At 70.3% G+C, this 57,671-nt stretch carries 48 protein-coding genes (1 of these 48 running past the window's edge); 13 read left to right on the plus strand and 35 right to left on the minus strand.

Going from position 1 to position 57,671, the window contains the following annotated elements; genetic code table 11:
• Positions 1-457 (plus strand): hypothetical protein (locus tag ACGFSB_RS33890; protein WP_393407384.1); only part of this gene is annotated, 457 nt, incomplete at its 5' end.
• Between the two features lie 76 nt (positions 458-533).
• Here the strand turns inward: ACGFSB_RS33890 and ACGFSB_RS33895 are convergent.
• From ACGFSB_RS33895 to ACGFSB_RS33985, 19 genes are all read right to left on the minus strand, one after another.
• A complete protein-coding gene (locus tag ACGFSB_RS33895) occupies positions 534-1,367 on the minus strand; it encodes an aminotransferase class IV family protein (protein ID WP_393407386.1) in 834 nt (277 codons plus the stop codon).
• Between the two features lie 80 nt (positions 1,368-1,447).
• The gene (locus ACGFSB_RS33900; protein WP_393407389.1) at positions 1,448-2,515 is read right to left on the minus strand and encodes a polyprenyl synthetase family protein; all 1,068 of its coding nucleotides are present in this window, start codon (positions 2,513-2,515) and stop codon (positions 1,448-1,450) included.
• 134 nt (positions 2,516-2,649) lie between these two features.
• Positions 2,650-4,890, minus strand: a complete 2,241-nt coding sequence (locus tag ACGFSB_RS33905) for an MMPL family transporter (protein ID WP_393407391.1) — start codon at positions 4,888-4,890, stop codon at positions 2,650-2,652.
• A gap of 103 nt (positions 4,891-4,993) precedes the next feature.
• A complete protein-coding gene (locus tag ACGFSB_RS33910) occupies positions 4,994-6,400 on the minus strand; it encodes an FAD-dependent oxidoreductase (protein WP_393407393.1) in 1,407 nt (468 codons plus the stop codon).
• Positions 6,397-7,224, minus strand: a complete 828-nt coding sequence (locus ACGFSB_RS33915) for a hypothetical protein (protein ID WP_393407396.1) — start codon at positions 7,222-7,224, stop codon at positions 6,397-6,399. The genes ACGFSB_RS33910 and ACGFSB_RS33915 overlap by 4 nt, the downstream gene beginning before the upstream one ends.
• A gap of 58 nt (positions 7,225-7,282) precedes the next feature.
• A complete protein-coding gene (locus ACGFSB_RS33920) occupies positions 7,283-8,899 on the minus strand; it encodes an AMP-binding protein (RefSeq protein WP_393407398.1) in 1,617 nt (538 codons plus the stop codon).
• A 16-nt stretch (positions 8,900-8,915) separates the two neighbouring features.
• A complete protein-coding gene (locus ACGFSB_RS33925) occupies positions 8,916-9,878 on the minus strand; it encodes a UbiA family prenyltransferase (protein WP_393407400.1) in 963 nt (320 codons plus the stop codon).
• Complete coding sequence (locus tag ACGFSB_RS33930; RefSeq protein WP_393407402.1) at positions 9,866-11,086, minus strand: 4-hydroxybenzoate 3-monooxygenase; 1,221 nt, start codon at positions 11,084-11,086, stop codon at positions 9,866-9,868. The genes ACGFSB_RS33925 and ACGFSB_RS33930 overlap by 13 nt, the downstream gene beginning before the upstream one ends.
• A 3-nt stretch (positions 11,087-11,089) precedes the next feature.
• Positions 11,090-12,490 (minus strand): 3-carboxy-cis,cis-muconate cycloisomerase, encoded by a 1,401-nt coding sequence (pcaB, locus tag ACGFSB_RS33935; protein WP_393407404.1) that lies wholly within the window; start codon positions 12,488-12,490, stop codon positions 11,090-11,092.
• 34 nt (positions 12,491-12,524) lie between these two features.
• Positions 12,525-14,483 carry an FAD/NAD(P)-binding protein gene (locus ACGFSB_RS33940; RefSeq protein WP_393407406.1) on the minus strand — a complete coding sequence of 653 codons (1,959 nt, stop codon included), beginning with the start codon at positions 14,481-14,483 and terminating at the stop codon, positions 12,525-12,527.
• Between the two features lie 52 nt (positions 14,484-14,535).
• Positions 14,536-16,638, minus strand: coding sequence for an aminodeoxychorismate synthase component I (gene pabB / locus ACGFSB_RS33945; protein ID WP_393407408.1), 2,103 nt, complete (start codon positions 16,636-16,638; stop codon positions 14,536-14,538).
• 76 nt (positions 16,639-16,714) lie between these two features.
• A complete protein-coding gene (locus ACGFSB_RS33950) occupies positions 16,715-17,692 on the minus strand; it encodes a 3-oxoacyl-ACP synthase III family protein (protein WP_393407411.1) in 978 nt (325 codons plus the stop codon).
• A gap of 91 nt (positions 17,693-17,783) precedes the next feature.
• Positions 17,784-18,959 carry a hydroxymethylglutaryl-CoA synthase gene (locus tag ACGFSB_RS33955; RefSeq protein ID WP_393407413.1) on the minus strand — a complete coding sequence of 392 codons (1,176 nt, stop codon included), beginning with the start codon at positions 18,957-18,959 and terminating at the stop codon, positions 17,784-17,786.
• Positions 18,960-18,963: 4 nt separating this feature from the next.
• A complete protein-coding gene (locus tag ACGFSB_RS33960) occupies positions 18,964-19,992 on the minus strand; it encodes a hydroxymethylglutaryl-CoA reductase (RefSeq protein WP_393407415.1) in 1,029 nt (342 codons plus the stop codon).
• Between the two features lie 256 nt (positions 19,993-20,248).
• Positions 20,249-21,253: a diphosphomevalonate decarboxylase gene (mvaD, locus tag ACGFSB_RS33965; protein WP_393407417.1), complete on the minus strand. Its 1,005-nt coding sequence runs from the start codon at positions 21,251-21,253 to the stop codon at positions 20,249-20,251.
• The gene (mvk, locus tag ACGFSB_RS33970) at positions 21,243-22,259 is read right to left on the minus strand and encodes a mevalonate kinase (RefSeq protein WP_393407419.1); all 1,017 of its coding nucleotides are present in this window, start codon (positions 22,257-22,259) and stop codon (positions 21,243-21,245) included. Before mvk ends, mvaD begins: the two co-directional genes overlap by 11 nt.
• Positions 22,260-22,633: 374 nt before the next feature.
• Positions 22,634-23,932 carry an NAD(P)/FAD-dependent oxidoreductase gene (locus ACGFSB_RS33975; protein WP_393407422.1) on the minus strand — a complete coding sequence of 433 codons (1,299 nt, stop codon included), beginning with the start codon at positions 23,930-23,932 and terminating at the stop codon, positions 22,634-22,636.
• Positions 23,932-24,255 (minus strand): 2Fe-2S iron-sulfur cluster-binding protein, encoded by a 324-nt coding sequence (locus tag ACGFSB_RS33980; protein WP_393407424.1) that lies wholly within the window; start codon positions 24,253-24,255, stop codon positions 23,932-23,934. Before ACGFSB_RS33980 ends, ACGFSB_RS33975 begins: the two co-directional genes overlap by 1 nt.
• A gap of 221 nt (positions 24,256-24,476) precedes the next feature.
• Positions 24,477-25,406: a LysR family transcriptional regulator gene (locus tag ACGFSB_RS33985; RefSeq protein ID WP_393407427.1), complete on the minus strand. Its 930-nt coding sequence runs from the start codon at positions 25,404-25,406 to the stop codon at positions 24,477-24,479.
• 210 nt (positions 25,407-25,616) lie between these two features.
• On the opposite strand from ACGFSB_RS33985, the gene ACGFSB_RS33990 reads away from it, so the two are divergent.
• The 7 genes from ACGFSB_RS33990 (at position 25,617) to fni (ending at position 34,829) form a co-directional block, all read left to right on the plus strand.
• Positions 25,617-26,918: a cytochrome ubiquinol oxidase subunit I gene (locus ACGFSB_RS33990; RefSeq protein WP_393407430.1), complete on the plus strand. Its 1,302-nt coding sequence runs from the start codon at positions 25,617-25,619 to the stop codon at positions 26,916-26,918.
• Between the two features lie 56 nt (positions 26,919-26,974).
• On the plus strand, positions 26,975-28,024 hold the full coding sequence (locus tag ACGFSB_RS33995; protein ID WP_393407433.1) for a cytochrome d ubiquinol oxidase subunit II: 1,050 nt from the start codon (positions 26,975-26,977) through the stop codon (positions 28,022-28,024).
• A 40-nt stretch (positions 28,025-28,064) separates the two neighbouring features.
• Complete coding sequence (gene cydD, locus ACGFSB_RS34000; protein ID WP_393407435.1) at positions 28,065-29,756, plus strand: thiol reductant ABC exporter subunit CydD; 1,692 nt, start codon at positions 28,065-28,067, stop codon at positions 29,754-29,756.
• The gene (gene cydC / locus ACGFSB_RS34005) at positions 29,753-31,447 is read left to right on the plus strand and encodes a thiol reductant ABC exporter subunit CydC (protein WP_393407438.1); all 1,695 of its coding nucleotides are present in this window, start codon (positions 29,753-29,755) and stop codon (positions 31,445-31,447) included. The genes cydD and cydC overlap by 4 nt, the downstream gene beginning before the upstream one ends.
• Before the next feature lie 256 nt (positions 31,448-31,703).
• Complete coding sequence (locus ACGFSB_RS34010; RefSeq protein ID WP_393407441.1) at positions 31,704-32,606, plus strand: aromatic prenyltransferase; 903 nt, start codon at positions 31,704-31,706, stop codon at positions 32,604-32,606.
• Positions 32,607-32,622: 16 nt separating this feature from the next.
• Positions 32,623-33,744 (plus strand): phosphomevalonate kinase, encoded by a 1,122-nt coding sequence (locus tag ACGFSB_RS34015; RefSeq protein ID WP_393407444.1) that lies wholly within the window; start codon positions 32,623-32,625, stop codon positions 33,742-33,744.
• Entirely contained in the window at positions 33,741-34,829 is a 1,089-nt protein-coding gene (gene fni, locus ACGFSB_RS34020; RefSeq protein WP_393407447.1) for a type 2 isopentenyl-diphosphate Delta-isomerase, read from the plus strand. Before ACGFSB_RS34015 ends, fni begins: the two co-directional genes overlap by 4 nt.
• Positions 34,830-35,099: 270 nt before the next feature.
• On the opposite strand, the gene ACGFSB_RS34025 is transcribed toward fni, so the two are convergent.
• The 9 genes from ACGFSB_RS34025 to ACGFSB_RS34065 form a co-directional block, all read right to left on the minus strand.
• The gene (locus tag ACGFSB_RS34025) at positions 35,100-35,726 is read right to left on the minus strand and encodes a hypothetical protein (protein WP_393407449.1); all 627 of its coding nucleotides are present in this window, start codon (positions 35,724-35,726) and stop codon (positions 35,100-35,102) included.
• 66 nt (positions 35,727-35,792) lie between these two features.
• Complete coding sequence (locus ACGFSB_RS34030; protein ID WP_393407451.1) at positions 35,793-36,815, minus strand: methyltransferase; 1,023 nt, start codon at positions 36,813-36,815, stop codon at positions 35,793-35,795.
• Between the two features lie 40 nt (positions 36,816-36,855).
• Positions 36,856-37,374: a PhzA/PhzB family protein gene (locus tag ACGFSB_RS34035; RefSeq protein ID WP_393407453.1), complete on the minus strand. Its 519-nt coding sequence runs from the start codon at positions 37,372-37,374 to the stop codon at positions 36,856-36,858.
• Between the two features lie 90 nt (positions 37,375-37,464).
• A complete protein-coding gene (gene phzG, locus ACGFSB_RS34040) occupies positions 37,465-38,136 on the minus strand; it encodes a phenazine biosynthesis FMN-dependent oxidase PhzG (RefSeq protein ID WP_393407455.1) in 672 nt (223 codons plus the stop codon).
• Positions 38,129-39,010, minus strand: coding sequence for a PhzF family phenazine biosynthesis isomerase (locus tag ACGFSB_RS34045; protein WP_393407457.1), 882 nt, complete (start codon positions 39,008-39,010; stop codon positions 38,129-38,131). Before ACGFSB_RS34045 ends, phzG begins: the two co-directional genes overlap by 8 nt.
• Positions 39,007-40,953, minus strand: a complete 1,947-nt coding sequence (locus ACGFSB_RS34050; RefSeq protein ID WP_393407460.1) for a chorismate-binding protein — start codon at positions 40,951-40,953, stop codon at positions 39,007-39,009. Before ACGFSB_RS34050 ends, ACGFSB_RS34045 begins: the two co-directional genes overlap by 4 nt.
• On the minus strand, positions 40,950-41,573 hold the full coding sequence (locus ACGFSB_RS34055) for an isochorismatase family protein (protein WP_393407462.1): 624 nt from the start codon (positions 41,571-41,573) through the stop codon (positions 40,950-40,952). The genes ACGFSB_RS34050 and ACGFSB_RS34055 overlap by 4 nt, the downstream gene beginning before the upstream one ends.
• A gap of 35 nt (positions 41,574-41,608) precedes the next feature.
• Positions 41,609-42,784 carry a 3-deoxy-7-phosphoheptulonate synthase gene (locus tag ACGFSB_RS34060; RefSeq protein WP_393407464.1) on the minus strand — a complete coding sequence of 392 codons (1,176 nt, stop codon included), beginning with the start codon at positions 42,782-42,784 and terminating at the stop codon, positions 41,609-41,611.
• Between the two features lie 43 nt (positions 42,785-42,827).
• On the minus strand, positions 42,828-43,316 hold the full coding sequence (locus ACGFSB_RS34065; protein ID WP_393407467.1) for a PhzA/PhzB family protein: 489 nt from the start codon (positions 43,314-43,316) through the stop codon (positions 42,828-42,830).
• A 310-nt stretch (positions 43,317-43,626) separates the two neighbouring features.
• On the opposite strand from ACGFSB_RS34065, the gene ACGFSB_RS34070 reads away from it, so the two are divergent.
• Entirely contained in the window at positions 43,627-44,847 is a 1,221-nt protein-coding gene (locus tag ACGFSB_RS34070; RefSeq protein ID WP_393407469.1) for a transaldolase family protein, read from the plus strand.
• 66 nt (positions 44,848-44,913) lie between these two features.
• Here ACGFSB_RS34070 and ACGFSB_RS34075 read toward each other — a convergent pair whose 3' ends face one another.
• The gene (locus ACGFSB_RS34075) at positions 44,914-45,645 is read right to left on the minus strand and encodes a 50S ribosomal protein L11 methyltransferase (RefSeq protein WP_393407471.1); all 732 of its coding nucleotides are present in this window, start codon (positions 45,643-45,645) and stop codon (positions 44,914-44,916) included.
• Between the two features lie 232 nt (positions 45,646-45,877).
• Between ACGFSB_RS34075 and ACGFSB_RS34080 the strand changes: the two genes are divergently transcribed.
• The gene (locus tag ACGFSB_RS34080; RefSeq protein WP_393407474.1) at positions 45,878-47,776 is read left to right on the plus strand and encodes a GAF domain-containing protein; all 1,899 of its coding nucleotides are present in this window, start codon (positions 45,878-45,880) and stop codon (positions 47,774-47,776) included.
• A gap of 28 nt (positions 47,777-47,804) precedes the next feature.
• On the opposite strand, the gene ACGFSB_RS34085 is transcribed toward ACGFSB_RS34080, so the two are convergent.
• The 5 genes from ACGFSB_RS34085 to ACGFSB_RS34105 all read right to left on the minus strand — a co-directional run bounded on the left by ACGFSB_RS34085 (position 47,805) and on the right by ACGFSB_RS34105 (position 54,557).
• Positions 47,805-48,968 (minus strand): IS701 family transposase, encoded by a 1,164-nt coding sequence (locus tag ACGFSB_RS34085; RefSeq protein WP_393407477.1) that lies wholly within the window; start codon positions 48,966-48,968, stop codon positions 47,805-47,807.
• Between the two features lie 272 nt (positions 48,969-49,240).
• Complete coding sequence (locus ACGFSB_RS34090) at positions 49,241-51,295, minus strand: ArnT family glycosyltransferase (protein ID WP_393407480.1); 2,055 nt, start codon at positions 51,293-51,295, stop codon at positions 49,241-49,243.
• Positions 51,292-52,656, minus strand: coding sequence for a glycosyltransferase (locus ACGFSB_RS34095; protein ID WP_393407482.1), 1,365 nt, complete (start codon positions 52,654-52,656; stop codon positions 51,292-51,294). Before ACGFSB_RS34095 ends, ACGFSB_RS34090 begins: the two co-directional genes overlap by 4 nt.
• A 120-nt stretch (positions 52,657-52,776) precedes the next feature.
• A complete protein-coding gene (locus ACGFSB_RS34100) occupies positions 52,777-54,276 on the minus strand; it encodes a helix-turn-helix domain-containing protein (RefSeq protein WP_393407487.1) in 1,500 nt (499 codons plus the stop codon).
• Positions 54,273-54,557 carry a helix-turn-helix domain-containing protein gene (locus ACGFSB_RS34105; protein WP_393407489.1) on the minus strand — a complete coding sequence of 95 codons (285 nt, stop codon included), beginning with the start codon at positions 54,555-54,557 and terminating at the stop codon, positions 54,273-54,275. The genes ACGFSB_RS34100 and ACGFSB_RS34105 overlap by 4 nt, the downstream gene beginning before the upstream one ends.
• Before the next feature lie 568 nt (positions 54,558-55,125).
• On the opposite strand from ACGFSB_RS34105, the gene ACGFSB_RS34110 reads away from it, so the two are divergent.
• Together ACGFSB_RS34110 and ACGFSB_RS34115 are read left to right on the plus strand one after the other, a co-directional pair.
• Positions 55,126-55,329, plus strand: coding sequence for an ANTAR domain-containing protein (locus ACGFSB_RS34110; RefSeq protein ID WP_393407726.1), 204 nt, complete (start codon positions 55,126-55,128; stop codon positions 55,327-55,329).
• 16 nt (positions 55,330-55,345) lie between these two features.
• Positions 55,346-55,789 carry an OsmC family protein gene (locus ACGFSB_RS34115; RefSeq protein WP_393407491.1) on the plus strand — a complete coding sequence of 148 codons (444 nt, stop codon included), beginning with the start codon at positions 55,346-55,348 and terminating at the stop codon, positions 55,787-55,789.
• Between the two features lie 10 nt (positions 55,790-55,799).
• Here the strand turns inward: ACGFSB_RS34115 and ACGFSB_RS34120 are convergent, their stop codons facing one another.
• Positions 55,800-56,753: an RNA polymerase sigma-70 factor gene (locus tag ACGFSB_RS34120; RefSeq protein WP_393407493.1), complete on the minus strand. Its 954-nt coding sequence runs from the start codon at positions 56,751-56,753 to the stop codon at positions 55,800-55,802.
• A gap of 175 nt (positions 56,754-56,928) precedes the next feature.
• Between ACGFSB_RS34120 and ACGFSB_RS34125 the strand changes: the two genes are divergently transcribed.
• Positions 56,929-57,671 carry the 5' portion of an SDR family oxidoreductase gene (locus ACGFSB_RS34125; protein ID WP_393407495.1) on the plus strand. The gene runs 25 nt beyond the window's last position, so only the first 743 of its 768 coding nucleotides appear in the window; it begins with the start codon at positions 56,929-56,931; its stop codon lies beyond the right edge, outside the window.

Raw genomic sequence — 57,671 nt, forward strand, 5'->3', positions numbered from 1 at the left:
GACGGGTAAGACGCGGCTTGCGGTCGAGGTGGCGAATCGGGTGGCGGCGGGTGGGCGGGTTCTCGTGGTGGGGCCGACGTTGGAGTTGGTGAAGCCGAACCTGGTCACGTTCCATCTGACTCAACGCCTAGCCCGGCACCTAGTGTTCAATCCCAGGTCACGTTCCCCGCCAGATCAGACACGATTCACCCGTGAAGCGACGGGCCATCAAAAGGCTGCCCAGCCGTCAGCCCCAGGGCTACGCTCAAAGCGACCAATGCCGTCTGCTGGGCTTCCCGTCGAGCACGCCGAAGCGATGCTCATCCTTGCCGCGATCACGCTCATGACCCGCAGGATCGCCCGGCCCACCGCCCGGCCGAACGGTAAAGGTGATCCCGTGGTGGAGGTAGAGCTTGCGCTTGGGTGGACGACGTCAGCCGGCGCTTTCAGCCCGAACTGCCCGTTGATGCTGCGGTGACCGCGCCGGTCGTGCGTGATCAAGGTCTTGGCCTCGGGCAGTCCGCAGGAACCGTCCAGCCTCCTCCTTGGTCCGGTCAGGCCCAGTGCCCAGTCGTCGGCTCTCTGTCCGTACAGACCCGATCACCGGGAAGGCTGAGAAACGTCTGCCGCAGGGTGTTGAGTACGGGGTGCTCGCTGGGAAATGTGAGGGTGTCGATGACGCTGATCGGCCTGATGCCAATGGTGGTATTGGTAGCGAAGGCGGCCTGCATGGCGTCGAGTTGGTCCAGGTGGACGCTGGTCACCATGCACTCGGATTGCTGCTGGAGCAAGGCCATCGAAACGCCGGGCAGCACGTCTCCCTCGGGCCACAGGACGGTGCCGTTGCCATCGACGAAGCCGACATTCCAGGTGCTGCCCTCGGAGATTCGGCCGTTCGCGCCCACGAACAGCGCGTCGTCGTAGCCGTCGAGCAGGGCGGCGCGTCGGTGGTGGAGTGCGCCGAACAGGCCAAGGTGCTTCACCTCGGCCACATCGCGCGTGTACGGGAAGGATTTGACCCGCAGGGGAGGCAACGGCAGAGCTGCGGCAGGTCGATGGGTTATCAGGATCTGGGGGTTGGTGGCCCGGTCAGGGCGCCCCATGTCGAAGTCCGGATCGAAGACTGTCACCCGGACCACGAACGATCCTGTGGTGCCGTCTATGCCGTCTATGCCGTCTATGGCTTCCTTCAGTTGGGAGAGGATCAGCTTCGGGTCCAGTTCAGCACCGAAGACCTGCCGGCAGTCTCGGACCAGTCGGTCCAGATGCAGGGTGAGGCCGCGTATCCGCCGGTTGTCCACGCGCATGGACGTGAAGTGCCCGTAGCCGGTAAGGCCGAGTGCTTGAAAGTCCTCGACAGTTGCCGTGCGTCCATTCAGTAGAGCCATGGTGTCAGTTTCTCAGCCACCGGCAGGGCTGGGGTAATATTTCAGACTTTCTGCGGCTCTATGGTGATTGACTTGGCGTATTACGCGTTGCGGTACGCGACGCGCTTGGCCATGCCTGCCAGTTCGTCCCGCCACACGGCGTCGATGGGCGCTTCGGATATGGCCTTGCAGCCCCGCTCCACGAGGTCGGCGATGTGCTTCTCGACGTCGTTGGGCACGCCCGTGTCCAGCAGGTGGCGGCGCACCTCGTCGCTGGTGTGGCCAGGCTCCGTGATCAGGCCGTGGATGTGATCGTCGCGCTGCATCGCCCAGCCCAGGAGCAGGGTCATCTTGTGCTGGCTGAAGTCGAGGCCCGCAGGCTTGCCGGTGTCGGTCGATTCTCCGAAGGCGTCCAGCAGGTCGTCGCGGAGTTGGAACGCCTCGCCGATCGCCTCGCCGTACTCCTCGAAGGCGGTGGCGAGGTCGCTGCGGTCGGCCAGGCTCGCGCCGACCAGGAGCGGCCGGTGGATGGTGTAGTGGCCGGACTTGGCGAGGGCGATCCACCGGGAGAGCTGGGGGTTGACGGAGAACTCGGCAGCCGCGGCGACGTCCATGTGCTGACCGATGATCAGCTCCGAGCGCAGTTTGTTCCAGGCCGGGACGACCGCGGGCGGGGCGGTGGCCATCAGCTGCTCCGAGTAGACCAACGCCAGGTCGCCCGCGAGGATGGCCACGCTCTCGCCGAAGCGGCGTGACTCGCCCTGCCACGAACGGTTGCGGTGGTGCTCGGAGTGCTTCTCGTGGACGGTCGGGATGCCGCGGCGCTGCGTGGACGCGTCCATCACGTCGTCGTGGATGAGCGCGCAGACGTGCAGCATCTCCAGGGCCGCGGCTGCCTCTACGACGCCGGGCGCGTCGGGGTTGCCGCCGCCGGCGAGGTGGCCGGTGAGGCAGAACGCGGGCCGGATGCGCTTGCCGCCCGACGCGACCATGTCGGACAGTGCGTCGATGGGTACGACGGCCCGGTCCTCCACTTGGGCCCAGATGTCCCGCTCGGCCGTGAGGAAGGTTCGCAGGTGGAGTTCGACGCGCTCCAGCAGGTCCTGGGTGGCGGGGTGCGCGGAGCTGCCCGAAGCGCCCCCGGGACGAGTGGTCATTTCGATGGACACAGATGTCTCCTGGCGTTGTGAGGACGTGCTTGGCATGTGGTCGGAAGGTGGCCTGACGGGCAGTCAGCAACGGCGAAGGCCGCCACCGGGTGGTGGCGGCCTTCGCCGTTGACAGGGAGTACGGGCCGGTCGGGTCAGCCCGCCGGGGTCTGTTCCAGGTCGCGCTGCGGCGTCTTCGGCCTGGCTTCCTCGCGCAGGCCGAAGCGGGCGTGCACCCGCTGGAGCCCTTCGGGGGCCCACCAGGTGGCCTTGCCGCCGAGCCGCATCATGGCGGGCAGCAGCACGCCGCGGATCAGTGTCGCGTCCATCAGGACCGCGAGCGGCAGCCCGACACCGTACGCCTTCACCAGCGAGATGTCCGACACCGTGAACGCGAGGAAGACGATCGCGATGGCGACGGCCGCGGCGGTGACGATCCGGCCCGTGCGCTCCAGGGCGTGGGTCACGGCCTTGGTGGGGGAACCGGTCAGTTCGTACTCCTCCCGCATACGGGAGAGCAGGAACACCTGGTAGTCCATGGCCAGGCCGAAGGCGAGGCCGAAGAGCATCACCGGGACCGTCGCTGCGATGTTGCCCGTTGGTGTGAAGCCGCCGAACAGGCCGGCCAGGTGGCCGTCCTGGAAGATCCACACCAGGGCGCCGAAGGTCGCGGTCAGGCTGAGCAGGCTGAGCACGATGGCCATGACCGGCAGCAGGACGCTTCCGGTGACCAGGAACAGCAGCGCCAGCATCACGATCAGCAGTGAACCCAGCGCGTAGGGCAGCCACTTGACCAGAGCTGATGCCGCGTCCTTGTTGGTGGCCGCCATGCCGCCGACCTGGATGTCGAACGGGGACTTGCCGTCCCTGATCTCGGTGACGGCCTTGTCGGCGACGTCCGGGTCGTCACTGGTCGGCGACACCTGGAAGTAGACGGCGTCCTTGGCGGCGAAGGCCTTCGACTGCGCGCCCGCCGGGGCGACCTGGTCGCCCTTGGCGTAGCTGCCGGTGGAGGTGAGTACCGTCCCGACGCTGGGCAGCGAGGAGAGCTGCTTGGCGTATCCCGTGACGGCCTTCTCGTCGGATGCGCCGTTGGGTGCTACGACCACCAGGGTGTTCTGGCCGCTGCCCTGGAAGTCGTCCTTGACGGCGGTCGAGACCTGGCGTGCGGACGACGAATCCGGCATGACCCGCTCGTCCGGCATCCCGATGTTGATGCCGAGGAAGGGTGCGCCGAGCAGCAGCAGGAACAGTGTGGTGATCGTGGCGAGCGGCAGCGGGCGCCGCATCACGAGCGTCGCCAGGCGGTGCCAGAACCCGTTCTCGGTGTCGCCGCCCGGGTTGGCGGCCTTGGCGGCACGTTTCTTGCGGCCGAAGACCCGGCCCTTGTCGATCTTGTCGCCCAGCATGACCAGCACCGCGGGGAGCACGATCAGCGCGGAGGCGCCGGCCAGCAGGGCCGTCAGCGCACCGGCGTATCCCATGGACCGTACGGCCAGCAGCGGGAACCAGAGCATGGCGCAGGAGGCCACCGCGACCGTGAGCGCGGAGAAGATGACCGTCCGGCCTGCCGATGTCATCGTCGCGCGCAGCGCCAGGTCGGGCTGCTTCCCGGAGGACAACTCCTCCCGGTAGCGGTTGACGAAGAGCAGGCTGTAGTCGATCGCGAGTCCCAGGCCCAGCAGGGTCACGACACTCGCGGCCAGCGAGCCGATGTCGGTCACCCCGGCCAGGACCCACATCAGGCCCATGGTCAGCATCATCGTGATGATGGCGACGATCAGCGGCAGGGAGGCCGAGACCAGGCTGCCGAAGACGAAGACCAGCACGATCAGGGTGAGCGGGATCGCGATGGCCTCTCCGGTCGAGGCGTCCTTCTGTCCCTGCTCCAGCAGTTCGGCCTGGAACTTGGAGTAGCCGCCGAACTTCACGTCGAGACCGGCGTGTTCGCCCTCGTAGGCGTCGGCCAGCTCCGACGCCCGTTTCTGCGACGTCGCCTCGTCTCCGGTCAGCGTGCCGGTGATCAGAGCCTTGTCGCCGTCCTTGCTCTTCATCTGGGACGGTTTGCCCGCCGCCCAGTACGACGTGACGTCGACGAGGCCGGATTCCTTGCCCAGTTCCCGGGTGAGCTTTGTGCCCTCGGCTGCGACCGCCGGGTCGTCCACGTCGCCCTTGACGGTGATGAGCACCGTCATGTTGGGCTGTACCTGGTCGAAGGTGGTGGAGAGGGACTTAACCGCGTGCCCGGACTCGGAGTTCGGGTCCTCGAAGCCTCCCGCGACCAGTTTCCCGAAGAGCGATGTGCTGACTGCCCCCCCGGCCAACGCGAGAAACAAACTGATCACGAGAACCGCGACCCGGCGCCTGATGATGAGCCTGGCCAGTCCGTCAAGCATTTTCCTGTCCTTCCTCAGTACGCGGTATCAGAGGTACCGCTGCCTCATGGACGGATCGGGCCGTGCCGAATGTGACATCGCGGGTACCACCCGGTCGGCCCGGTCACCGACGGGTGCTCTGGCCCGGCGGGTAGGGGCTTTCCCAGGGCAGGAGCGGCGGCTCGGTCAGCGGGGCCCGGCCGGGGCCGCGCAGTGCCCTCAGCACGATGCCGGGCTTGGCCAGTTCGGTGAAGGACGTCGCCAGGGTGAAGGAGCCGACCAGCGCCCTGGCGACGGTGCGCTCGCGCGTCGCGGTGAGCAACATGCGGTCGACCAGCCGTCGCTGGAGCTTGTCCAGGACGGTGGGGCGCGGGCCGATGGCGTCCGGGTACAGCACGTCCTGTGTGGTGGCGATCATCCAGGCGTCCTCGGCGGCCTTGCCGACGGCCTGCTGGATGGCGAAGGCGGCCGCGGGGTCCGCTCCGTGGCGCCGCAGCCCTGCGCGGAGCACGAGTGATCCGCGTGCGGAGACGGTCATGCCGTGCCCGTACACCGGATTGAACGTGGTGACCGCGTCGCCGAGCACGACGAGCCCGGTCGGCCAGAGGGGAAGCCGCTCGAAGTGCCGGCGGCGGTTGCGGGAGCTGCGGTTGCCGTGGATGCGTCCGAGCGGCTCCGCGTTCGCGATCAGGTCGGCGACCAGTGGGTGGCGCACCTCGTGACGTACGTAGTGCTGGAAGCCCTCCTCGTCGGTCGGCGGTTCCCCGCCGCGGGTGCCGCCGAGGGTGACCATCCAGCAGCCGTCCTCGATGGGCAGCAGTGCGACGCCGCGCCCGGGGACGCCGGCCGTCGGGTCGGCGAGGATGTTGACCATCGGGAAGCCCTTCTCGGCCCCCTCCGGTGCGCGGTAGACCCGGGAGGCGTACGCCTCTCCGCAGTCGATGGTCGACTCCTCGACTTCGGGCAGTCCCAGGGCGCGCAGCCAGTGGTCGATCCGGGAGCCGCGCCCGGTGGCGTCGACCACGAAGTCGGCGCCCAGGTCCCGGGTCTCCTTCGTCTCACGGCTCCTGATCCGTACTCCGGTGACCGCGGCGGAGGTGCCGATCAGGTCGTCGGCCTCGTGGTGTTCGACGACGGTGATGCGCTCGTTGCTCAGTGCCTGTTCCCGCACCACCCAGTCGAGGAGGTTGCGGCTGCACGTGTAGGCGTAACGGTCCGATGTGAACCGCTCCATCCAGCCCTGCGGGCTGAGCATCACCGTGTTGCCCGGCAGGTTGTTGCGGTGGGCCCCGGCATCCGTCAGGCGGTCGAGGAAGCCGGGGAGGAGGGAGTCCAGGGCGCGGGCTCCGCCGTCCATCAGCGTGTGGGTGTGCCGGGCCTGCGGGACGCCGGGGCGCTGTTGCGGGGTGTCGGGGAGCCGGTCGCGTTCGATGACCGTGACCGTGTCGACGTGCTGGGCGAGCACGGCGGCGGCGACCATGCCGGTCAGCCCGCCGCCGAGTACCACCGCCGACTTGTGCTGCTCGCTCACTGGATGCGCTCCGGGACCTCGGTGCGGGCGGTGGGCACGGACGGGTTGTCCTGCGCGGCGTGCTTCTTGTGGGGGGTGTCCGCGAAGTGCGGGACAGTGGGGCGGTTCCAGGCCCAGGGGCTCTGGCCCTCCTTGCGGATCTGCACGTAGAGCATCCGGATGTAGACGGCGTCCAGGATGTGCACGCTGATGAAGAGGACGAAGAACAGGTTGTGCCCGGGGAATTCGGCGTACACGGTGGCCGCGGCGCCCATGGAGCCGACCATCTTGGCGATCGCGATGTAGATCGACTGGCCGGCGGACGAGCCACGGGACTTGAGCATGGTGATGAACGCCCAGCTCAGTGGGATGTTGATGATGGTGCCGGTGTACGTGCCGGGGAAGTCACCGATCTCGATCGTGCCGTAGATCACCATGAAGGACGACCACACGAACATGCCGACGAAGGCCCACAGGAAGTTTCGCCTGGTCAGGTTCGGGTGGTCCTTGTGTCCCCAGCGGATGACCTGGGAGATGATGAAGATGTTGAACAGGGCCCAGGAGAAGTTGATGTGACGCTGTGTCGTGTCCTGGTCGAGGATGATCGACAGGTTGAATTCCCAGGCGAAGTTCACCGCCACCAGCAGGGCCGGGACGCCGACGCACTTGTCCTTGTGGCCGCGGTGGAAGGCGAGGGTGTAGGCGACGAGCCAGCCCACCGCCGCCGGGCTCATCAGCGTCCAGAAGATCCAGCGTGCCCGGAAGTTCTCGGGGATGGTGACCGGTACGACGTCCGGCCACGGGATGATGGCGTCCGGCAGCCACCGCAGGTATTCGTCGATCATTGTCGTCTTCCTTCGTCCAGGGGGAATCGGCCGCGGGGGGTGGGGAGCGGGGGCCGGGTCAGGTCCATCGGCCTGTGCCGAACGTCCGGTCCGAGCCGAGGACCATCTCGCGCAGCTCGTGCCGTCGGACCTTCCAGGTGGCGGTGCGGGGCAGGTCCTCCCACGGCACCAGGTGCGGCTGGGCGAGTTCCGGCAGCCCGGTTGTCGCCCGCTGCCACTCCTCGGGCGTGATCTGGTTGTCGCGCATGGACAGCACCGGCACCGGGGGGCCCTCCTGCGCGCCGAGCACGACCACCTCGTGGGCCCGCCGCAGCCGGTCCAGGAGCAGGCTCTCCAGTTCGATGCTGCTCAGTCCGGGGACCAGGTCGACCTCGCGGTCCAGGGTGCGGATCCGGCCGAGCCGGTCCCGGCGGCCGAGGTCACCGGTGTTCCACCACTTGCCTTCGACCTTCTCCAGGTAGCGCTCGGGCTCGCCCATGTAGGTCAGGCAGCGGGCCTTGCCCGCGACCATGAGCAGGCCGGTCTCGCCGCGCTTCTTGCGCCGCCCGGTGACCGGGTCCACCACCTTCACCGGGGCGGCGGGCGGCCAGCCGACGTTTGATCCGTCGCGGAAGCCCTGCCAGTTGCGGGCCTGGCGGCGGGTGAAGACGTTCATCGAGATCCCGGCGATCTCGGACTGGCCGTGGCCGGTCGCCCAGATCGGGAAGCGGGCGCGCGACACGTCGAGGAACGTGCGGATGGTCCGCCGGTGGACCGCGTCGAACGTGCTGTTGTACCTGAGTACTTGGGCGAACAGTTCCGGCCTGCTGTCGGCCAGCTCCTCCCAGCGCTGGAACATGTTCGGCAGGGCCTCGAGCGAGGTGGGCCGGTGGGTGGCGAGGACCTCGGCCACGTTGTCCAGATCCGGGTCGGACATGATCACGGTCTTGCGGGGGGCCAGCGAGAGCTGGCCGTTCGTCCACGACAGCAGCCGGTTGTGGACGTACGAGAAGCAGCCCGCGACCACGTCGCCTCGGCCCGAGGTGATGCCGGGTATCCGCTTGGACTCCAGCTGGAAGGAGAACCTGCCGAGGCTGGTGCCGGCCGCGTGCACCACCAGTTTGGGCGTTCCCGTGGTCCCCGAGGTGTGGGTGACGATCATCGGCTCGTCGTCCGGCCGCAGCCGTACGCCCGGGTCGGCCGCTCCTCTGAGGTCTGCCAGCGGGACGGCTCCCTGCGGCAGTTCGGTGTCGAGTTCGCCGGTGACAACCACGCCGACGCCGGCCGGGACGATCTCGATGCTCTCCTTGGCCGCCCGCGCCAGGACGTCGGACGACGTCACGAGGACCTTGGGGGCGGCCCGCTCCAGCATGACCCGCAGCTGCGCCGGGGGGACGAACGGCGAGATCATCACGGGCAGGACGCCGGTCCTGGCCGCGGCGGAGGCCAGCAGGACCATGTCGAAGTGGTTGTCCTTGACGACCGCCACGGTGTCGCCGTAGCGCAGCCCCGCTGCCTGGAGCCAGCCCGAGATGGCCTGGACCTCGGCCGAGATCGCCCGTCCGCTGTAGACCGTGCCCTTTTCGGGGGCGACGTCGAAGGGCCGGTCGAGGTGGAACTCGGTCTGCTTGCTGTTCTGGGCGTGCCAGTCGAAGAGCAGTCCGAGGTTGATGGGCTTGCGGCGATGCGACGCCATGGTGGGTGACACCCTTCTAAAGAACGGTCAGGACGGGGATGAGGAGACCCAGGAAGCCGGCGTCGTACGCGAGGAGCCCCAACTTGCGCGCCTTGAGCCACTGTTCGCGCAGCGGCCCTTCGCGCAGCTGGGCCAGGTGCAGGGCGATCGCGGGCAGCATCGTCAGGGCGGTCCACCACGGCAGGCGCGTCCCCAGGGCGAGGGCGCAGACGATCCCCGTGGACAGCAGGAAGAACACGGCCATCGCCGACTTGTAGACAGCCGGTGGGGTGGTGGCCGCCAGGGTCCGGCGCCCGACCGTGCGGTCCCCTGCCGCGTCGTTGACGTTGGAGTAGCTGCTCACCATCACCAGCCAGAGGCCGAGCAGCAGCGCGACCAGGACCGCCTCCGTCGACCAGCCCCGGTGCGCGGCGGTGTAGGGGGCGAGCAGCCCGGCCGTCGTTCCCAGGCACAGCAGCGTTTCCCCGCCGCCGGGGTAGTAGCTGAACCGCAGCCCCGCTGAGTACTGCACGCTGGCCAGCAGGCCGCCGCCGTACAGGAGGTAGGACCACAGGGGTGCCTGCCAGTCCAGTACCCAGAACGCGCCGGTGCCTGCGAGTACGGCGACCGCGGCGGCCGAGGCGACGAAGGCCACCGCCTGGCGTTCGGTGACCGCCCCGCTGAGCAGCGGCTTGCCGCGGATGCTGCGCCGTGTCTCGCCGCTGGTGTAGTTCTGCGCGTCGCTGCCGTTGCGGAAGCCGACCAGGTCGTCGGCCGCGCAGGTGCAGGTCACGATGCCCATCGAGCCGATCAGGAACAGCAGCATCGCGGCCGTTGTGCCGGGGCGTTCGCGGATCTGGGGGGTGAGCAGCAGCCAGGCCATGGCCCACCCGTAGTAGTGCGGGTACACGAAGATCTTCGACAGCCGGAACAGGCCGCGCAGGAGGTCCCCGGTGGTTTGTGGCCGTACGGCTTCGTGCTGGTCGCTCAGGACTGACATGAACGGTTCCCTCCCCTGCCCGCGAAGCTGCGGGACATACCCACGTACCGCTCGGCGAACTGCCGTGCGGCGGCGGGTGAATCGACGATGGCGGCCAGTCGCGCCTGCTGGAGCCGGGTGGCGTACGCCTCGTCGTCGGGCCGCCGGTGCAGCAGGTCGGCCATCCAGTCGGAGAATTCCTCGGCCTCCCAGATGCTCGGCAGCCGCCGGTCCGAGTAGTCGTCCATCGGGGCGCGGTCGCCGCTGCCGTACCAGGCGTGGAAGGCCTCGCTGAGCACCTGGACGTCCTCCACCGCCAAGTTGAGTCCCTTGGCGGCCGTGGGGGGCACGATGTGTGCGGCGTCGCCGGCGAGGAACAGGGAGCCGTGCCGCATCGGCTCCGCCACGTACGAGCGCAGTGTCACCAGTGACTTCTCCAGGACGGGCCCCTCCGTCAGCTCCGCCTCGCCGTCGACGGCCAGGCGTGCACGCAGTTCCTTCCAGATCCGGTCGTCCAGCCACTCCTGCACCGCATCTCCCGGGTCCACCTGGAGGTAGAGCCGGGAGATCTGGGGGGAGCGCATACTGGCCAGGGCGAAGCCCCGCTCGTGTGTGGCATAGACCAGCTCGCGTGCGACGGGCGGGGCGGCCGCGAGGATGCCCAGCCAGGCGCAGGGGTAGCGGCGTTCGTACGCCGGCTTCGCCCCGGCCGGGAGGGAGCGGCGTGCGGCTCCGTGGAATCCGTCGCAGCCGGCGACGAAGTCGCAGGTGATGTCCGTGAGGTGTCCGTCGAGCGTGCACCGCACGGTGGAAGGACCGTCGCCCTCGGCCATGTCCAGCGCGACGTCGTCGACCTCGAACCGCAGGTCGGCGCCCGCCTCATGGCGGGCTTTGATCAGGTCCTTGACCAGCTCCTGCTGTCCGTACACATAGGTGCTGCGGCCGGTCAGTTCGTGGAACGGCAGTCGGTGCCTGCTGCCGTCGATCCGCAGCTCGAGGCCCTCGTGCCGGAGCGCTTCCCGGTCGAGCCGGTCGGCGAGGGAGGCCCGCCTGAGCAGTTCGACCGTGCCGTGCTCCAGCAGCCCGGCGCGCACCCGCCGTTCGACGTACTGCTTGCTGCGGCGCTCCAGCACGATGGAGTCGATGCCCTGCTGGTGCAGCAGGTGGGAGAGCAGCAGGCCAGCGGGGCCGGCTCCGATGATGGCAATCTGTGTTCTGAGCCGGTTCACGGCCTACTCCTTGTTCCTCGGCGGCAGTGGCGGCAGCGTCCGGGTCAGGGCGCGGTCCACCAGGGGACCGGCCGCCCCGGTGTAGTGCTCGGCGGTGCACAGATCGGTGAGGCGGGCGTCCGGCAGCCCGTCGCGCACCCGTGTGTCGTCGCGCAGGATCAGCGCCAGCGGCTCGCCGGTGCGTGCGGCCCGCCGGGATGCCTCGGCGAGCAGCTGTTTGGCCGCCGCCCTGCCGATCAGCGGGGCGAGGGCGGCGGCGACCCTCTCGGAGACGATCTGCCCGCCGGTGAGTTCGGTGTTGGCGCGCATACGTGCCGGGTCGACCGACAGCTGCCCGGTGAGCTCGACGGCCTGGTGGGCGGCGCCCGCGGTCAGCCGCAGCAGGGCGCGCAGCGGCTCCCACTCCGCGTGCCAGGCCCCGGCAGAGCGTTCGTCCTCGCTCATGAGGCAGGTCAGGACCGTCGCGGTGAGGTTCGGCGTCTGGAGTGCGGCGGAGCGGACGGCGGTGGCGAGCACGGGGTTGCGTTTGTGCGGCATGGCCGAGGAGGCGCCCCGTCCGGCGGGGGCCGGTTCGTGGATCTCGGCGACCTCGGTCCGGGTCAGTGACAGCACGTCGACCGCGATCTTCCCGAGGGCTCCGGTGACGTATGCGGTGGCGGTGGCCAGGTCCGTCACGGGCGTGCGCAGGGTCTGCCACGGCAGGAGGGGTGCGGTCAGGCCCAGTTCGTCCGCGAACGCCTCGGTGAGCGCCCGGGTGTACGCGGCGGGATCGGCACCGGGGGCGTGTTCCAGGTAGCCGGCCAGGGTGCCGGCCGCTCCGCCCAGCTGGACGGGCAGGCCGCTCTCGCGGAGCCGCGTCAGTTTGCGGGCGCCGTCCAGGACCAGTTGGCGCCAGCCCGCGGCCTTGAGGCCGAACGTGATGGGGACCGCGTGGAGGGCCAGGGTGCGGCCCGCCATGAGGGTGTCCCGGTGTTCGGCGGCGAGTGCGGCCAGCGCCCCGGCCGTGCGGTCGAGGTCGGTGAGGATCAGGTCCAGCGCCCGGTCCGCCACCAGCATGGTCGCCGTGTCGAGGATGTCCTGGCTGGTCGACCCCAGGTGTACGTAGGGGGCTGCATGCGGGTGCCGGTCCGCCACGAGGGCGGTGAACTCCCTTACCAGCGCCACCACGGGGTTGGCGGACTGGCGTGCCTCGCCGGCCAGCGCCACCAGGTCCAGGTGCTCCGCCCGCGCCGACCGGGTGATCGCGTCGGCCGCGTCGCCGGGGACCGTACCGAGCCGGGCCTGCGCCCGGCTCAGCGCCGCCTCGGTGTCCAGCATGGCCTGGAGCCATGCCTGGTCGGACACCGCGGCCTGTCCGGGCGCACCGGCCCAGACCGGGGAGAGCAGTCCGGATTCCAGCAGCATCTGTCGTCCTCACGTCTTTCTCGTCATGGGTGGATCAGGCGGCCGTCTCGCCCAGGCCGTCCGCCGCGTCCAGCTGCTGCCCGGTACCGCAGGCGAGCGCTGCGCGGGCGATGGCGTCGGAGTCGGTCAGCGTCACCGAGTTGACGCAGGGGCGGATGCCCGCCGCGGTGACCCAGTGCACGGACTCGGTGGGCACGCCGAAGGCGAAGCGGCGCGGGTGGGCGCGGTCCGCGGCGTCCAGCAGGTGGAAGGGGCGCGGGGTGACGGCCACTCCGTCCGTCTCGTACCGGCCTCCGTCCGGGGTGCCGATGCGGTACGTGGTGCACTGCCCGGTGGCGAGCAGGTGGCGCAGCAGGTCGTCGTCGGTGCGGCGCAGGGTGATGTCGGGCAGCCGTGCCTCGATGAGGACGGGGGCCGATATGTGGGAGGCGGGCACCAGGGGGGAGCTCGCGGTGTATCCGTTCTCGTCGGCCGTCACCCGCATACCGGGGCCGACGATGTGCAGCACACCGGCCTCGATGAGGGCGATCAGTTCCTCGATCCGCCGTGCGGGCGGGCCGATCGACAGGTAGGCGTTCAGCGGGGTGTACCAGCGGTCGAGGTCGTCGCGGTGCGAATCGCCGTGCAGGCCGCCGTGGTCGACGGCGAGACGGATCTCGTTGCGCAGGTCCCGCATGACGTCGAGAGCGGCCTTGAGGGGGCCGCTGACGTTGCCGGCCTGGGCCTCCGTGAGGTCCTGGCGCAGGTGGTCGAGCAGCCAGTGGGTGAAGTCCGCGGGTCCGGTGAACTCGCGGCGCAGGTAGGGCCTGGCGAGCTGTTCCCAGTCCCAGCGGTCCTTGTCGCTGATGCCGTGGGCGTCGAGGATCTCCCTGGTGTGGCGCTCGTGCGTCGCGGCGTTCAGGTAGGCGCTCTGGAAGGCGTCGGCCTGGGCCGTGTGCCCGCGCGCGGTGAGCAGCGCCCGGTAGTAGACGACCTCGACCTCCCGGGTGATCAGCGGCCACAGGTCGTGTGTGAAGTCGACCCCGGACGGACCTTTGGCGCGGCGTAGTTCGGCGATGCGTCCGGTGGTGAGCAGCAGTGGCTCGTGGCGGCCGTTGGGGCCCTTCTCGTTCGCGCCGCGTGCCTGGTAGGGGATCCCGCGGCGTGATCCGGCGTAGATCAGGGGCTCGTTTCCGGAGCGGTGGTAGAGGAGCCGGCCCTCGCGCCGGGTGAATGTGCCGCCGCGGCCCGCGGTGAGCAGGGCCATGTAGTCGAAGAAGTTGAGGCCGAGCCCGCGCAGGATCACCTTGGTGCCCGGGGCGTGGTCGCCGAGGTCCACGTCCGCGGGGTTGGCGGGCTCTATGCGGGTCAGCCCGAGTTCCCCCGCTCGGGCGGCGAAGCGCTGTTCGGCGAGGCCGGCGCGGGCCGGGAGGTGGCCCTGGCACAGGATCACCGCGTCGAGGTCCTCGAGGTGGGTTCCGTTGTCCAGCCGCACCTGCTGGCGGGGGCCGTTGGGTCCCTGTGCGGCCGGGCCGTCGTCCAGGGTGAGGGCGAGGGCCCGGTGCACGGTGACGGTCACGCCCACGGGTTTGCGGCCGATGGTGCGCCGGTAGGCCCACTGGAGGTAGTGCCCGTACAGGGCGCGGGTCGGGTAGGTGTCGGGGCCCAGGTCCCGGATCTCTTCGGTGATTTCCGGGGGGTGGCCCGCTGCCCCGTCCGCCGGGAGCGATGTGGCCCATTCGTGCAGGCTCGGGCCTGGTTGGAGCGGGCCCTGGAGGTCCACGCTCGCGTCGGTGAACACCGATATCTGGCCGGCCACGGTGTTCATGAGCAGGTGGTGGGACTGGTCGGTCCGCCATACCCGTCCGGATCCGGGCGGGTACGGGTCGACCACGTGGATGTGGAGGGTGGGGCCCGGGACGGCGGAGCGGGCGTTGGCGCAGAGCCGCTCCAGTACGGAAAGTCCCCGCGGTCCCGCGCCGATCACGCACACCGTGTCGTGTCCTGCGCTCATGCCTGGTGTGCACCCTTCTGCTGGGCGGGGTGCCGATGCGACGGGCGCACGGTCAGCGGGCCGCACCGGTCGGCTCCACTGGCACGCGCCCGGGGAAGTCCGTGTCCAGGAGCCGCAGCAGCGGCGTCGCCTTGACGGCTGTCTCCTCGAACTCCTCGTCCGCGTCGGACAGCGCGATGATGGCGCCGCCCACTCCGTACTTCACCCGGGAGGGGGTGACGACGAGGGTGCGGATGACGATGCTCAGGTCACATGCGCCCGACAGGGAGAAGTAGCCGATGGCCCCGGAGTACACGCCGCGCGGTCCGGCCTCCAGGGCATCGATGATCTGCATCGTGCGGATCTTGGGGGCGCCGGTCATCGACCCTCCGGGGAAGGCGGCCCGTACGCATTCCACCGCCGAGCTCGATGCCCGCAGGCGTGAGCGGACCGTGCTGACCAGCTGGTGGGTGGTGGGGTGGGTCTCCACGTCGTAGAGCGAGGGAACCCGGACCGAGCCGACCTGGGCGGTGCGGCCGAGGTCGTTGCGGACCAGGTCGACGATCATCAGGTTCTCGGAGCGGTCCTTCTCGCTGGCCGCCAGGTCGAGCCGGAGCAGTTCGTCCTCGCTCTCCGTGGCGCCGCGCGGCCTGGTGCCCTTGATCGGTTTCGACTCGGCGGTGCCGTCCGCCGAGATGCGCAGGAAGCGTTCGGGCGACGTGCTCAGCACCGACATCCGGCCGAAGCGCAGCAGCGCGGCGAACGGTGCGGGCGAGAGTCGGCGCAGGAACTGGTAGCTCTGCCACGGGTCGACCGTGACGTCGGCCTCCAGCAGGTTCGTCAGGCAGACCTCGTACGTCTCCCCGGCTGCGATCTGGTCCTGGCAGTGGGCGATCAGCTTCAGGTACCGCTCGCGGTCGTGGCGCGGCCTGAGTGTGGCGCCCGAGGGGGCCGGGGCGGTGTAGCGCGGCTCCTGCCCGGCGATCTCCGCCAGTTGCCGTGCGGTGGACTCGAGCCATGCGCGGCCGGGTTCCTCGTCGCCCTCCTCGGCGAGCGCCAGGAGGTGTGTGGTGGAGGTGGCGTGGTCGAAGACGAGGGCGCGGTCGGCGAAGATCATGGCCGCGTCGGGTTCGTCGGAGCGGTGGCGGCGCTCGCCGCCGACCTCCGCCTTCAGCTCGTAGCCGAGGTAGCCGACCCAGCCGAGTGCGAACTCGAAGGGCAGGTCCGGGCATGTGACGTCGAGGCCGCGCAGGTCCTCTTCCAGCCAGGTCAGGAACTCGCCGTGGACGGTGGAGGTTCCGGTGGCCGACTCGACGGTGACGGTGCCGTCCCAGATGTCGGCCCTGGCCACCCGGGCGAGCGGACCGGAGGCGTCGCCCATGATCGAGAAGCGGCCGTTGGCGCCGGCCGACGCGCTGCTGTCCAGCCAGAACGCGTGCTCGTGCGCTCCGTGGAGCCGGTCGTAGGCGGCCTCGTCGGACCAGCGGGTGGGCAGCGGTGTGGTCAGGACCTTCAGCCGCCGGGAGCCCGCGGGCCGCGGCGCGGGTTCCGTGTCGGCTGCCGGTGCCGTTCGGGGCGGGACGACCGCGCCCTGGGGGCGCGACTGGAGGGCCAGGTCCCGGAAGTTGCGCAGGAGTTGGTGGCCGTGCTCGGTCGAGACCGACTCGGGGTGGAACTGCACTCCCCACAGCGGGCGGCTGCGGTGCTTGAGGCCCATCAGCGTGCCGTCGTCGGCCCAGGCCGTGGCCTCCAGCTCGTCGGGGAGTTCGGTCACCGTCAGGGAGTGGTAGCGCACGACCTCGAACGGGGAGGGGAAGCCGGCGAAGAGACCGGTGCCGTCGTGGAAGACGGGTGAGACCCGGCCGTGCCGCGGCTCCTGGGCCCGGCCCACGCGCGCGCCCAAGGAGTGGGCGATGCCCTGGTGTCCCAGGCACACGCCCAGGATGGGCAGTTCGCCGCCGTCGATGATCTCGCGGCAGATGCCGAAGTCCTCGGGGCGGTCCGGGCTGCCGGGGCCCGGCGATATGAGGACGCTGTCGAATTCCTTCAGCATCCGGGGATGCCAGGTCGCGTCGTCGTTGCGAATGACTACCGGCTCGTGGCCGTTCACCTCGGCCAGATAGTGGAACAGGTTATAGGTGAATGAGTCGTAGTTGTCCACCAACAGCGTGCGCATTACAACCTCGTATCCTTCAAGTTCTCCTGACCAGGGCGAGCGGTACTGGGTGCGGGCGGCCGCGACGCGTGGTCCTTCACCACTGGACCAGTGCGAGGCCGACGGCCATGCCGCCGCCGAAACCGGCCATGAGGACCAGGTCACCGCGGCTCAGCGCGCCCTGGCGGGCGGCCGCGTCCAGGGTGACCGGGATCGAGGCGGCCCCGGTGTTGCCGTAGTGCGTCAGGGTCCGGTGCACGGTGACGCCGGGCAGGCCGAGCTGGGTCATCAGGTCGTCCAGCATCACGCCGTTGGCCTGGTGCGGGATGAAGTGGCGTACCTCGGCGGGCACCACACCGGCCTCGTGGAGGAACTGCTTGACCAGCTGGGGCAGGTGCTCCTCGACGAACCGGCGCACTCCGCGGCCGTCCATGGCGAAGTAGTGCAGCCCGGACTCCACGCTCTGCGGCCCCGGCGGCAGCCTGCTGCCTCCCGCGGGCACCTGGATCAGGCCCGACAGTTCACCGAACGTGTGGAGCTTGACGTTGCGTATGCCGGGCCCCCGGGACGCCGGTCCCACCACCAGGGCCCCGGCGCCGTCGCCGAACAGGACGGCTGTCCTGCGATCGGCCGGGTCGAGGATGCGCGAGTAGACGTCGGCGCCGATGACCAGGGCGTGACCGCCGGTCCCGGCCACCATGGCCTCGGCCGCCGCCAGCGCGTACATCGAGCCGGAGCAGACGGCGTTGACGTCGAAGGCCGCGGCGTCGACGGCGCCGATGTTGTGCTGGACGTAGGCCGCGGTGGGCGGCTGGGGACGGTCGGGCGTGGAGGTGGCGACGATGATCAGCGACAGCTGCGCGGCGGTGATGCCCGCCGCTGCGAGAGCGGCCCCGGCCGCCGCGGTGGCCAGGTCCGATGTGGCTTGGCCGGCAGCCGCCCAGCGGCGTTCGCGGATCGCGGTCTTACGGGTGATCCAGGCATCGTCGACACCGGCAGCCGCGCCGGCTTCGTCGTTGGAGACGATGCGCTCGGGCACGTACGCGCCGGTGCCGAGGATCGCGACGGCGGTCATGGGGCTGTCCAATCTTCGGGTCTGCGGGAGCGGTCGTGGAGGGAGCCGCCGCGCAGGTGTGCGCGGCGGCTCCCGGAAGGGCTCGGCACCCTCAGCGCGACTCGTACAACCGCTTGTGGTGGTCCAGCGCCAGGAGACGGGCGGGACCACCGGTCTGCCGCGGCACGGGGTGCACCCCGCCGTCGGTCGGGAAGGACCGCTCGTGCAGCTCCCGGTAGCGGGCGATATCCAGAGGCCGGCGCCGGTCGATGGCCTCCCGGTGCCCGGCGGTGCGCAGGTGCTTCCGGTAGCCGGGTACGACGGTGCCGCCGAAGATCTCCGCGACGCTGCCCGAGCCGTAGCTGACGAAGCCGACGGCCCGGTCCGTGAGGTCGTCCGCGTGGTCGAGCAGGGAGGCCAGGGCGATGTACATCGAGGCCGTGTAGCTGTTGCCGAGGACGGTGTTGTAGGCAGTGGTGAGTTCCAGGACCCGGGCGATCTCGTCGGGGTCGGTGTCCTGGCCGCAGACGTTCAGCAGATGACAGTGTGCCTTGTAGGCCATCTTCGTGAACGGCTGGTGGTAGCAGAACGCGGCGAAGTCGCCGAGCGGGCGGCCGCCCTGCTCCGTGTAGTCCTTCCAACTACCCTCCAGCGCCTGGAGGTAGGCGGTGATGGACTCGTGCCCGTCGACCAGCGCGGTGCTGCGGTAGTTGGGCCGCCAGAAGTCCATGACGTCGGCGGTGTACAGGCCCGAGGGGTCCTCGATGCGCAGGAGCGCGGGGTCGGCGGCGACCAGCATGGCCACCGCGGCCGCGCCCTGGGTCGGCTCGCCGGGGCTGTCCAGCTCGTACTTCGACACGTCGCTCGCGATGACCAGGACGCGCTGGGTGGGGTCGCGGCGCACCAGGCCGATGGCCAGCTGGAGCGCCGCCGTCCCGCCGTAGCAGGCCTGCTTGAGCTCGACGACGCGGGCCGATGAGGGCAGTCCGAGCAGCGAGTGGACATAGATGCCGGCGGCCTTCGACTGGTCGATCGAGGTCTCCGTGGCGAACAGCACGGTCCTGATCTGGTCGGTGCCGTGCCGGGCGGTGATGGGGGCGGCCGCGGCCACCGCCATCGTGACGATGTCCTCGTCGGCTGCGGGCACGCTCATCGACTGCTGACCGATGCCCCGGTGGTACTTGCCGATGTCGGTGCCGTCGTGTTCGGCGAGCGTCGTGTGGTTGAGGACGAACTCCGTCGTGGCGAACGAAAGATCATGTATTCCGATGGCAGCGTCCTGCGTCATGCCCCTACACCCCGATCCGTTGCGTCTCGTTCTTGCGTTCCATCTGGACGTGCGCCTGCATGAGTTCACCCGGGTTGGTCTGTGCGGCCAGCAGCGACAGCTCGCCGCACAGCACCGTGGCGGCGGCGATGACGGCCAGGCGGCGGGCGTTCTCGCCGGTGGCGCGGTCCTCCCGGCAGCCGAGCCGGGCCAGGTTGGTCTCCACGAAGTCCAGGCCCTTGCCGTTGCCGACGGTGCCGACGATCAGGTTCGGCAGGGTGCAGGAGAAGTAGAGGTCGCCGTCGCGGTCCTCGGCCATCGTGACGCCCTGCGAGCCTTCGATGATGTTGGCCGCGTCCTGGCCGGTGGCCAGGTAGAAGCCGAGCAGCATGTTCGCGAAGTGGGCGTTCGCCGAGCGGATGCCGCCGGCCAGCAGGGTGCCGAGCAGGTTCTTGCGGACGTTGAGCTGGACGATCCTGGCAGCCGTGGTGTGCAGCATGTCCTCGACCACGGAGCGCGGCACGAGCAGTTCGGTGACGACATTCTTGCCGCGGCCCAGGATGCCGTTGATCGCGGTCGCCTTCTTGTCCGTGCAGTAGTTCCCGGAGATCGATCCGTAGGAGATGCCGGGGATCGTCTGCAGCATGTGCGACAGGAGCGCGTCGGCGGCGAGCGTGGCCATGTTGTGCCCCGAGGCGTCACCGGTGCTGAACTCGAAGCGGATGAACAGCAGGTTGGCGGTGATCTCGTGCCGGATGTTGATCAGCCGGGCGAACCGGCTGCAGGTCTGCACGATCTTGTCGAACTCTTCGGTCCGCTCGTCGATCTGACGGGCGGCCTCGTACGCCGTCCCCGCGTTCTCGGCTTCGACGAGCACGGAACGGGTCATCCGTTCGTCGACGAGCGTGGCTACGATGCCCTGCTCGACCTGGCGCGAGAGCTTCGCTCCGCGTCCCACGGACGGCCAGAGCGGCGACTCGTAGGTGGCGAGCGGGACCTCGGTCTCGGTCAGAGCGACGTTCCCCGAGATGCGCACCGGGCCCACCCATTTCATCGGGACCCCTGCGACTAGCTGCGTGTTGTTCAACGTGCACTTCCGATCGTCCGATGGTTGGTGTGGGTGCCGGGGGAACCGGAGCCCGTGGACCGGTGCGCCGCTCCGGGGTGCGCCACTCCGGGGGCCGGTGCGCCACTCCGGGGGCCGGCCTTCTCGCTCCGACCGGCCATGACATTGGCGTGAACCTGCCATTCCGCAACCGGGGAGGTCTGCACGGCGCGGAGTCCGCGACGCCTCGGCGCGCGTCGAGCGGTCAGCCCACCGCGCCGGGCCGCAGGGAGGCCCCGGGCCCGAGGCGTGCGACGAACGTCTGCGACGTGCCGGAGCGGACCGCCCGCACCACCCGCTCCGCGTCCGAACTCCGGCACAGCACCTTGACGTTGGGCCCCGCGTCCATGGTCGCGTACGCGGCGATGCCGTCCCGGCGCAGCTGAGACACGCTGTCGAGCACGGTGAGGGTGGCGGGCGACAGGTAGCGCACCGCGGGGCGGGCCGCCAGCATCGTGGCGTGCATACCCAGCGCGTTGCGCTCGGCGATCTCGCCCACCGCCTCCAGATCGCCCCGCTCCAGCGCCCCTCTCATGTCGTCGAGATCGGCCCTGCTCGATTCGACCCAGGGCCGGTAGAGCGGCGAGGTGTCCACCGTGCGGCGCATGGCCGCCCGGCTGGAGATGGCCTTGGGCCCGGCGTCCACGACGGCGATCACCAGCGAGACGTCGAGGTTCCCGACGGGCACCGGCTCGGCGTACGAGCTCATGTCGCCCTCCGCACCGGCGCCTTCACCGGCCCGCCAGAGCGCGAAGCCGCCGAAGACGGAGCGCGAAGCGGATCCCGAGCCCCGCCGGGCGAGACGGGAGAGTTCGGTGTCCCGCAGCGTCAGTCCGTACGCGGCCGAAGCGGCGAGGGCCAGGGCTGCGAACCCGCTCGCCGACGACGCGAGGCCCGCCCCGGTGGGGACGGTGTTGCGGGTGTCGACGACGGCCGCTTCAGAGCGCCCGGCCCTGTCCCGTACAAGGTCCAGGAAGGCGGCGACGCGCCGGTGCGGCTCGCCGGTGGCCGCGGCGCCGTTGAGCGTCACGTGATCCCCCGACGCGGCCGGATCCAGCCGCACGGTGGTCGTGGTGGAGAAGACGTCCAGGGTCATGGACAGACTGTCGGCCGCGGGCAGCACGAGCTGTTCGTCGCGCTTGCCCCAGTACTTGATCAGGGCGATGTTCGGGTGCGCCACCGCGGTGGCGCACAGCTGCTCAGGAAGCATGGTGGGCGAATCTCCCCAGCGGTACGGTCCAGGTCTGTACGGCGCCCGCCTCGTGCAGCCGCCGGGTGATCTCCCGTGCCTGCTCCGGCTCGCGGGCCAGCGCGATCATGCAACCGCCCAGACCGCCACCGGTGATCTTGGCACCGAGGCTGCCCGCCCCTATCGCGACCTCGACCCAGGTGTCGATCCGGTCCGTGCTGAGCCCCGCGGAGCTCAGGAGCACGTGGTAGTCGGTGAGCCGCCGGCCGAAGTCCTCCGTGCGGCTGTCGGCGAGGTCGCGCACGGCGGTGTCGGTCAACTCCGTCGCACGCGTGATGAATCGTTCCTGTGCTCCGGGGGTGCTGTGGAACCTGGAGCGCAGCCGCTCGACCGCGTCCTTGGTCCTGCCGAAGTCACCGCTGTCCGCGATGATGACCAGACCCCCGCTGCCGGTGCCCAGGTCCAGCCGTTGGCTTTCGCCCGCGGAGAACCGGAGCGGGTAGGGGCAGCCGGTGGCGACCGCGTCGACCCCGCTGGCCTTTCCGTGGGCGACGTTCTCGGCGGTCTGCACCAGGTCGAACACCGCGGTCTCGTCCAGCTCGTGGCCGAAGAGGTCGGCCAGGGCCAGCACGACCGCGCGCCCGCATGCCGCACTGGAGCCCAGTCCGCGCCCCTGCGGGATCAGGCAGTCGATGATGACGTCGAGGTGCGGGGTGTCACCGGCGCCCGTGGCCTTCTTGAACTCGGCCACCAGCGCCTGCAGACCGCCCGCGGCCTGGGACACCAGGGGCCGCGTCTCGAACCCGGTCGTCGTGAAGGTGACGCCGCCGGCGTCCACGGGGGCATGTGACGACCATCCGGCGGTCGCGGTGACCGCCAACTGCGAGACGGGCAGGGCGAGGGCCGACGTGCCGTAGACGACTGCGTGCTCCCCGAGCAGAATGACCTTGCCGTGGGCGCGCCCGATACCGACTGATCGGCTTCGGCTGCTGCTCGGCACCCCCTCTGCCGATGTCGGTAGGGTCACGGCTCCAACTCCCCTTTTGTCGTTGCGCAGGACGGAGAACGCCACGCGCCGGATTCGGGCGCGTGGCGTGGAAGACAACTTGTCCTTGAAGGTCAAGGTCGTTGATTCGGGAGCGAGTCGGCAGTCCGACGGATGTCGGGGGCGGCGGTGTGCGACGGCTGCCCGCCCGGCCGACCGGATCGGCCGGGGGCTGATCGAGATGATTCCCGCACGCTCGCCGAGCGGTTCGCCGACTCGGGGCAACTGGCCTTCACTGGCGCCGAATCCGACGCTCCGGGGGGCTCTCGCCCCGGCCGGCCGGTTTTTGCGCACAGCAGGTGTGCCGAAATAGTGACACCCCCGGCGCCGACAATCCAACCCTGCTCAGATGTGATTCAGGTCACTCGGGCCCCCATCGTTTCAGATCGGGAAATCGTGCGCCCACCCGCGCCTCCCCGGCGGCTCGCGAGGTGGCCTTGGAGCGTGAATCCCGGTGCGGTGACGTCACCCGGGCTCACCTTGACTCCGCTGTCGAGGAGCAGGCGGGCCGCCATGTGGTCGGCGGGGCGGTTGACGGACTCGACCGCCAGCAGTCGCTCCCCGCGGAAGAGGAGGACCGAGAACGCGTCGGGGTCGTCACCGACCACCACCTCGGCGTCGTGCTCCTCGTCAAGTCCCGCGATGTGCAGGGTTGTTGAGAGCTGATTGCTCCAGAACCAGGGCAGTTCGCGGTAGGTGCGGGCCGTCCCGGTCAGCCGCTCGGCCACCAGCCGGGCGTGGCCGACAGCGTTCTGCACCGATTCGAGCCGCAGCAGGTTCCCGGAGTGCACCTGCGGGAATGCCGCGCAGTCGCCGATGGCCGAGATGTGCGGGTCGCCGGTCAGCAGGGCCGAGTCGACGATGATGCCGCCGCTCACCGGGAGGCCGGCGGCGGCGGCCAGCGCCGTGCGCGGGGTGACGCCGACGCCGGTCAGGACCAGGTCGGCGGGGAGCCGGCTGCCGTCGGCCAGCTCCACCGCCGCCACGTTTCCGCGCCGGTCGCCGTGCAGGGCCGCGACGCCCTGACCGAACAGCAGTCGGGTGCCTGCCGACCGGTGCAGCCGCGTGAAGTGCTCGGCTGTGTACTCCGACGCGACCCGGGCGAGCGGGCGGCTCTGCGCTTCGACGACGGTCACCTCGCAGCCCGACTCCCGTGCCACGGCGGCGAATTCGAGGCCGATGAACCCGGCCCCCACCACCACCGCGTGCCGGGCGCCATCGAGCGACGCCCGCAGCGTGGCGGCATCCTCCGCGGTGCGCAGGGTGTGCACGCCGCGCAGCCCGGCTCCCGGCACGCCGAGGGTGCGCGGCGTGGCCCCGGTGGCCAGGACGAGATGGCCGTAGTCGTATCCGGAGCCGTCGGAGAGGCGGACCGTGCGGGCGGCCGGGTCGATCCCGGTCACGGTGGCGCCGACCAGGTCGATCGACTGGCGTACGTAGTACGTGGCGGGGCGCAGGCACAGCTGATCCTCGTGCGCCTCACCCTTGAGGTACGCCTTGGACAGCGGCGGACGCTCGTACGGGAGCACGTCCTCGGCGCTGATGAGCGTGATACGCCCCTGGTAGCCGAGCTCGCGCAGGGACGCCGCCGTCTGGTAGCCGCCCTGCCCGGCTCCCACGATGACGACGGATGCGGGCTGCGCGCCGTCGGCCATCAGTACTGCCGCTCGGGGAGGTGGACGATCAGGCCGTCCAGGGTGCTGGTCACGTTGAGCTGGCAGCTCAGTCGGCTGTTGGGCAGGCGCGGGCAGGCGGTGAAGCCGAGCATGCTGTCCTCGTTCGGCTCCGCCGGCTCCAGCTTGTCGAGGGTGGCCTCGTCCACGTAGACGTGGCAGGTGGCGCAGAGTGCGTTGCCGCCGCACTGGGCGACGATGCCGTCGATGTCGTTGAAGACGGCTCCGCGCATGACGCTCGTGCCCGAGGGGACCTCGATCGGCTGCTCGGTGCCGTCGACGGCGACGTACGTGATTTTGGGCATGGCAGAACTCCTCGATGGCGTCGGGCCGCGCGCGAGTGCGCCGGGGCACGGATGCCGGTCAAGTAGGAACATGGGGGAACTGCTTGATGGCCAGTGGGGGACGCGACACCCCTGCCAACTCGACGCCCCCTGCTGGCCGTTCAGACACGCGATGCCCTCGGCCAGAGGTACGGCAGTGCGTCGGAACGTACCAGAGGAGCTCCCGGTGCGCCAGAACGGCCCTAGGAGGGGTCGGGGCCTCGCTCGCGGCCCAGATGGGGCAGCCGGTGTGTCATGAAGGGCCTGCTGGTGGTGAACTCCCGGAACTTCAGGGCCGCTTCGGACAGATAGGCGTCGCGGCTCCACACCAGGGTGAGCACCCGGTGGCAGTCGGGCGCGTTGAGGTGCACCCAGGCGACCGGGACGCGCGTCTCCGTGCCGGCCTGGCGGGAGATCGCCGGGATCAGGCCGATGCCGAGGCCTGCGCTGATCATGTCCTGGCTGGCGCCCGGCTCGTCGCCTTCGCAGGACAGCAGCGGCGTAAGCCCTTCGGATGCGAACAGCCGGTCGAGGAGGGCGCGCTGCCAGTGGCCGAAGCGCGTGGTGACGAAGGGTTCGTCGGCGATCTCGGAGATCGTCACGCTCTCCCGCCCGTCGAGCCAGTGCCCGCGTGGAACCGCCAGCAGCACCTCCTCGCGGGCGAGCTCAACCGACTCGAACTTCGAGCCGGTCAGCGGCTGCGAGGCCACACAGAAGTCGATCTCGCCTGCGCGCAGTTGGCGGTCCATCTCCTCCGCGTTCGACTGGAAGAGCCGTACGTCGGCACGGGGATGGGTGACTCGGAAGCTGCCGAGGAGATGGGTGATCGTCAGGAGGGTCTCGGAGGCGACACCGACCCGGCCGAGCCCCGTGTCACGAGCGTCGCGCAGGGCCCTGCGGCCGTCGTCGAGCTCGGTCAGGGCGCGGTCGACGTGGCGCAGGAACATCGCGCCGTACTGATTGAGCCGGATGCGGCGGCCCTGCCGGTCGAAGAGCGGGGAGCCGAGCTCGGCCTCCAGGCGCGCGATGGTGCGGCTGAGCGAGGGCTGCGCGACATGCAGCTCCTCCGCGGCGCGGCTGATGTGCTCGTAACGGGCTACGGCCTGGAAGTAGCGCAACTGAAGAAGATCCACGGTCCACCTTTACTTATGTCTCCTTGGTCATATTCACATGACGAAACCGGTCTTGGAATGCATAAGCAATTCTCCCTAACGTCGTCACCAGCGGAGTCACCGCACGGGTGACGGGCAACGACGCGACGCCCGGCACCCGTACACGCGAAGCGAGGACCCCGCACCCGTCCGCCGTCCATCCGGCCACCCGTCCTTCAGGAAGGTCGCACCATGAGCGCTGCGGATCTGGCCCGACTCCAGTTCGCGGCCACGACCGGCATCCACTGGCTGTTCGTGATCCTCACCATGGGGCTCGTCCCCCTGGTGGCTGTCATGCACACCCGGGCCGCGTTCACCCGTGATCCAGTCAAGAGAGCCGTCCGGGAGCGTATGACCCGCTTCTGGGGACAGCTCTACGTCATCAACTACGCGGTCGGCATCGTCACCGGCCTCGTCATGGAGTTCCAGTTCGGGCTCAGCTGGAGTGGCCTGAGCAAGTTCGCGGGCAACGTCTTCGGCGCCCCGCTGGCCCTCGAAACCCTCATCGCCTTCTTCGCCGAGTCCACCTTCCTCGGCATGTGGATCTTCGGCTGGGGCCGGCTGCGCAAGAGCGTGCACGTCACGCTCATCTGGCTGGTCGCCCTGACCGCGTACGCATCCGCGTACTGGATCATGGTCGCCAACGGTTTCCTGCAGAACCCTGTCGGATACGAAGTCCGGGACGGCACCGCCTACTTGACCGACTTCGGGGCACTGCTCACCAACCCCAGCGCGCTGAACGCACTCGCCCACATCACACTCGCCGCGCTGACGACCGGCACCGTTTTCATCATGGGGGTGAGCGCCTACCACTTCCTCCGGGGCACCAAGGAGACCGAGCTGTTCCGCGGCTCCATGCGCCTGGCGATCCTGGTGGGCACGCCCGCCGCCTGGTTCGTCGCAACCGTCGGCGAGATGCAGGTCCCCCTGATCCGCGAGACCCAGCCCATGAAAATGGCCGCCCTGGAGAACGGCGACGTCGCCGGGGTGCAGGCGCGGCTCGTCAAGGAGTTCGGGCCGGGCGACTACGTGTTCGCACACGACTGGCTGCGGCTGTCGATGGAGAGCATGAAGATCATCGGCTACACCGTCTCCAGCGTCATCATCATCGCCGCCATCCTGCTGTGGAAGGGCCGGCTGTGGCGCTGGCGCCCCATGTCCTACGTGCTGATCGCGATGATCCCGCTCCCCTTCATCGCCTCCATCGGCGGCTGGGTCCTTCGCGAGATGGGGCGTCAGCCCTGGCTCGTCTACGGAGAGCTGACGGTCGAGGACGCGCTCTCATCCGTCAGCAAGGTCTCGCTGACCGTCTCCTGCACCCTGTTCATCGCCATCTTCCTCGCGCTGGCGGCGGTGAACTGGACCCTGATCACCCGCTTCGCCCGCCGAGGCCCGGACGCCACCCAGCTGGGTGCCACCGAGCCGCTCCCCGACGACCTGTCCGAGGGGCCCGGCAGCGGAACCGACGAGAAACAGACGGCTGCGGTCTTCTGAGCCGGCTCGGTCGGCACCTGCCGAGATGACCTCTATGAAACGGAAAGTTGAGCGAGATGAGTCTGGAGACCCTCTGGCTGGCCCTCCTGGGCCTGCTTCTCGCCGGGTACTTCGTGCTCGGCGGCTACGACTACGGCGCACAGATGCTGCACCCCTTCCTCGGTGGCCGAGCACGTCAGAAGGCCGGTGAGGAGGCCGGTGAGAAAGCCGGGCCCACCGGCCGGAACGGCGCCCTCGACGCCATCGCGCCGTTCTTCCTGGGCAACGAGGTCTGGCTGGTCGCCTTCGCCGGCGTCCTGTTCGGTGCCTTCCCGCACCTGGAAGGCACCCTCCTGCCCGCCCTGTACCCGCTGATCGTGGCGATCCTCGTCGGCCTGGTCCTGGGCAACGCCGCGATCCAGCTGCGCGGCCGCGCCCGCGGCGCCCGCGGCCGCCGCCGGTGGGACGCCCTGATCGTGTTCGGCGGCGCGCTGCCCGCCCTGTGCTGGGGACTCGTCCTCGGCCTGCTCCTGCACGGCGTGCCCCGCCGGGCCGACGGCAGCTTCCACATCGGGTTCGGTGAGGTGTTCTCGCCGTTCGTGCTGGCCTGCGGCGTCACCACCGCACTGCTCTTCGCGGCGCACGGCGCGGCCTTCGTCGCGCTGCGCTCGGCACCCGAACTCGCCGCCAGGGCCCGGCACCTGGGTGCCACCCTGCTGCGTTGGGCCGGTGCCGCGGGCTGCCTCCCGCTGCTGCTCACGCTCTTCGGGGCGGGCGCCTCGATGACGAACCGCACGACCTCGGCGGTCCTCACCCTGCTGTTCGCGACGGCGCTCTTCTGCGCCTGGTGGTCCTTCTCCCGCGGGCATCACGTCCGGGCGTTCGTGGCCACCTGCTGCGCGACCGCGCTGCCCGTGCTGCTCGTGGGGGCCGGCCACTACCCGTACCTCCTGATCAGCTCGGCGGGCACGGGGATGACGATCGATCAGGCCAGCACAGACAGCGTCACGTTGAAGATCCTGAGCGTGTTCGGAGTCGCGGTGGTCCCGGTGATCCTCGCGTACCAGGCGTGGAGCTGGTGGGCCTTCCGGGGGCGAACCGGCCTCCGTCATCCCAGCTACTTCTGAGCCGCGGAAGCGAAGAGAAGCGAAGAGAGGAGAGCCCGGGATGAAGCCGGTCGAACGCCGCCTGATGCGGGAAATCCCGGTGCTGCGGCGCCATATGACGTACTCCACGGCGCTGGCGCTCCTTGCCGCCGGGCTCGTCGTCGCCCAGGCGGTCCTGCTGGCGACAGTCCTCGCGGACAGCTTCGCGGGGCAGGGAACCCGGCTCGTGCCACTGGCCGCGCTGGGCGCCGTCATGGCCCTGCGCGCGCTGCTGACCTGGGCGCGCGGGGTGCTCGCGCAGCGTGCCGCGGTGGACGCCAAGCGCACGCTGCGGGACCGGATCACCGGCCGCCTGCGGGACACCGGGCCCCTGCGGCTGGCTGCCCGTCGCCACGGCGAGACGGCCACGCTGCTCACGCGCGGCCTCGACGCCCTGGACCCGTACGTCGTCGGCTACCTGCCCACGATGGCGGCCACCGCGGTGGTGCCCCTCACGGTCGTCGGCTGGCTGCTGTGGACCGACTGGGCCTCGGCACTGATCGTCGTCGTGACGCTGCCCCTGATCCCCGTGTTCGGTGCGCTGGTCGGTATGCACACCGCCCAGCGCACCGCCAGGCAGTGGCAGTTGCTGTCCCGTCTCGGCGGCCATTTCCTCGATGTGGTGGCAGGTCTTCCGACGCTTCGCGCGTTCGGCCGCGAGCGGCACCAGGCCCGGGTGGTGGGCGAGATGGCCGACGCCCACCGCCGGGCCACCATGCGGACGCTGCGCGTGGCGTTCCTCTCCTCCTTCGTCCTGGAAACGGTCGCCACCCTCTCCGTCGCGCTGGTGGCCGTACCCGTCGGACTGCGGCTGCTCGGCGGCGAGTTGGACCTCCGTACGGCCCTGGTCGTCCTGTTCCTCGCCCCCGAGGCGTACCTGCCGCTGCGCGCGGCGGGCGCGGCCTTCCACGACAGCGCCGAGGGCATCGCGGTGGCCGAGCGGGCGTTCGCGATCCTCGATGACGAGGAGGACGCGCCCAGCACGCGGGCCGTGCGCGCCCCGGTGCCCGATGCCCGCACGGTGCACCTGCATCTCGACGGGGTCACCGTCCGGTATCCGGGCCGCGCCGCCCCCGCGCTGCGGCACGTCTCCCTCTCCGTGCGACCCGGCGAGCACGTGGCCCTGGTCGGCCCGAGCGGCGCGGGCAAGTCCACCCTGCTGGCGCTGCTCCTCGGCTTCGTGGCCCCCGCGTCGGGCCGGGTCGCGGCCGGCGGCACCGACCTCGCGGACCTCGACCCCGATGCGTGGCGCGCCCAGGTCGCCTGGGTGCCGCAGCGCCCGCACCTGTTCGCGGCTTCCGTCGCGGACAACATCCGCCTCGGGCGCCCCGGCGCGAGCGACGGCGAGCTGCGGCGGGCCGCCCGCGCCGCCTGCGCCGATCTGTTCATCGAGGCGTTGCCCCAGGCGTACGACACGGTGCTCGGCGACCACGGATCCGGGCTCTCCGCAGGTCAGCGCCAACGCATCGCCCTGGCGCGGGCGTTCCTCAAGGACGCCCCCGTACTGCTCCTCGACGAACCGACCGCCCACCTCGACCCCGAGAGCGAGGCCGCCGTCACGCGCGCCACGGTCGGCCTCATGCGCGGCCGCACCTCCATCGTGGTCGCCCACCGCACGAGCCTGCTGCCGCACGCCGACCGGATCGTCACGGTACGAGCAGGCGGCCTCGCCCTCCCCCGACCAGCCTCCACAGAAGGGCTGGTGGCCCCATGACCCGGCACGGCACGGCCGCCGCCCGAACGCGCGCGCCCCGCCCCACCTTCCGGCTCCTGCGCCACCTCCTCCCGTACTGGCGCAGGCTGCTGCCCGCCGCCCTCGCCTCGGCGGGCAGCGACCTCGCCGCCGCCGCTCTGATGGCCACCGCCGCCTGGCTGATCACCCGCGCCGCCGAGCAGCCCCCGCTCGCCTCGGTGAGCCTCGCGATCGTCGCCGTACGCGCCCTGGCCCTAGGGCGCGGAGCGCTGCGCTACACCGACCGGCTCCTCGGCCACGACGGTGTGCTGCGGGCCGTCGCGGGCTTCCGCACCCGGGTGTACGAGGGGCTGGTGCCGCTCGCCCCTGCGGGCACCCCCGCCTTCCGCAGCGGCGACCTGCTGACCCGCCTGGTCGACGACGTCGACGCTGCCCAGGACCTGCTGCTGCGGGTCCTGATCCCGGTGACGGCGGCCTGCGCGGTCACCGCGGCCGCCACCGGCACGGCCGCGGCGCTGCTGCCGCAGGCGGGCATCCTGCTCGGGCTGCTGCTGGTCGTCGCGGGGCTCCTCGTGCCCGCCCTGGTGCTCACGCTGGCCCGCCGTACGGGCCGCGCGGAGAAGGCGGCGCGAGCCGAACTCGCCGCCCTCGCCGTGGACTTGACGCAGGGCGCCGCGGACCTCGCCGCGTACGGCGCCCGGGGCCGCGCCGACGACCGGGCCCGCCGTGCGTCCGCCGAGATCGCCGCACTGGAGCGCGGCAAGGCCCTGACCACGTCGCTCGCCACGGCGGTGGTGCTGCTGCTCCAGGGCGGGGCGGCGGTCGGCGTCACCTGGCTCGCGCTGCGTGCGCACGCGGCCGGTTCCCTGCCCGCCGTACACCTCACCGTCCTCGCGGTCCTCGCGCTGGTCTCCTTCGAGGCCCTCACGCCGCTGCCCGCCGCCGCGCACCGCCTCGCCGAAGTACGGGCCTCCGCGCGCCGGCTGGCCGACATCCTCGACACGCCGCCCCCCGTCACCGACCCGGCGGATCCGGCCCCGCTCCCCGCCGACGGGCCGACCGGCGTGGAGATCACAGGACTGCGGGTGCGCCACCACCCCGATGGCCCCCCGGCCCTGGACGGGGTGAGCCTGCGGCTGCCGCCAGGACGCCGGGTCGCGCTCGTCGGCGCCAGCGGCTCGGGCAAGTCGACGCTGATCGCGGCGCTCATGCGCTTCGTCCCGTACGAAGCCGGAAGCATCCGCGTCGGCGGACACGAGATGCGCGAACTCCGGGACTGCGCGGGCACCGACGCCCGCCGCGCCATCACCGGCATGACCCAGGACGCCCACGTCTTCCACACCACGATCCACGCCAACCTGCTGCTTGCCCGCCCCGACGCGTGCGAGGCCGAGCTGCGCGAAGCGGCCCGCAGGGCCAGAATCCTGGACTGGATCGAGTCGCTGCCCGACCGTTGGGACACTCTCATCGGCGGTGACGGCTCGACGATGTCGGGCGGTCAGCGCCAACGCCTGCTCCTGGCCCGCGCGTTGCTCGCCGACCCACCCGTCCTCGTCCTCGACGAACCCACCGAGGGACTCGACCCGGACACCGCCGCCGCCGTTCTCACCGACATCCTCGACGCCACCCGGGGCCGCACCACGCTCCTGGTCACCCACGACCATGCGGCCCTCGCCGCCGCCGACCGGATCGTGACCCTCGACCGCGGCTGAAGTGATCCACGTCACCCTGCGGGGCTGTTGGTGTGAGGGTGTCGCCCGTGTCACTATTTCCGCACGCCTTCCCTGCCCAGAATCTCTCAAGAGGCAGTGCGTCGAGTCGTAGCCGCCGGTCCACAGAGGCAAGACCCTGGACCGCGCCCGGCACAGCAGCGACCCCCTCCGTACCCCATCCATCAGGATTTCGTGGTGCGCTGCCCGTGATGTGCCCTGATCCAAACCGACGCCCAGATTCATTCGCGGAGGAAGAATGTCAGAAACAGCTGAGTTGACACAGCTTTACTCTGCCATCGAGGAATCAGCTCGATCGGTGGGCGTAACCAGCTCGCGAGACAAGGTCTGGCCCGTCCTGACCGCGTATCAGGACGTGATTTCGCAGTCCGTGATCTCTTTCCGGGCGCAGTCCGGCACCGGGCGCGACGCAGCAGATCTTGACTGCCGTTTCACGCTGCTCCCCAAGGAACTCGATCCGCATTCCATCGCTGTTTCGAAGGGTCTCACCGCCAAGGCGGACCACCCCGTATACACCCTGCTGGGGGAAATCCACCAGCAGTTCCCCGTCGACTGCTACGGCATCGACTTCGGAGTCGTCGGCGGCTTCAAGAAGACCTGGTCCTTCTTCAGCCCTGACAACCTCCAGTCGGTGTCCAAGTTCGCCGGACTTCCGTCGATGCCGCCCAGTGCGTCCGAGAACCTCGGCTTCTTCGACCGGTACGGTCTGACCGACAAGGTGAGCGTGGTCGGGTACGACTACGCGAAGCGGTCGGTGAATGTGTACTTCACCGGGGTGCCGGCCGAATGCTTCGAGCGCGAGGGTGTCCAGTCGATTCTTCGCGACAGCGGACTGCCGGACCCGAGCGAGGAGATACTGAAGTTCGGCGAGCAGGCATTCGCGATATACGTCACCCTCGGCTGGGATTCCCCGGAGATCCAGCGGGTCACCTACTCCGTCAACACGCCGGATCCGATGGCGCTTCCCGTTGGCATTGATCCCGTCATCGAGCGGCTCGTGAACGACTCTCCGTTCGGCAGCGCAGGCCACCGGTTTGTCTACGGCGTCACGGTGACGCCCGACGGCGAATACCAGAAGGTCCAGAAGTACTACCAGTGGCAGGCCCGGGTGGAACGAATGCTGTCCGCCGATGCCGGGTAACGGGGAGCTGAGTTCCTTGGCCCCACCGGCCCCGGCAGAAGTGGTCCGGCGTGCGCCGGGCAAGTTGTTCATCGCGGGCGAGTACGCGGTGGTGGAGCCCGGCAACCCGGCGATCCTGGTCGCGGTGGACCGGCATGTCACCGTCACCGTGTCCGGCGCCGACGCGGGCGAGGTGGTGATCTCCTCCGACCTCGGCCCCCGGCGGGTGCGCTGCCGATGGCACGACAGCCGGCTCGTTCCGTACGGCAGCGGCGACGAGCAGCGTGACCTCGGCGGCCTGACCCACGTGGCGTCGGCCGTCGAGGTCGTGGGCCGGCTGCTGGCCGAACGCGGTCTTCCCCCACCCGCGCCGAACGTCGCGGTCAGCAGCAGCCTGCACGACAACGGCACGAAGTTCGGCCTGGGTTCGAGCGGCGCGGTGACCGTGGCGACCGTCGCGGCCGTGGCGTCGTTCTGCGGCCTGGAGCTGTCGCCCGGCACCCGGTTCCGCCTGGCCATGCTCGCGACTACGGCGATCGACCCCAGAGCCTCCGGCGGTGATCTCGCCGCCAGTACGTGGGGCGGCTGGATCGCGTATCAGGCGCCCGACCGGGCCGCCGTGCTCGACCTGGCCCGGCAGCTGGGTCTCGAGGAGGCACTGCGCGCGCCCTGGCCGGGTTTCGAGGTGCGCCGGCTGCCGCCGCCCCAGGGCCTCTCGCTGGAGGTCGGCTGGACCGGAGAGCCCGCAAGCACCACGTCCCTGGTGTCCGGCCTGGACCGGCGGAGCTGGCGGGGCAGCACGTCCCACCAGAGGTTCGTGGAGAACACCAACCACTGTGTGCGCGCCTCGATCGCCGCACTCGAGCGAGGAGACCGCCATGACCTCCTGCACCAGGTCCGGCGGGCCCGGCGAGAGCTGGCGCTCCTCGACGAGGAGGTCGACCTGGGCATCTTCACGTCCAGGCTGACGGCACTGTGCGACGCCGCCGAGGCCGTCGGCGGCGCGGCCAAACCCTCCGGGGCAGGCGGTGGCGACTGCGGCATCGCCCTGCTGGACGCCGAAGCCGCGCCGGACATCGCTCACGTACGGGAGCAGTGGGTCTCGGCAGGAGTTCTGCCCCTGCCCCTACGCCCCGCTCCGGAAGGGAACGCGGAATGATCGCTCAACGCAAGGACGACCACGTGCGGCTCGCTGTCGAGCAGCAGCACGGGCACAGCGGACAGAACCAGTTCGACGAGGTGTCGTTCGTCCACCACGCCCTGGCCGGTATCGACCGGGCGGACGTGTCCCTGGCCACGACCTTCGCCGGGATCTCCTGGCACGTGCCGCTCTACATCAACGCGATGACCGGCGGCAGCGCCAACACCGGTGTCATCAACCGGGACCTGGCCATCGCCGCCCGCGAGACCGGCGTGCCCATCGCGTCGGGATCCATGAGCGCGTACTTCAAGGACCCGTCGTGCGCCGGGACCTTCAGCGTGCTGCGCGAGGAGAACCCGGACGGGTTCGTCATGGCGAACGTCAATGCGACGGCTTCGGTCGACAAGGCACAGCGGGCCATCGAGCTGCTGCGGGCCGACGCCCTGCAGATCCACATCAACACGGCGCAGGAAACGGTGATGCCGGAGGGCGACCGGTCGTTCTCGTCCTGGGTCCCGCAGATCGAGAAGATCGCGGCCTCCGTCGACGTTCCAGTGATCGTCAAGGAGGTCGGCAACGGACTGAGCCGGGAAACCGTCCTGACGCTGCGGAACCTGGGTGTACGGGTGGCGGACCTCGGTGGTCGCGGCGGCACGGACTTCGCCCGCATCGAGAACGGCAGGCGGGACCTGGCCGACTACGCGTTCCTCGACGGCTGGGGGCTGTCCACGGCCGCCTGTCTCCTGGACGCGCAGGACGCCGGTATCCCCGTGCTCGCCTCCGGTGGCGTCCGCAATCCGCTCGACGTCGCCCGCGCGCTGGCGCTCGGCGCCTCCGGCGTCGGAGCGTCCGGGGGGTTCCTCCGCACGCTGATGGACGGCGGTGTACCGGCGCTGATCGCGCAGATCTCGACGTGGCTCGACCAGCTGGCGGCGCTGCAGACCATGCTAGGCGCGCGCACCCCGGCCGAGCTGACGCGATGCGACCTGCTGATCCACGGCGCGCTTCGCTCCTTCTGCGCCGACCGAGGCCAGGAGACACAGCGGTTCGCCCTGCGTTCCCGCACTTCCGCGGGCCCTGAAGTGATGGGCACAAGGCCGTGAACCGAGTATTTCCCTGAGGAGGGCCGGGCGCTGCCCGCGCTTGAGCCGAGCGCCCGGCCCGGTGGCACCGGGAGGCTCAGGCCGGTCGGGGCAGTGACCGGCGTTGCAGAGCGATCTCCGTGAGTTCTTCTATGTCGAACTCCGAGCGACCCGGTGTGCCGTAGCGCGTTATCTTCCCTCGGCTCACCCACTTTCGGATGGTCGCTTCGGATACGCCTGCGGCGAGAGCGGCCACATTCGTCGGCACGAGCCTGTGGCGCGGCGGCTTGTTCATGCGGCATCCTCGCGTTGCCGGTCCATGAGGTGCCTCAGGGTGAGCCATTCACGTATGTCCCATGAATGTCCTGCCGAACAGCTGATGCTGCTCTTTCCCGCGTTCCCGGCATGCTGCGGCGAGGCGTTGATCTTCCCCGGGCAGCCGTCCACGACGCACGCTCTGATGTGCGTAGGGCGATCACCGGTTTCCGGGTCGATGGCGCGCAGCAGTTCGACGTGGAGATCCTCGATCTCGTCTGCGAAATCCGCGGCCGAGGGCTGGGCGGCGAGCCACTCCAAGTGGCGTACGAGGAAGCAGGCCAGCTGGGGAGCGAAGCGATCCGGGGCAACGGTTCCGAGCTTTTCGGCGACGAACCCCGACCAGGAACCCAGGACGGCGAGAATGTCGTTGCGGGCGTCGAGCGCGGACATGTTCAGGTGATCCCGCTTGCGGCTCCCGGACACTTTCGTCAGGTTCCTTCGGCGCGGTGTCGGCAGGATCTGGTGCAGGCATTCCTGGTGGAGACCGGGAAGTGCCCGCAGGTTACGTTCCAGCCGCCTGATACAAGAAACGCAGAGGGCGGACCCGGCGGCGGTGCGGACTTCCTGTGCATGATTCCTGGGGCATGAGTGAAACTCCATTGAAGCTCCTTCATGAGACGGCTCGCCCGCACCAGCTCGGCGAGAAGGGAATGGCAGGCGGTTCGGTCAGCCTGCGGGCGTCAGCTCCAACGCCGCTGCCTCCATGGGCAGTTGGACCAGTCGCGCGATGGAAAGGCCGGAGCGTGCGGCCAGTTCGTGGTACGCACCGAGGGTCCGCTGGTGCCCGCCGTTGACGACCAGCATGTGCAGGTCCCACAGCGGGGCCAGCAGGCCGCTGTGGCCTTCCTGGACGACCATCTCGATGACCAGGAGGCGGGAGTGCTCCGCCATGGCCTCGCGTACGTTGCTCAGGAGGCGCACACAGTCGTCGTCCGGCCAGTCACCGAGGACCCGGGACAGGAGATAGGTGTCCGCGTCCTTGGGAAACGGGGTGGTGAACATGTTCCCGGCGATGAGCTCGACCCGGTCCGCGCCGACCGTCCGCTCCAGGTGTGCGCCGGCGATGGGAAGGGTGTGCTCCAGGTCGATGAGCGTGCCCCGGGCCCCGGGTACCGCGCCGAGCACCGTGGCCAGCAACTGGCCGCTGCCGCCCGCTATGTCGACGATGTGCCGGTCGGCACTGAAGTCGATCTCCTTGGCGACCGCGTCGAAGGCGAAGTTGTCCGCCTGTGCCTGCATGGCCCGGTGGAAGCGCTGCGCGGCGTCGGCGTCCGCACGGAGGTAGGAGACGAGCGACTGCCCGTACGCCGCTTCGAACCCGGGCTTGCCGGTGCGGAACGTCTCACTGGCGTGCCCCCACGCCTGGTAGAACTCCTCGCCGTACAGCAGGCACACGTCGCGCAGCGAGCCGGGCCTGTCCCGCAGCAGGTCGCCCACCGCGGTGTTGCGGTAGCCGCCGTCCGCGTCCTCCTCGAACACGCCGAGGCGTACGAGCAGCCGCAGCAGGCGCTGTACGGCGTCCTCGTCCGCGCCGGCGGCCCGTGCGAGGTCCGGTGCGCCGGTGTGCCCCGCCTCGATCAGGTCGGGCAGGCCCAACGTGGCTGCCGCGTGGACGGACTGGGTTTTCCAGGCGGCGGTGATGAGGTCGATGGTGGTGCGGGATGCCGGGGCGGTGTTGTCCTTGCTCATGCTCTGCCTCTTCCTTGGGGACGGGCGGGGCGGAACTGCGTCAGGAGGCAGGCCGGGAAGGGATCCAGTCCCGCTTGATGCGCGGTGTCTCCATGCCGAGGGCGCCCATGTGCTCGATCGGGTTGGTGTACTCGCGGCTGGAGACGATCCGTCCGTCGCTGAGCGTGAAGCCGTGAATGAAGTGGTTGCGGTAGCGGCCTTCGGGATAGCCGGGGAACCGGATCGTTCCTTCGCCGTCGCACTCGACCCAGATGACGGCCGGGTCCTGAGTCTCGTAGATGTGCACGTCGATCCACTGCCAGTCGGGCAGCACCTCGAGGGAGAGCTCGCCGTGCCGCTCGAGGTTGTCACGGCCCTGCACAGTGATCGGCTTGCCGATGTCGGTGTAGAAGAGGGAGGCCGTGCCGTCCTCGGCGTAGAGGTTGTGCCTGCGCAGCCGGGCCTCGGCGCCGGTCTCCATGTACCGCTCCACGGCCAGCCGGTTGCGGGCCCGCAGATCGTGGTGGCCGGCGAACACCGGTGCGGCGGTGCCGGGTCGGGGGGGCAGTGACGAGGTCATGGTGTCTCCGGGCGGGTTGTCGGGAGCTGTGGATGGCGGACAGCACGAGCAGCCGTTGGGCAGTACTCGGGTTCGGGGCAGCACGCGGGTTCACGGCTGCAGGCGGGTGACGCGCCAGTCGGTGCCGTCTCGCTCGTAGAGCAGGCGCTCGTGCAGACGCTCGGTGCCGTTGGCCCAGAACTCGACGGACTCCGGGACGAGTTCGAGGCCGATGTACGCGGCGGGGCGCGGCTGCGGGCCGTCCTGCGCCAGCCGCGCGGCGCGCCGCCGCAGCTGAGCCACGTCGTCGAGGGGCTCGCTCTGCCGGGAGGCCATGGTCATGCCGTGGGTGAAGACCGGCCGGGCCGCCCACAGGGCGTCGGCGTCGGCTTCCGGCAGGCGGCGTACGTGGCCGCCGACGCTGATCTGCCGGCTGGTCTCGCGCCAGTAGAGGAGACCCGACACCCAGGGGTTGGCGCGCAGGTCGCGGGTCTTGCGGCTGCCTTCGTGCGTGGCGAAGACGAGGCCGGTCTCCGTCAGCCGGTTGATCACGACGATCCGGCTGGAGGCCCGGCCCGCGGCATCGGCCGTGGCCAGGGCCAGGGCGCGGGGTTCGCGTACGCCGAGTTCCTGGGCCTCGCCGAGCCACTGGTGCAGCAGCGCCATCGCATCGGACGGCGGATCGGCGTACTCGGGAAAGGGGATCTCGATGGTGCCGGTGAGCGACTCCGAGCGGCCCGCGCCCACGGAGGTCCGCTCGTGTGCTGCGGTGCGGTCAGACATGGAGCGCTCCCTGGGCCACGAGAACGGCGTCACCGCCGACCTCTACGGTGTCGATGTGGTCCGCTGCGCCCTCGGCCAGGGCGAGCATGAGGGAGGGCCTGCCGATCTCCACCCCCTGGGTGATCTCGATGCGGGTGCCGTGCGTGATGCGGCCGTGGCGGGCGAGGTGGATGGCCAGCGGGCCCGCGGCGGAGCCGGTGGCGGCGTCCTCGACCACGCCGTAGGCGGGCGAGAACATCCGGCTGCGCCAGGAAGTGCCCCGGCCCGCGAAGCAGTTGACGGCCATGTCATCGAAGTCCGCCAGGGCGCGGTGGTCGGGTTGCACGGCGGACAGGGCCGGTACGTCGTCGAGGCCGACGAACACATGGCGCGGCCCGTTGCGGTAGATCTCCACGGGCAGCGTCGACTTCTCCACGCCGAGTGCCGCGAGGAGCTCGTCGGCCCGGTCGAAGGACTCCCAGGTGGGCACCGGCTGCCGCATCCGCGCGGCCACCACCTTGCCCTGGTCCCTGACCAGGTCGAAGGGAATGGTCCCCATGGCGGTCTCCAGGCGGAGCCGGTCGCCCTCGCGGCGCGCGCCGAGCGCCATGGCCGTGCCGAGCAACGGATGCCCGGCGAAAGGCAGTTCGTTGACCGGGGTGAAGATCCGGATGCGGGCGTCACCGCCGTCGCGCGGCCGCAGCACGAACGTCGTCTCCGACAGGTGCATCTCCTGCGCGATGCGCTGCATGGTCCGCGCCGACAGGTCGTCACTGTCGTAGAAGACCGCGACCGGATTACCGAGGAGGGGCTCGCGCGCAAAGGCGTCCACGACGTCATAGCTGTGCATCCCGGTACGCAACTCCTGTTCGTCCAGCGATGGTTGAGGTGTCATCGGGCCTGCTCCCGATGCGTCACGGTCTCCGTGCGCCCGTCGGGGCCCAGGGCCTCGCGTACGGCGCGCCCGAGGATCTGGGGGCCGTCCAGGGTGAGCACCGACTCGGCGTGGAACTGCATCGACGCGAAGTGCGGGCCGCGCAGCGCGTGCACCTCGCCGGTCACCGGGTCCCGGGCGACCTCCACCGCGCCCACACCGTCGACCTGCGCCTTCTCTCCTTCGCTGAGTGCCGCGTAGGTGTTGTAGAAGCCGACACGCTCGCGGCTGCCGAAGAGGTCGATCTCCTTCTGTACGCCTTGGTTGGGGACGTTCCGGCGCACCAGGGGAAAGCCGAGTTCCCGGCTGAGCAGCTGGTGGCTGAGGCAGACGGCGACGAAAGGGCGTCGCTGGTCGAGCAGGGTCCGCAGGGCGGCGCTGAGTGCGTCCATCTTGGGGTGGCCCGACTCGTTCGGATCGCCCGGCCCCGGACCCATCACCACGAGGTCGTGGCCGTCGAGGACGGAGTACTCCTCGTCGTAGCGGCGGACCGTCACCTCCAGGCCCAGGGAGCGCAGCTGGAGGGCGATCATGGCGGTGAAGGTGTCTTCGGCGTCGACGATGAGCACACGGTGTCCGGCGAGGTCCGTGTGCGGTCGGTCCTGGGCATCGCTTTCGCGCAGCCAGAAGTCGGCGATGGAGTCGTTGCGCTGCTCCAGGGCCGAGCGGACGCTGGGGTGGGCGTCGAACGCCTGGCTCTCCTCCGACTGCAGGGCGGCGATGAGCCCTGCGGCTTTGGCACGGGTCTCGGCGACCTCGGACACGGGGTCGGAGTGGCGCACCAGCGTGGCGCCGACGCCGATGCGGACGCGACCGGTGTGGTCGATGTCGGCGGTGCGGATGAGGATGGCGGAGTCCAGGCTGCGCTGTCCCTGTGCGTCACGGCCGATCAGGGCGAGGGCGCCGCTGTAGTAGCCGCGGCCGTGCGGCTCGTACTCCTTGATGACCCGGCAGGCGCTCTCCAGCGGGCTGCCCGTGACGGTGGGCGCGAACATCGTCTCGTGCAGGACGTCGCGCACGTCGCGGTCGGTGCGGCCCTCGATGAAGTACTCGGTGTGCGCCAGGCGTGCCATTTCCCTCAGGTGCGGCCCGAAGACGCGACCGCCGCCGGGGCAGATCCGGGACATCATCTTCAGTTCCTCGTCGACCACCATGTACAGCTCGTCGGTCTCCTTGGCGTCGGCGAGGAAGCGCATGATCTCGGGCAGCGTCGGGCCTGTCGGCGGGTAGCGGTAGGTGCCGCTGATCGGGTTCATGACCGCCGTACCGCCCTGCACACTGACGTGCCGCTCGGGCGAGGCGCCGACGAGGATGCGGGAACCGGTGTGGACCAGGAAGGTCCAGTACGCCCCCGCCTCGCCCTCCAGCAGGCGCCGGAAGAACGCCAGCGCGCTGTGCGGACCGTAGTCGGTGATGTCCGCGACGAACGAGCGGTGCAGGACGAAGTTCGCGCCCTCACCCGTGCCGATCTCGTCGGTGACGATACGGCGGACGGCTTCCGCGTAGGTGTCGTCGTCGAGGTCGAAGTGGCCGCCGCGCAGTGCGGTCCCCGTGTCCGGGAGCCGGGCGACGACCTCGTCGACGGCGCTCGTCTGCTGGTCGGTGATGTCGATCGCCACCAGCGGCACACCGTCGTCGGGGCAGGCGAAACCGCGCTCGGTGATCTGCCGGTACGGGATGAGCACCAGCGTCTCGTGGTGGGCGCCGCGCCCGGTGGGAGCCGCGTCGGGCAGCGGGATGTCGGCCAGGGCCGGGGGCAGCGACACGGTGCCGAGCAGCACATCCAGGTGGCCGGCCCCGGTGGCTTCGGGGCGGTGAAGGAGTGCGAAGGCGGGCGGGCGCGGTGCCAGGACTCGGTCGAGGAGGTCGCTCGTCCATGCGTTCGGGCCGGGGCCGGGGTTCATCCGAAGACCTCCTTGGCGGTGACGACCTGGGCGCAGCGTTCGGCCGCGTAGGTCAGGGCCATGCGGTGGTGGTCGGCGGAGAAGTCGGCGACGGCGTCGGCGACCAGGAACGTCTCGATGTCCTGGCTGAACGCGTCGATGGCGGTGGCCAGCACTCCCACGTGCGCGTACACCCCGCACAGGATCAGCTGGTCACGGCCCGCCGCCCGCATCCGCTCCAGCAGGTCGGTGCGTACGAACGCGCTGTAGCGCCACTTGACCAGCTCCCAGTCGCCTTCGGCCGGCTGGAGCTCTCCGACGATCTCCCGGTCGGCGGGGGTGGTGCCCATGCCCGGACCCCAGAAGTCCCGTATCAGACCACGCTCCTGCACGGTCATCCCGCCGGGCTGCGCCGTATAGGCGACCGGCACACCGAGCGCCGCGCACCGCTGGCGCACCATCCGTGCCCGTGCGGTCAGCGGCTCGCGCACCGAGGGGGGAAAGGGCGCGAGGAAGTAGCGCTGCATGTCGTGCACGAGCAGCACCGCGCGGCCGGGATCGATCGACCAGTCGGCGGTGTTGGCGGGCAGCTCGCCCGCTGCCGGAAGGGGGTAGGGAGCGATGGGGGGTATGCCTGCCATGATCGTGTTCTCTCCTTCCGGAGGTTGGGGGGAGCTCAACCGCGCCACGCCGAGACGACGGAGACGGCCTGCCAGAGGTTGAGGCGCGGGTCGCACAGGCTCGTGTACTTGTCGCCGACCTGAGCGAGATCCGCCTCGGTGGCCGCGCATTCGGTGACGTCGTCGGGCGTTGTCTCCAGGTGCAGGCCTCCGGGGACACCACCGTGCGCGGTGACGGCCTGCTGGAACTCGACGACCTCGCGGATGACGGTCCGCACGAGCCGGGTCTTGTTCCCGTCCGGTGCGGTGACCGTGTTTCCGTGCATCGGGTCGGTCAGCCAGATCACCGGGTGGCCCGCCTCCCGTACCGCTGTGACGAGCGGCGGCAGCCGGTCCACCACGTTGTCCGCGCCCATCCGGGCGATCAGCGTGAGCCGGCCCGGGATGCGCTGCGGGTCGAGGCGCTCGCACAGAGCCAGGAGTTCCTCCGGCGTCATGGCCGGGCCGACCTTGCAGGCCACCGGATTGAGGGTCGCCCCGGCGAGGAGCGCCACATGGGCGCCGTCCACCTGGCGGGTGCGCTCGCCGATCCACGGCCAGTGCGTCGAGCCGAGGTAGCGCCGGCCCGCCGCGTCCCGCCGCAGCATGGGCACTTCGTAGTCGAGCAGCAGCGCCTCGTGGCTGGTCCACACCGGCGGGTCGATCTCCGGCGCCCGGCGCCGCGCCCGCCAGCCGAGGTGCTCCATGATGTCGCTGGCCGCCATGTAGCAGGTGAGGATGCGCAGCGGGTCGGGACGCCGCTGCTCCGGGTCGGGCTCCGGTCCGTTGACCATGTGGCCGCGGTAGGAGGGGAGTTCGATGTCACCGACCCGCTCCGTCGGCCGGGAGCGGGGCTTGACGAACTGTCCGGCGATGCGGCCCACCCGGACGACCGGGAGCTGGGTGGTCATGCGCAGGGCCCCGGCGAGGAATTCGAGTACGGCGGTCTTGCGGCCGACATAGCCGGGGGTGCATTCGTCGGGGTCCTCCGCGCAGTCGCCGGCCTGCACGACGACCGCCTCGCCCGCCGCGACCCGAGCGAGCTGGGCGCGCAGCGTCCGCAGGTCCTCGGGGCGGGCGAACGCGGGCCGTATGGCGAGGGTTTCGCGCACCCTGCGGATCTGTGCCGGATCCTCCCACGTGGGCTGCTGCAGGGCGATGCGGTGACCGGTGTCGCTCAGTACGTCTTCCATGGCTGCTCCAATTCCGGGGCGTCCCGGTCACATGGGGATGCCCTCACGTGGGGATGCCCTCACGTTTTATCTCGGGCACCGGAATGCTGAGCGCGCGCAGCTGCTCAAATGGATTCATGAATTCACGATTACGGACGATCTTTCCGTCGGCCAGCGTGAACGAGTGCAGGAAGTGGTTCTCGTAGTACCCCTCCGGGTAGCCCGGGAAGAGGATTTTTCCGTGCCCGTCGCATTCCACCCAGAATTGGTCGGGGTCGTCCGTCCCGAGGATCTGGATGTCGTACCACTCCCAGTCCGGGAAACACTTCAGTGACCAGATCGCGTGCTCGGCAAGACGGTCGCGGCCCTGGATCACGATGGGCGCTCCCGTGTCGGTGGTCCATAGGCCGCCGCTGCCCTCCTCGACGAACAACTCGTGCCGACGCAGTCGGTCCTGGCCCTTTGTGTGCATGTACTTCTCGACGGTGGCCCGGTTCTTGCGGCGCAGTTCGGCCGCGTCGGCAAAGCCCTGCCGCACGTCGGATTCGGGCATGAGGATTCCTCCTGAGCTGATGCGGACGGGGAGGCGCATGGCGTGCGCCTGGTGCCGGGCGGTGCTGCGAACCGGTGTGCAGGTGATTCTGAACCGGCCCGCAGACCTAAGACAAAGGAATGAGAAGGAGTCCGTCAGATAGCGGAAAGTGCGTCAGGTCGGCAACTGGTCCGAGCCAAGTGCGCAGTTGACGCCCATCTGGGCGCGGCCGAATGCAACGATGAACGGAGGTTGAATTTCCCGCCCCATCGGCCAAAGCTTCATAGAGATCACGCTCCGTCGTCCCGGCGAGCGGAAGGGTGCAGCCGCCATGGCGGACAGGTTCGAGCTGCCGGCCAAGGTCGCGTTGCGCGGCCTGGACCACGAGGGCGTCTCCGTCTGGGTGCACGGCGCCGAGCAGCTGGGTGCGGGCCGGCTCGCCAGGTTGATCCGGTACGTGGGTGCGCGGGGCGCGGTGCTGGACCCGACGGCCCTGGCCGGCGCGGTGCGGGACGGCGGGGTACACCGCGAGCTGCTGGCCGGTCTTGCGCGCCGTGGCGCCACGGCGAACGCCGCGGTGCGAGGCATCCTCGTCGACGAGGCGCGCCGCGGCTGTGACGCGCTGCTCGGGGTCTACGAGGCGCGGCGGGGGCAGGACGGCTTCGTGTCCGTCCCGGTGCCGGGCGACGTCCTGACCGGCGTCGCGACGCCGGCCGCGCACCTCAAGGTGCTGTGGACCGAAGTGGGCCGTCCCAACCTGCTGCTGCGCCTGCCGGCCTGCGAGAACGGCCTCGACGTCGCGCGGGCGTGCCTGGCGCACGGCATCGGCGTGCACATCGACCAGGTCGGCTCGGCAAGCCAGTACGCCCAGGTACTGCGGGTCTGCGCGGAGGGCCTGGAGCTCGCCCGGCAGTCCGGGGTCCCGCTCGGCATGGTCGCCTCGGTGGCCGCCATGGACCTCGCGGCCGTCGACGCCGAGGTGGAGCGGGAGTTGACGGCGCTCGGTGCTTCGGGGGCGGTGGCGCGGCGGCAGCGCGGCCGGGTGGCCGTCGCCCAGGCCCGGCTCGCCTTCCGGGTGCACGACGAGTGGCACGGCGGGGCCTCGTGGTCGGCACTGCGCGCGGCGGGTGCGCTGCCGCAGCGACTGATGTGGACCGTGAGCGGCACCCCGGTCCCGGTCGGCATCCCGACCGGCACCGGCAAGCCCCCTCCTGACGTCGCCGGCCCCTCCGGCGACCTCGGTGCGGCAGGGCCGCGGTCGCCGGTGTCCTATGTGGAGCGGCTGGTCGGCTGGAACACCGTCGTCGCCATGACCGCACCGGACCTGGCTGCCCTCGGCAAGGCCCGGCTGCGCGGTGACGGGCTTCTCGGGGCGCACACCGAGGCCGAGCGGGTGATGACCGAACTGGCAGACCTCGGCGTCCGCTACGGCGTCCTCGCGCGCCGTCTCGCTTCCCGGCAGCTGACCCGACTGCTGTTCTCGTGGCGGGAATTGCACACAGCCGTCGCGACGCACCTGGATCCCGGGGACAGGGCTCGGCGGCGCCACTGACGCTGGTGGGTCTCTGCTCGCGCTCGTTACCGCGGTCCATTCACGACCGCGTCCCGGCCGGGCAATTCACAGCGTGCACCGGGCGCGGTCCGGCGCCACAGAGATTTCGAGGAGCAGATGCTCTATCTCCTGGCCGCCCTCCAACCCGGTGGCACTGGCAACCAGGGAAAGGCTGCGGCGGCAGTCTGCGGCCTCCCGCAGGAGACGCGAAAGGTCGCCCCTGGTGCTGAAGTGCAGGAACGCCGAGCCGCCCGCCGTCAGCCTGCCCGGCGCCTGCTCCAGAAAGCGCCGGTGGGTCCGATATCCCGGGTCCGCATAGGCGCGCTCATGCATATTGCGGTACTGGTAATTCGGCGGCGCCAGGACGTAGTTGGAATGCCAGAAGACTACATCGAATCGGTCATTTTCGGCGATACCGTCGAATACGTCGCTGCGCAGCGCGTGCAACCGGTCGTGGACACCGTGGCGCACCGCGTTCTGCTCGGTGTTGAGCACCGCGGCCTCGTTGATGTCCGAGGCGACCACCCGCGAGCAGCCCGCGAGAGCTGCGGACACGGCCACCACGCCGCTGCCGCAGCCCACTTCCAGGAGGGAGCCGAACAGCGGCTGCACATCGGGCTCCAGGATGCCCAGCAACTGGAGGGAATGCCTGGTGGTGGGTGAGCTGACGGGGGAGAAAACCCCGGGTATCAGATCCCATTCCCTGCCATTTAAGCGGAACGTCTCCGGCCGGTTATGCCGACGCTGTGCCTCCTGGCTACGGGCAAGCGAATTCTGAAGATTCTTGACGCCCGTCACTGCTTCTCCCCTAATAGGCCGGTTCCCGCCGCCGCAGAGGCCCTTGCCCGTGGACGACACCCCCCAGCTTTAGCCAAGTTCCGTGATACCGGAAGGTGAACCAGCAACCATTCAGTGGGTTCGTCATGGTGGCCGACCCACCAAGCGGACCACTGGAGGAACGCTTTCCGGACAAACGAAGTTGACTCCGTCTGTAAGGATTCGTAGCGTCCACTGAAACGGGGGTGAGCCGGTGTCACGACCACGGCGCGCGGCGGACGCGTTGACCGTTCTTGAGTTATTGGCCGTCGAGGCCCCCGAGGAGAGATTCGAGGCCCTGCTCGAAGGGACCCGGCGGGACGGAGCCGGCGGCCCCGCCCTGGAGCGGCTGGAGGAGGCCAAGCGCCTGGGCATTACCGTGCACTCGCAGCGCGCGCGGCTGCGCCGCAGAGAGACCGGCAGTTCCGCCCTCGTCGACGCCGCCCTCGACCTCATCGCTCCGGTCGACCTCGACGCCCTGATGCAGACCATCACGCGCAGGGCCCGGCTGTTGCTCAGCCTCGACATGTCCTTCATCGGCACTCCCGACGGCGACCCCTCGATCCTGCACATCCATGCCTCCGACGGCCATACATCCGTTCTGAACGTCGGCCTCACCCTCACCGCTGCCGGCGGGATAGGCCACGCGGTGCTGGAGGCCTCCGCCCCGTTCTGGACCCCGGACTACCTCGCCGACGAGCGCTTCGTCCACAACACGTTCGCCGACGAGGTGGTGGAGTTGGAAGGGCTGCGCGCGATGATGGTGCTGCCGCTCGCGCACGGCTCCGAGAGGTTCGGGGCGCTCTACGTCGCCGACCGCCACGTGCGGCACTTCACCGCCGACGAAGTGTCGCTGCTGAGCCGCTTCTGCGAGCTCGCCGCGGCAGCCATCCACCGCGCCCGGCTCCTGGAGCAGGACCGGGCCGCACTGATCGAGAACGGCCGCGCGACGGCCCGCAGGATCGGCTCCCTGCACGCCCGGCTGCTCGCCACCGCCCTCGACGACAGCGGTCCGCAGGCGACGGCGCACGAGATGGCCGAGCAGCTCGGCGGTGCGATCAGGATGGAGTCCCCCTCCGGTACCGCCCTGGCCGCGGCGGGCGGCGTCATCCCACAGGGCGAACGGGCCGAACTGGCCCGCGGCACGATGCGCGCGCACGCCGCCCGCGGCCCCGTGCCGCTGGGCCGCGGGCTGTGGGCCGCACCCGTCGTCGCGGGCAGCGAGGACCTCGGCACGCTGACGCTGTACACCAAGCGGCCCCAGTCGCACCAGGACGAACAGCTGCTGTCCGTCGGGGCACTGGCGATGGCGGCCGCGCTGCTCCTGGACAACACAAGGGCCGTGCTCGCCGAGGGCCAGATCCGCGACGAGCTCCTCGACGATCTGCTGGCTCACCCGCCGGGCCCGCTGCCCCGTCTGGAGACCCGGGCCCGGCGGCTGGGCCTCGACCTGGACCAGGCGCACATCGTCGTGGTCGCCCGGCCGGAGCACCCTACGCAGAACAAGCCGTTGCCGTGGGCGGCCTCGTACGCGCTGCGCCTCGGCGGGCTCAAGTGCTGGCGCGACGGCACCATCGTGCTGCTGCTTCCCGGTACGGACGCCAGTGCCGTGGCCCGGTCGGTGTTCGCGGAGCTGACGCCGCTGCTCGACGGCCCGGTGACCGTCGGCGCGTCCGGGCCGAGCACCAACCCCGCCACCCTGTACGACAGTTACCGGGAGGCGCGGCGCTGCCTGGACGCCATGACAGCGCTCGGCGCGGTCGGGCAGGCCTCCTCGCTCCGGGAGCTGGGTTTCGTCGGCATGTTGCTTTCGGACGACCACGACGTCAACGGGTTCATCGCGGAGGCCATCGGCCCGGTCCTCGAATACGACCGGCAGCGCCTCACCGAACTCATCCGCACTCTGGAGGCGTACTTCGAGGCGGGAGCCAGTCAGATCAAGGCGGCCAAGCTCCTGCACGTGCACCCCAACACGGTCGCCCGCCGTCTGGAGCGCGTCGGGAAACTGCTCGGCCCCGCATGGCAGCAGCAGTCGAAGGCCCTGGAGATCCAGCTGGCGCTGCGCCTGTCGCACGTGGCCGAACTGCGGCACAGCCCGCCCGCCCAGGAGTGACGCCCGCCGCCCGCACCTCGCAGCGACCTCACCCCGCGGCTGCCACCTCGCCTCCCCCTGTTCCCGGCAGAGTTCCGTCATCGATGCGGGTGGCGATCGCGTGCGCCGCCGAGGCGAGCGTGACATGGCGATGCCATCCGGTGAAGGAGCGGCCGGTGAAGTCGCGTATCCCCACCCTGTCGGTGATCCGGTCGAAGTCGGCGCCCACCCGGTCGAGCAGCCCCGCCAGCGACAGCAGCAAGGCCGGCCGCGCGTCGACGAGGTCGGTGAGCCAGATCTCGCCGGGCCAGCTGCCCGGATCGGCGCCGACTCCGAACAGCAGCAGCTCCCGCTCCTCGCGCCGCGAGCCCTGCCCCGGCAGCCGCACCCGCGCCCCGGCCATGAGCGAGAGCTGCTCCTGGCCGCTCACCGGGCTGCGCCAGGGCACGTGTCGCCACACCGTCGGGCTGCCGAGGATGCGCTGGGCCGGCGCCACGGCGCGGGGGTCGCCACCTGCAACGCCCGTATCCTGCAACAGCAGTTGGGGGTCGATACGGGCGAGCACCGGTGCCCCGGCGGCCCGCAGTCGGCGCACCACCGTGACCGTCGCCCACTCGCTCGCATCGAGCACCACCGGACGGCGGGGTCCACAACCGGCGTCGGCGATCTCGAGATACGTGCCGACGACGCAGTCCTCGAAGGACTGCGGGGCGAAGTGCGCCGGAATGGCCGCCTGCGTCCTGCGCTCCGCGTCGCCCAGCCACGTGTCGGAGAGAATCATCCGCCAGTTCACCGGAAGGGCCAGTGACGGGGAGGCGGCCCAGAGTCCTATCGCCTTCTGGGCGTTGACGGGCTGGCCCAGGCTGGGCAGATACTGGCGTTCCACTCCCACCGTGTTCTCACCGGCCTTGGGGATGACCATGGGCCTCAGCACCCAGGCCTGATGCGGCGGCGCCTGGCGGAGCAGGGCGCGGCGCACGGGCATCCAGTCCCAGGTGGAGTCGGATACGAAGTGTTGCAGGCCCTGCTCCAGAGCCGCCCCGCCGAGGTGCACCGCCATGTTCCGGATGGACTTGCGGCCGTCCGCGCCGAGCAGCCCCTTCACGTACGTCACCGCCTTGCTGCGCTGGTCCTTGCGCGGGAGCGAGGAGAACAGCTCGGCGCACAGGGCGGCCAGCTGCGGCAGCTGCGCGCCGCTCCATTTCGTCGCCACACTGCTCGTACCACTCCGACTCAATATTTCCGGCGTATAAGGGGAGACAGCGCTCATGGACACCCGATCTCGGTGGGGGAGACTGACGGGGAACGCCCTCACGATGCCGTCCCGATCGTTGCTGTGCCCAGGGCAATCTCCCACCCAAGCCCCCCTCGCCGATGGTGGTGGAGGCACCATCGACGCCCGCGCCAAATCAGGCGAGTGGCCGAAACCACCTGCCCCCGGTGTGCTCAGCCCACCAGGCCCCGCTCCCGACAGGGGCGCAGCACTCACCGCTCCTTAGAGGGTTGCGTCAGGTCGTAGAGCGTGGTGCCGTCGACCGTGACCTTCTCGAAGCCGGATGTGACCCACGCGGAGATCTGCGAGCTGATGCCGCCGCCGGGGTCGGCTCCCTGGCTGCCGCCCACGAAGTAGTGGATCTCCCCGTCGGCGACGTACTGCTTGAACTGCGCGAGCGTCGGGGACGGGTCGGTGCCGATGTAGCCGCCGATCGACATCACCGGGCGCTCGGTGGCGAGCTGGTAGCTGGCCGTGATCTGGGCGCCGATGCCGGCGGCGGCCCAGGTGTAGTCGTCGGCGTCGGCCAGGAGTTCGGCCTTGGCCATGTCGCTTACTGTGACGCCGTTGAGAAGGTCGCCTATGCCGCCGCCGTCTTCGCCTTGGGGTTGGGTTCGGGCTGGGGTTTGGGATGGGGATTGGGCTTGGCCGCCCTGCTGAGGGGCGCTCGCCATGCGGGGTGGCTGCTTCGCACCACCGGGACCGTTGGGGCCGCCGACCGGAATCGTGCCGCCCATGGCCTCCTGGCCACCCGCGCCGTCCGGCTCAGGCATACCGCCCGAGCCACCCATGTCTCCAGGACCGCCCCCGCCGCCCGACACCGAAGGTCCCGCCGCCACGAGCGACCCGACATGGCCATCGCCAAGGGTCGTCACGGTGTACGCCAACGGCCCGGCGAGCGAGGCCGCGAGCCCCAACCCAGCGGCGCCCAGGGTGAGTTGGTGCCCCAGCCGGTGCCGGAGCCGCCCCGCGAGCGGCAGCACGAGCGCGGCCACCAGACCCCCGGCCAGCACGGCCCAGCGCAGCCACGGCACATACCCGGCCGAGCGCCCGAGCAGGACGTACGACCAGATCGCGGTGACGGCGACCGTACCGCCGAGCACCGCCGAGGCGAGGAACCGGCCGCGCTCCTCCCAGAGGGCCGCGGCGCCCATGCCGACGAGCGCGGCGATGTACGGGGCCAGGGCCACCGTGTAGTACGCGTGGAACATCCCCTTCATGAAGCTGAAGACCACCGCGGTCATCAGGAGCGAGCCGCCCCAGGCGAGGAACGCGGCGCGCGCCGTGTCCGTCCGCCCGGCCCGCCGGGTCACCACGAGCCCGGTGACGAGCAGGACCAGCGCGGCGGGCAGGAGCCAGGTGACCTGGCCGCCGATGTTCCCGCCCACGAGCCGGCCGATGCCGGTCTCCCCCGAGCTCCAGCCTCCTCCGGCGTTGCCGGCCTCGTCCCCTTTGATCCGGCCGATCCCGTTGTAGCCGAAGGTCAGCTCCAGGAAGGAGTTGTTCTGCGAGCCTCCGATGTACGGGCGCGAGGACGCGGGCCAGAGCTCCACGAGCGCCACCCACCAGCCACCGGAGACCACCACCGCGAGCCCGGACAGGGCCAGTTGGCCGAGCCTGCGCCTGACGGACGTCGGCGCGCACACCCCGTACAGGAGGGCGAGCGGCGGCAGGATCAGGAACGCCTGCAATGACTTGGTGAGAAACGCGAACCCGACCGCGACGCCCGCCCAGACCAGCCACTTGGTACGGACATCTTCGAGAGCGCGCAGCACGCAGTACACGGTGACGGTCATGAGGAGCGCGAGCAGCGCGTCCGGGTTGTTGAAGCGGAACATCAGCGCCGCGACGGGCGCGGTGGCGAACACCGCGACCGCGATGAGCCCGGCCGCCGCCGTGAACCGCCGGCGGACCGCCGCGTACAGCACCCCCGCCGTGGCCACGGCCATCAGCACCTGCGGCAGCAGGATCTGCCAGGAACCCAGGCCGAAGAGGCGTACGGACAGGGCCATCGGCCAGAGCGCGGCCGGCGCCTTGTCCACGGTGATCGCGTTGGCGGCGTCGGACGAGCCGAACAAGAACGCCTTCCAGCTCTCGCTGCCCGCCTGCACAGCCCCTGAGTAGAAGGAGTTGGCGTAACCGGAAGCGCTCAGATTCCAGATGTACGCGAGCCCCACGGCGGCAAGGAGCCCGATCAGCACCGGCCGCACCCAACGGGCGTCCGAGGACCGAGGTAGGAGCGGAGGTGAAGACGCGGTGACGGTCATCGAGCTGCTCCGGATTCGTGGGGGCGCTGACTGTGGTCGTGGTTCTCGTACTCGAGCTCGTGCTCGTGCTCGTGCTCGCCTGTGGTGCGCCGGTCCGGGAACACCCAGATCCGGAACAGCAGGAAGCGCAGCACGGTGGCCGCGAGGTTGGCGGCGATCAGGACGGTGAGTTCGGTGCCGTGCGAGGGGTCACCGACGGCCGCGTCGAGCGCGGCGAGCGAACCGCTGGTCAGCACGAGCCCGATGGCGAACACCACGAGCCCCTGCGCCTGGTGCCGCACGGCCCGGTCCCTGCCGCGCACCCCGAAGGTCAGGCGCCGGTTGGCCGCTGTATTGGCGAGCGCGGAGACGAACAGCGCGGCGGCGTTGGCGAGCTGGGCCCCGAGCCCGAGCCGGGACAACGAGTACAGGAGCAGATAGAAGAGAGTGGAGAGCACCCCCACCACACAGAACCCGACCAGCTGTCTCGCCAGCCCCCTTGGTACTCCCTCGAGTTGACGGTCGCGCGGATCGTCCCCGAAGGGCCGCGCAAGCCGGTCAAGCGACAGCGCGCCGACCGCGAGCGCCCGCCCGACCCGCCACACGCCCTTGAGGTCATCGGCCGCGGTCCGCGCGATGTGCACGGTCGAGTCGGGATCGTCGACCCAGTCCACCGGCACCTCATGGATCCGCAGCCCGGCCCGCTCGGCGAGCACGAGCAGCTCGGTGTCGAAGAACCACCCGGTGTCCTCGACCATCGGAAGCAGCCGCTCCGCGACATCCCGCCGGATCGCCTTGAAGCCGCACTGCGCGTCGGAGAACCGGGCGGCCAGCGAGCCACGCAGAATCAGGTTGTACGTCCGCGAGATGAACTCCCGCTTCGTCCCCCGCACCACCCGCGAACCGCGCGAGAGCCGCGAGCCGATCGCCAGGTCCGAGTGCCCGGAGATGAGCGGCGCGACGAGCGGAAGCAGCGCGTTGAGATCCGTGGACAGATCCACGTCCATGTACGCGAGCACCGGAGCGTCCGAGCCCGCCCACACGGCACGCAGCGCCCGCCCGCGCCCCTTCTGGTCGAGCCGATGGACCCGTACCTCGGCCAGCTCGCCCGCGAGCCGGGCCGCGATCTCTGGCGTACGGTCACTGCTCGCGTTGTCGGCGACGGTGATCCGGAACCCGCCCTGCCCGTAGGGGAACGTACGGGCCAGATGCGCGTGCAGCCGCCGCACACAACTCTCCAGGTCCGCCTCCTCGTTGTAGACGGGAACCACGACGTCAAGGACCGGTACGCCGCCGCCCCACGCGGGCAGATGCTCCCGCACAGGCAACCGCTCCCGGCCGTGTCGCTCCACTACGGGCGTGTGCTTTGGTTCGCTGGACACACCAGTCCTCCCTGCTGTCGGAGCCTGCGAGCGGCTCAGAGTCAGGGGGACGGGTCGTAACTCGATCGAGGAAGGCTCAAAGCGCGCACGACGCTCGCTCCAGATGGCCGGCGCCGATCCTCAGTCCTGATCGACCGGCTCGTCGGCGTCCGCCGTGACGGCGGTGCCGACGGTGTAGTGGTCCTTGACCTTCACTTCGGTGACCGCACGGCCCTCGGCGAAGACGCAGCGCCAGTCGCCGATCACGTGCAGCTCGTCGGTGCCCATCGCGCGCACGACCGTCAGGCCTTCCTCGTACGCCTTGTACGCCTTCATCCAGAGGTTCGAGAACGCCTGGGAGCGGATCAGATGCATCCAGTCGGGGCGGTAGAGCTCCCGGTTGTAGTTCGACTCCCCCATCGTGGACACGAACTTGGAGTACATCGCCTTCACGTACTCCAGCGTCACCTCGTCGCCCTGCTCGAGCGCCGACTCGCGGGCGTCCTTGAGCTCGATACGGAACTTCTCCAGCAGGTTCTCGGTCGCGCCCGAGGTGTACGACTCGTGGATCTGCGGCGGATCGCACAGCCCGTATCGCGGAGACGAAAGACGCAGGAGCAGCCGCAGGGTCGGCTCGGTGATCCACAGAGGGCCCGGCTCGTCCCGGTTGCCGATCGGGTTCGGCAGCACCTCTTCGTGCTCCCACACCGCAGGGGTTACGAGGTGGACTCCGGCGCGGCGGCGGTCGTGATCGAAGCCTGTGGAGTGTTCCAGCTGGCCGAGCGGCAGATGGGTTTTGAGGGCGGAGAGGTAGGCGCCGTTGATGTCGAGCGCAGTCACCTCGTGCCGGCCGGGCGGCAGTTCGTGGCGGGTCCACTTGGGGCGGGCCTCCCAGATCCGGTCCGCGCCCTTGGAGGTCTGCTTCTTGAGGATGTCGGGGATCCAGGGGTGGGCGATCACGTCGTAGCGGGCGCCCTTGCGGGTCTCGTCGAGCAGCGCCATCGCGTCCGGGATCGCCTTCTTCAGCAGGACCGCGGTGGCCGCTTCCACGTCACCGTGGTGCGCGGCGAGCGCGCTGCGGACCGCCTCGTGGATCAAGTCGGCCGGTCCTGACGGCTCCTGGAAGGCGCGTCGGGCCGGGCGGCTCCTGGACTCCGGGGGTGCTGTAGGCGTCTCGGGTGTCGCAGGCGTCGCAGGTGTCGTAGGTGCCGCAGGCAGGCAGTCGGCCGGATCCAGGTGCTGGGCGAACCCTGCCACCCGCTGCTCGGCCGGGGACCCGCACAGCACACACGGCTGCGGAGCCGCGAGTTCCTCCACCTCGTCGTCGCCGCTCTCTTCCGGCTCCGCCGAGGTGGCCTCGATCTCGGCCTCGCTTTCGGCCTCGATCTCGGCCTCGGTGGCCGTGAGTTTGGCGGCCAACCCGTCCAGCAAGTACGCGTACTTGGTACGGATCTCGCCGCTCGGCTCCCGGCCCGACTCCCACCCGCTGACCGTGGACGGGCTCACGCCGAGGGCTCGGGCCACCTGCGCCTTCGGCAACCGGGCCTGTTCCCGCAGTTCCTGTCGCCTCGCCGGGGCCGGGAGCTCGGCTTCCGGGCCGACGGCGTCGAGCAGCGAGTCGATCGCGTCGAAGTCACTCACCGGGCCGCCCTCTCCTCGGTGTCGGGGCGGTGCTCGCGGTGGGCGATCAGTGCCTCACACGCCCGCGTCGGGCCTCCCAGCAGGTCCAGCACGTCTATGCCGTAGTGCTCGGCCAGTACGTCGACGTCGCGCAAGGTCCATGCGCTGGCGCCCGACTGACGGCGCGAGACCTGCGTCTGCGTCAGCCCGAGGGCACCCGCGACCCCTCGCTGCGACTGGCCCGTCGCCTGCATCAACGCGGCCACCGTCAGTCGCAGCGACACCTCCAGACTCAGTCCCATGGCAGGCATACTACCCAATGGTGATGCGCTATCCGCATCAAAGCGTCGCTCGGTGTTCAGGGACGCAGATTACGCCTCGCGAGTGGCGGGGCAGTCTCGCCTACTGGCTGTCACGCGGTGCGGCCTTCACTACCCCGGAAGGGTGCAGTCGGCGCCCGCAGCGCCGCACTGGGAGCACCCACGAGAACGTATGCGGATATGGGTTCCACGGTCCAGGAACTTCTGGACAGCCTTCATGCGGCGGCGACCGAAAGGGGTCGCCAGGTGTGGGCCGTGGCCTGCGCGCAGGCCCTGGGCCTGGGCGGGATGGCCATCTCCCTGGGGCAGGAGCTGGTCTGGTTCAGCGACAGGACCAGCGCACGCCTGGAGGACCTGCAGTTCGTCCTCGGGCAGGGCCCCGGCAGGCTCTTCCTGCTGCACACCGGAGAGCAGCCGCTGAACGCCGACGACCTCGCCCTCGCCCCGGCACTCGCCGACGCCGCCACCATCGGCCTGATCCAGGCCCGCACCATCCGCCAGCAGCACACCGTCAACGAACAGCTCCACAACGCTGCAGAGCCGCATCATCATCGAACAGGCGAAGGGCGTCCTCGCCGCCCGCAGCAACATCACCCTCAACCAGGCGTTCGAGGTCCTGCGCCGGCACGCCCGGCAGCACCGGATCCTGCTCAGCAAGGTCGCCTGGGACGTCATCGACACCGGGTTCACACCCGCCATCGCCCCGGCCCGGCCACAGACCGACACGTCAGACGCGGCAGACACCGAGCAGTGACATTACTGTCGTCGGCATGACTGACAATTCCCTGCGCTCCGTCACCGTCGAGCGGGTCGGCTCGGGCCGGTTCACCGCGACCAATTCCCGCGGGGGCTCGGTGAGTTTCGGGACCGGCTCCGGCGACGATCTCACCCCGGTCGAGCTCCTCCTCGCCGCGATCGGCGGCTGCACCGCGGCCGACGTGGACGTCGCCACGGGCCGCCACGCGGAACCCACCACGTTCTCCGTCGCCGTGGCCGGCCACAAGACCGACGACGAGCTCGGCAACCGGATGACGGACCTTCAGGTGACCTTCTCCGTCACGTTCCCGGACGGAGAATCCGGCGACCGCGCCCGGACGATCCTTCCCCGGGCGGTCAAGACCTCGCACGACCGGCTCTGCACGGTCAGCCGCACCATCGAGACAGGCACGCCGGTCGCCGTGACCGTCTCCGACACCCCCGACGAGGGCGCCTGACCAGCCGGACTCAGCGGCTGACGGCGGTCTCCCGCGCCACATGTGACAGCTTCTCGGGGTTGCGGACGTGGTACGCCCCGGTGACGTAGCCGCTCTCGAGCCGCACGGCCACGACGCCGTCGACCTCCCCGTCGACCAGGATGAGCAGCCCGGGGCCGCCATTGATCTGCACCGGCTCGACCGACCTCTTGGCGTCGCGCATCCACCAGCCGCCCGCAAGCAGCGGGGCCACCTTGTCCGAGCCCACGACGGGCCGCAGCAGAGCATGTCTGACTCCGCCCCCGTCGCTCAGGGCTACGACGTCCGGCGCGAGGATGTCGAGCAGGTCCTGCAACTCGCCGGTTTCGACCGCCCGCTGGAAGGCCTGGAGCGCGGCTCGGGTCTGGGCCGGGGAGACGTCGCCGCGCGGTCGGCGCGCGGCGACGTGTGCCCGTGCCCGGTAGGCGAGCTGGCGGGCCGCGGACGGGGTCCTGCCGACGGCTTCGGCGATGTCGTCGTAGTCGAGACCGAACACCTCGCGCAGTACGAACACCGCCCGCTCGGACGGCGAGAGCGTCTCCAGGACCAGCAGCATCGCCATCGAGATGCTGTCGGCCAGTTCGACGTCCTCGGCCACGTCCGGCGCGGTCAGCAGCGGCTCGGGCAGCCACGGTCCGACGTAGGACTCCTTGCGCCGGCCGAGCGCACGCATCCGGTCCAGTGCCTGGCGGGTGACGATCCGCACCAGATAGGCACGTTCACGGTCCTCCCGTACGGTGCCGCGATCGACCCCCACCCAGCGCAGCCAGGTCTCCTGGAGGACGTCCTCGGCGTCGGCGGCCGAACCGAGCATCTCGTAGGCGACGGTGAACAGCAGATTGCGGTGGGCGACAAACACCTCGGTCGCCGAGTCCACCGACTCCACCCGGTCGGCACGGTCGAGCGGCCCGGCAGTGCCCGTAGTGCGTTCGCTGTGCTCGCTCATGACCCGGCTCCCGCCTGTTCGTCCCCAGCCGCCCTCACACACTGGACGCCGGGCCCCGCCGTTCCGTAACACTCCCGACCGGTGACCTGGATCACGCGGCCGCGACTGTTACGGGCGCCGGGCCGCCGGCGTCTCGTGTTCGTCAGGACACCGCGCCAGAAGGGCAGGGAACAACATGAGCATCCGCAAGTTCGCAGTGGCGGGAGCGACCGGGCGTCTCGGACGCCACGTCGTGGACGTCCTCGCGGAACAGGGGCACCAGGTGGTGCCGATGTCCCGCGCCACCGGCGTGGACATCATCACCGGTGAGCGCCTGGCCGAGGCGCTCACCGGGGTCGACGTCATCATCGACGTCGCGTCATGGCACGCCTCCGACCAGGAGGCCGCCACCGAGTTCTTCCGCACCGCCACCCGCAACCTGCACGAGGCCGGCCGACATGCCGGAGTCGGCCGGATCGTCGCCGTGTCCATCATCGGCGCGGACAAGGCCACCGCCGGTTTCATCGCCGCCCAGCAGGTGCACGAGGAGGCCCACCTGTCAGGACCGCTGCCCGCCCGCCTGCTGCGGGCCGCGCAGTTCCACGAGTTCGTCGGTCAGCTCCTGGACTGGCAGCAGGGCGACGTCGCCTACGTCCCGGCCGTGCCCACCCAGCTCGTGGCCTGCCGCACCGTGGCCGAAACACTGGTCGCCCTGGCCATCGACCCCGACGCGCCCGCCGGGCCGGGTCCCGGAACACCGGTCCCCGAGATCGCCGGGCCCCGCAGGGAGACCATGGCCGAGGCCGCCAGGCTCCTCGGCGCGCGCCGGGGCATCAAGGTCGTCGAGGTCGAAGGCTCCGGCATACCCGATGCCGAGATCGCGGCGGCCGGCGCATTCCTGCCGGGACCGCACGCCAGGCTGGCAGGACCCACCTTCCA

The sequence above is a fragment of the Streptomyces sp. NPDC048441 genome (genome assembly GCF_043200235.1).
GTDB lineage: Bacteria > Actinomycetota > Actinomycetes > Streptomycetales > Streptomycetaceae > Streptomyces.

Coding starts and splice junctions, on each gene's coding strand:
- ACGFSB_RS33895 (WP_393407386.1), bottom strand. CDS start 1,367: ATGGCTCTACTGAATGGACGCACGGCAACTGTCGAGGACTTTCAAGCA.
- ACGFSB_RS33905 (WP_393407391.1), bottom strand. CDS start 4,890: ATGCTTGACGGACTGGCCAGGCTCATCATCAGGCGCCGGGTCGCGGTT.
- ACGFSB_RS33915 (WP_393407396.1), bottom strand. CDS start 7,224: ATGATCGACGAATACCTGCGGTGGCTGCCGGACGCCATCATCCCGTGG.
- ACGFSB_RS33920 (WP_393407398.1), bottom strand. CDS start 8,899: ATGGCGTCGCATCGCCGCAAGCCCATCAACCTCGGACTGCTCTTCGAC.
- ACGFSB_RS33925 (WP_393407400.1), bottom strand. CDS start 9,878: ATGTCAGTCCTGAGCGACCAGCACGAAGCCGTACGGCCACAAACCACC.
- pcaB (WP_393407404.1), bottom strand. CDS start 12,490: ATGCTGCTGGAATCCGGACTGCTCTCCCCGGTCTGGGCCGGTGCGCCC.
- ACGFSB_RS33940 (WP_393407406.1), bottom strand. CDS start 14,483: ATGAGCGCAGGACACGACACGGTGTGCGTGATCGGCGCGGGACCGCGG.
- pabB (WP_393407408.1), bottom strand. CDS start 16,638: ATGCGCACGCTGTTGGTGGACAACTACGACTCATTCACCTATAACCTG.
- ACGFSB_RS33950 (WP_393407411.1), bottom strand. CDS start 17,692: ATGACCGCCGTCGCGATCCTCGGCACCGGCGCGTACGTGCCCGAGCGC.
- ACGFSB_RS33955 (WP_393407413.1), bottom strand. CDS start 18,959: ATGACGCAGGACGCTGCCATCGGAATACATGATCTTTCGTTCGCCACG.
- ACGFSB_RS33960 (WP_393407415.1), bottom strand. CDS start 19,992: ATGAAATGGGTGGGCCCGGTGCGCATCTCGGGGAACGTCGCTCTGACC.
- mvaD (WP_393407417.1), bottom strand. CDS start 21,253: ATGCTTCCTGAGCAGCTGTGCGCCACCGCGGTGGCGCACCCGAACATC.
- ACGFSB_RS33975 (WP_393407422.1), bottom strand. CDS start 23,932: ATGGCCGACGGCGCGCAGCCCGCATCCGTCGTCATCGTGGGAGCCGGG.
- ACGFSB_RS33980 (WP_393407424.1), bottom strand. CDS start 24,255: ATGCCCAAAATCACGTACGTCGCCGTCGACGGCACCGAGCAGCCGATC.
- ACGFSB_RS33990 (WP_393407430.1), top strand. CDS start 25,617: ATGAGCGCTGCGGATCTGGCCCGACTCCAGTTCGCGGCCACGACCGGC.
- ACGFSB_RS33995 (WP_393407433.1), top strand. CDS start 26,975: ATGAGTCTGGAGACCCTCTGGCTGGCCCTCCTGGGCCTGCTTCTCGCC.
- cydD (WP_393407435.1), top strand. CDS start 28,065: ATGAAGCCGGTCGAACGCCGCCTGATGCGGGAAATCCCGGTGCTGCGG.
- cydC (WP_393407438.1), top strand. CDS start 29,753: ATGACCCGGCACGGCACGGCCGCCGCCCGAACGCGCGCGCCCCGCCCC.
- ACGFSB_RS34010 (WP_393407441.1), top strand. CDS start 31,704: ATGTCAGAAACAGCTGAGTTGACACAGCTTTACTCTGCCATCGAGGAA.
- fni (WP_393407447.1), top strand. CDS start 33,741: ATGATCGCTCAACGCAAGGACGACCACGTGCGGCTCGCTGTCGAGCAG.
- ACGFSB_RS34025 (WP_393407449.1), bottom strand. CDS start 35,726: ATGGAGTTTCACTCATGCCCCAGGAATCATGCACAGGAAGTCCGCACC.
- ACGFSB_RS34030 (WP_393407451.1), bottom strand. CDS start 36,815: ATGAGCAAGGACAACACCGCCCCGGCATCCCGCACCACCATCGACCTC.
- ACGFSB_RS34035 (WP_393407453.1), bottom strand. CDS start 37,374: ATGACCTCGTCACTGCCCCCCCGACCCGGCACCGCCGCACCGGTGTTC.
- phzG (WP_393407455.1), bottom strand. CDS start 38,136: ATGTCTGACCGCACCGCAGCACACGAGCGGACCTCCGTGGGCGCGGGC.
- ACGFSB_RS34045 (WP_393407457.1), bottom strand. CDS start 39,010: ATGACACCTCAACCATCGCTGGACGAACAGGAGTTGCGTACCGGGATG.
- ACGFSB_RS34050 (WP_393407460.1), bottom strand. CDS start 40,953: ATGAACCCCGGCCCCGGCCCGAACGCATGGACGAGCGACCTCCTCGAC.
- ACGFSB_RS34055 (WP_393407462.1), bottom strand. CDS start 41,573: ATGGCAGGCATACCCCCCATCGCTCCCTACCCCCTTCCGGCAGCGGGC.
- ACGFSB_RS34060 (WP_393407464.1), bottom strand. CDS start 42,784: ATGGAAGACGTACTGAGCGACACCGGTCACCGCATCGCCCTGCAGCAG.
- ACGFSB_RS34065 (WP_393407467.1), bottom strand. CDS start 43,316: ATGCCCGAATCCGACGTGCGGCAGGGCTTTGCCGACGCGGCCGAACTG.
- ACGFSB_RS34070 (WP_393407469.1), top strand. CDS start 43,627: ATGGCGGACAGGTTCGAGCTGCCGGCCAAGGTCGCGTTGCGCGGCCTG.
- ACGFSB_RS34090 (WP_393407480.1), bottom strand. CDS start 51,295: ATGACCGTCACCGCGTCTTCACCTCCGCTCCTACCTCGGTCCTCGGAC.
- ACGFSB_RS34105 (WP_393407489.1), bottom strand. CDS start 54,557: ATGGGACTGAGTCTGGAGGTGTCGCTGCGACTGACGGTGGCCGCGTTG.
- ACGFSB_RS34115 (WP_393407491.1), top strand. CDS start 55,346: ATGACTGACAATTCCCTGCGCTCCGTCACCGTCGAGCGGGTCGGCTCG.
- ACGFSB_RS34120 (WP_393407493.1), bottom strand. CDS start 56,753: ATGAGCGAGCACAGCGAACGCACTACGGGCACTGCCGGGCCGCTCGAC.